General features: G+C 66.9%; 49 protein-coding genes and 2 tRNA genes (2 of these 51 cut by a window edge). 26 read left to right on the top strand and 25 right to left on the bottom strand.

Features of this window, described 5'->3' with window-relative positions:
• Positions 1–1,403, bottom strand: the 5' portion of a protein-coding gene (locus tag DELCS14_RS22985) for a hypothetical protein (RefSeq protein ID WP_013803786.1). The gene continues 847 nt to the left of window position 1, outside the view; only the first 1,403 of its 2,250 coding nucleotides appear in the window; the start codon lies at positions 1,401–1,403; its stop codon lies beyond the left edge, outside the window.
• A 188-nt stretch (positions 1,404–1,591) separates the two neighbouring features.
• On the opposite strand from DELCS14_RS22985, the gene DELCS14_RS22990 reads away from it, so the two are divergent.
• From DELCS14_RS22990 to DELCS14_RS23010, 5 genes are all read left to right on the top strand, one after another.
• Positions 1,592–2,335: a GntR family transcriptional regulator gene (locus DELCS14_RS22990; protein WP_012203963.1), complete on the top strand. Its 744-nt coding sequence runs from the start codon at positions 1,592–1,594 to the stop codon at positions 2,333–2,335.
• A complete protein-coding gene (locus DELCS14_RS22995) occupies positions 2,332–3,150 on the top strand; it encodes a 3-hydroxybutyrate dehydrogenase (RefSeq protein WP_013803787.1) in 819 nt (272 codons plus the stop codon). The genes DELCS14_RS22990 and DELCS14_RS22995 overlap by 4 nt, the downstream gene beginning before the upstream one ends.
• Before the next feature lie 75 nt (positions 3,151–3,225).
• Positions 3,226–4,542 carry a fumarylacetoacetase gene (gene fahA / locus DELCS14_RS23000; RefSeq protein WP_013803788.1) on the top strand — a complete coding sequence of 439 codons (1,317 nt, stop codon included), beginning with the start codon at positions 3,226–3,228 and terminating at the stop codon, positions 4,540–4,542.
• A gap of 150 nt (positions 4,543–4,692) precedes the next feature.
• Complete coding sequence (locus DELCS14_RS23005) at positions 4,693–6,309, top strand: SPOR domain-containing protein (protein WP_013803789.1); 1,617 nt, start codon at positions 4,693–4,695, stop codon at positions 6,307–6,309.
• A 151-nt stretch (positions 6,310–6,460) separates the two neighbouring features.
• Positions 6,461–6,811, top strand: a complete 351-nt coding sequence (locus DELCS14_RS23010; protein ID WP_013803790.1) for an I78 family peptidase inhibitor — start codon at positions 6,461–6,463, stop codon at positions 6,809–6,811.
• Positions 6,812–6,887: 76 nt separating this feature from the next.
• On the opposite strand, the gene hemW is transcribed toward DELCS14_RS23010, so the two are convergent.
• From hemW to DELCS14_RS23030, 4 genes are all read right to left on the bottom strand, one after another.
• On the bottom strand, positions 6,888–8,132 hold the full coding sequence (gene hemW / locus DELCS14_RS23015; RefSeq protein ID WP_013803791.1) for a radical SAM family heme chaperone HemW: 1,245 nt from the start codon (positions 8,130–8,132) through the stop codon (positions 6,888–6,890).
• Positions 8,129–8,731 (bottom strand): RdgB/HAM1 family non-canonical purine NTP pyrophosphatase, encoded by a 603-nt coding sequence (rdgB, locus tag DELCS14_RS23020; protein ID WP_013803792.1) that lies wholly within the window; start codon positions 8,729–8,731, stop codon positions 8,129–8,131. The genes hemW and rdgB overlap by 4 nt, the downstream gene beginning before the upstream one ends.
• Before the next feature lie 99 nt (positions 8,732–8,830).
• A complete protein-coding gene (locus tag DELCS14_RS23025) occupies positions 8,831–9,736 on the bottom strand; it encodes a protein phosphatase 2C domain-containing protein (protein ID WP_012203956.1) in 906 nt (301 codons plus the stop codon).
• Entirely contained in the window at positions 9,733–10,764 is a 1,032-nt protein-coding gene (locus tag DELCS14_RS23030) for a serine/threonine-protein kinase (RefSeq protein ID WP_012203955.1), read from the bottom strand. The genes DELCS14_RS23025 and DELCS14_RS23030 overlap by 4 nt, the downstream gene beginning before the upstream one ends.
• Positions 10,765–10,853: 89 nt before the next feature.
• On the opposite strand from DELCS14_RS23030, the gene DELCS14_RS23035 reads away from it, so the two are divergent.
• The 4 genes from DELCS14_RS23035 (at position 10,854) to DELCS14_RS23050 (ending at position 15,012) form a co-directional block, all read left to right on the top strand.
• Positions 10,854–11,747, top strand: coding sequence for a YicC/YloC family endoribonuclease (locus DELCS14_RS23035; RefSeq protein ID WP_013803793.1), 894 nt, complete (start codon positions 10,854–10,856; stop codon positions 11,745–11,747).
• A gap of 44 nt (positions 11,748–11,791) precedes the next feature.
• Positions 11,792–12,421 (top strand): guanylate kinase, encoded by a 630-nt coding sequence (gene gmk / locus DELCS14_RS23040; protein WP_013803794.1) that lies wholly within the window; start codon positions 11,792–11,794, stop codon positions 12,419–12,421.
• Between the two features lie 18 nt (positions 12,422–12,439).
• A complete protein-coding gene (gene rpoZ / locus DELCS14_RS23045) occupies positions 12,440–12,643 on the top strand; it encodes a DNA-directed RNA polymerase subunit omega (RefSeq protein ID WP_012203952.1) in 204 nt (67 codons plus the stop codon).
• Positions 12,644–12,744: 101 nt separating this feature from the next.
• On the top strand, positions 12,745–15,012 hold the full coding sequence (locus tag DELCS14_RS23050) for a bifunctional (p)ppGpp synthetase/guanosine-3',5'-bis(diphosphate) 3'-pyrophosphohydrolase (RefSeq protein ID WP_012203951.1): 2,268 nt from the start codon (positions 12,745–12,747) through the stop codon (positions 15,010–15,012).
• 30 nt (positions 15,013–15,042) lie between these two features.
• On the opposite strand, the gene DELCS14_RS23055 is transcribed toward DELCS14_RS23050, so the two are convergent.
• Positions 15,043–15,909, bottom strand: coding sequence for an NAD-dependent protein deacetylase (locus DELCS14_RS23055; RefSeq protein ID WP_013803795.1), 867 nt, complete (start codon positions 15,907–15,909; stop codon positions 15,043–15,045).
• An 86-nt stretch (positions 15,910–15,995) separates the two neighbouring features.
• On the opposite strand from DELCS14_RS23055, the gene DELCS14_RS23060 reads away from it, so the two are divergent.
• The gene (locus tag DELCS14_RS23060) at positions 15,996–17,381 is read left to right on the top strand and encodes a lytic murein transglycosylase (protein ID WP_013803796.1); all 1,386 of its coding nucleotides are present in this window, start codon (positions 15,996–15,998) and stop codon (positions 17,379–17,381) included.
• Positions 17,382–17,385: 4 nt separating this feature from the next.
• Here the strand turns inward: DELCS14_RS23060 and greB are convergent, their stop codons facing one another.
• The 3 genes from greB to DELCS14_RS23075 form a co-directional block, all read right to left on the bottom strand.
• Positions 17,386–17,952, bottom strand: coding sequence for a transcription elongation factor GreB (greB, locus tag DELCS14_RS23065; protein WP_013803797.1), 567 nt, complete (start codon positions 17,950–17,952; stop codon positions 17,386–17,388).
• A gap of 117 nt (positions 17,953–18,069) precedes the next feature.
• Positions 18,070–18,146: transfer RNA gene (locus tag DELCS14_RS23070), tRNA-Arg, on the bottom strand.
• 179 nt (positions 18,147–18,325) lie between these two features.
• A tRNA-Arg gene (locus tag DELCS14_RS23075) sits at positions 18,326–18,402 on the bottom strand.
• Positions 18,403–18,585: 183 nt separating this feature from the next.
• Here DELCS14_RS23075 and DELCS14_RS23080 point away from each other — a divergent pair.
• Positions 18,586–20,115, top strand: a complete 1,530-nt coding sequence (locus DELCS14_RS23080; RefSeq protein WP_013803798.1) for a PLP-dependent aminotransferase family protein — start codon at positions 18,586–18,588, stop codon at positions 20,113–20,115.
• 47 nt (positions 20,116–20,162) lie between these two features.
• Here DELCS14_RS23080 and DELCS14_RS23085 read toward each other — a convergent pair whose 3' ends face one another.
• Both DELCS14_RS23085 and DELCS14_RS23090 read right to left on the bottom strand, forming a co-directional pair.
• Complete coding sequence (locus tag DELCS14_RS23085; RefSeq protein WP_012203946.1) at positions 20,163–21,605, bottom strand: amino acid permease; 1,443 nt, start codon at positions 21,603–21,605, stop codon at positions 20,163–20,165.
• 124 nt (positions 21,606–21,729) lie between these two features.
• Entirely contained in the window at positions 21,730–22,128 is a 399-nt protein-coding gene (locus DELCS14_RS23090; protein ID WP_013803799.1) for a nuclear transport factor 2 family protein, read from the bottom strand.
• A gap of 335 nt (positions 22,129–22,463) precedes the next feature.
• Between DELCS14_RS23090 and DELCS14_RS23095 the strand changes: the two genes are divergently transcribed.
• Positions 22,464–23,885: an FAD-binding oxidoreductase gene (locus DELCS14_RS23095; RefSeq protein WP_013803800.1), complete on the top strand. Its 1,422-nt coding sequence runs from the start codon at positions 22,464–22,466 to the stop codon at positions 23,883–23,885.
• A gap of 80 nt (positions 23,886–23,965) precedes the next feature.
• On the opposite strand, the gene DELCS14_RS23100 is transcribed toward DELCS14_RS23095, so the two are convergent.
• The gene (locus DELCS14_RS23100; protein WP_012203943.1) at positions 23,966–24,367 is read right to left on the bottom strand and encodes a group II truncated hemoglobin; all 402 of its coding nucleotides are present in this window, start codon (positions 24,365–24,367) and stop codon (positions 23,966–23,968) included.
• 39 nt (positions 24,368–24,406) lie between these two features.
• The gene (locus tag DELCS14_RS23105) at positions 24,407–25,939 is read right to left on the bottom strand and encodes an MFS transporter (protein WP_083829107.1); all 1,533 of its coding nucleotides are present in this window, start codon (positions 25,937–25,939) and stop codon (positions 24,407–24,409) included.
• A 205-nt stretch (positions 25,940–26,144) separates the two neighbouring features.
• Here DELCS14_RS23105 and DELCS14_RS23110 point away from each other — a divergent pair, with 205 nt between their 5' ends.
• A complete protein-coding gene (locus DELCS14_RS23110) occupies positions 26,145–27,026 on the top strand; it encodes a LysR substrate-binding domain-containing protein (RefSeq protein WP_013803802.1) in 882 nt (293 codons plus the stop codon).
• A gap of 684 nt (positions 27,027–27,710) precedes the next feature.
• Here the strand turns inward: DELCS14_RS23110 and DELCS14_RS23115 are convergent.
• Complete coding sequence (locus tag DELCS14_RS23115; RefSeq protein ID WP_013803803.1) at positions 27,711–30,245, bottom strand: FtsX-like permease family protein; 2,535 nt, start codon at positions 30,243–30,245, stop codon at positions 27,711–27,713.
• Between the two features lie 84 nt (positions 30,246–30,329).
• The gene (locus DELCS14_RS23120) at positions 30,330–31,550 is read right to left on the bottom strand and encodes a porin (protein ID WP_013803804.1); all 1,221 of its coding nucleotides are present in this window, start codon (positions 31,548–31,550) and stop codon (positions 30,330–30,332) included.
• Positions 31,551–31,796: 246 nt separating this feature from the next.
• Between DELCS14_RS23120 and DELCS14_RS23125 the strand changes: the two genes are divergently transcribed.
• The 3 genes from DELCS14_RS23125 to DELCS14_RS23135 are packed head-to-tail and all read left to right on the top strand — an operon-like array spanning position 31,797 to position 34,735.
• On the top strand, positions 31,797–32,759 hold the full coding sequence (locus DELCS14_RS23125; RefSeq protein WP_013803805.1) for a tripartite tricarboxylate transporter substrate binding protein: 963 nt from the start codon (positions 31,797–31,799) through the stop codon (positions 32,757–32,759).
• A gap of 20 nt (positions 32,760–32,779) precedes the next feature.
• The gene (locus DELCS14_RS23130; protein WP_013803806.1) at positions 32,780–33,625 is read left to right on the top strand and encodes a TauD/TfdA family dioxygenase; all 846 of its coding nucleotides are present in this window, start codon (positions 32,780–32,782) and stop codon (positions 33,623–33,625) included.
• 51 nt (positions 33,626–33,676) lie between these two features.
• On the top strand, positions 33,677–34,735 hold the full coding sequence (locus DELCS14_RS23135) for a 3-keto-5-aminohexanoate cleavage protein (protein WP_012203936.1): 1,059 nt from the start codon (positions 33,677–33,679) through the stop codon (positions 34,733–34,735).
• Positions 34,736–34,739: 4 nt separating this feature from the next.
• Here DELCS14_RS23135 and DELCS14_RS23140 read toward each other — a convergent pair whose 3' ends face one another.
• The 5 genes from DELCS14_RS23140 to DELCS14_RS23160 are packed head-to-tail and all read right to left on the bottom strand — an operon-like array spanning position 34,740 to position 39,765.
• Positions 34,740–35,822 carry an AraC family transcriptional regulator gene (locus DELCS14_RS23140; protein WP_013803807.1) on the bottom strand — a complete coding sequence of 361 codons (1,083 nt, stop codon included), beginning with the start codon at positions 35,820–35,822 and terminating at the stop codon, positions 34,740–34,742.
• A gap of 12 nt (positions 35,823–35,834) precedes the next feature.
• Positions 35,835–36,806, bottom strand: coding sequence for a quinone oxidoreductase (locus DELCS14_RS23145; protein ID WP_013803808.1), 972 nt, complete (start codon positions 36,804–36,806; stop codon positions 35,835–35,837).
• 39 nt (positions 36,807–36,845) lie between these two features.
• Positions 36,846–37,814 (bottom strand): tripartite tricarboxylate transporter substrate binding protein, encoded by a 969-nt coding sequence (locus DELCS14_RS23150; protein WP_013803809.1) that lies wholly within the window; start codon positions 37,812–37,814, stop codon positions 36,846–36,848.
• 14 nt (positions 37,815–37,828) lie between these two features.
• Positions 37,829–38,887: a 3-keto-5-aminohexanoate cleavage protein gene (locus DELCS14_RS23155; RefSeq protein WP_013803810.1), complete on the bottom strand. Its 1,059-nt coding sequence runs from the start codon at positions 38,885–38,887 to the stop codon at positions 37,829–37,831.
• Positions 38,888–38,916: 29 nt separating this feature from the next.
• The gene (locus DELCS14_RS23160; protein ID WP_013803811.1) at positions 38,917–39,765 is read right to left on the bottom strand and encodes a TauD/TfdA family dioxygenase; all 849 of its coding nucleotides are present in this window, start codon (positions 39,763–39,765) and stop codon (positions 38,917–38,919) included.
• Positions 39,766–39,927: 162 nt separating this feature from the next.
• Here DELCS14_RS23160 and DELCS14_RS23165 point away from each other — a divergent pair, with 162 nt between their 5' ends.
• The 3 genes from DELCS14_RS23165 (at position 39,928) to nirD (ending at position 44,074) form a co-directional block, all read left to right on the top strand.
• Positions 39,928–40,935 (top strand): AraC family transcriptional regulator, encoded by a 1,008-nt coding sequence (locus tag DELCS14_RS23165; protein ID WP_013803812.1) that lies wholly within the window; start codon positions 39,928–39,930, stop codon positions 40,933–40,935.
• Positions 40,936–41,167: 232 nt separating this feature from the next.
• Positions 41,168–43,684 (top strand): nitrite reductase large subunit NirB, encoded by a 2,517-nt coding sequence (nirB, locus tag DELCS14_RS23170; protein WP_013803813.1) that lies wholly within the window; start codon positions 41,168–41,170, stop codon positions 43,682–43,684.
• Between the two features lie 48 nt (positions 43,685–43,732).
• Complete coding sequence (gene nirD / locus DELCS14_RS23175; RefSeq protein ID WP_013803814.1) at positions 43,733–44,074, top strand: nitrite reductase small subunit NirD; 342 nt, start codon at positions 43,733–43,735, stop codon at positions 44,072–44,074.
• A gap of 41 nt (positions 44,075–44,115) precedes the next feature.
• Here the strand turns inward: nirD and DELCS14_RS23180 are convergent, their stop codons facing one another.
• On the bottom strand, positions 44,116–44,880 hold the full coding sequence (locus DELCS14_RS23180) for a hypothetical protein (protein WP_228676909.1): 765 nt from the start codon (positions 44,878–44,880) through the stop codon (positions 44,116–44,118).
• A 358-nt stretch (positions 44,881–45,238) separates the two neighbouring features.
• Here DELCS14_RS23180 and DELCS14_RS23185 point away from each other — a divergent pair, with 358 nt between their 5' ends.
• Genes DELCS14_RS23185 through DELCS14_RS23195 form a run of 3 tightly spaced genes read left to right on the top strand, consistent with a single transcriptional unit; the run spans position 45,239 to position 46,476 of the window.
• On the top strand, positions 45,239–45,733 hold the full coding sequence (locus DELCS14_RS23185; RefSeq protein WP_228676808.1) for a hypothetical protein: 495 nt from the start codon (positions 45,239–45,241) through the stop codon (positions 45,731–45,733).
• The gene (locus DELCS14_RS23190; RefSeq protein ID WP_013803816.1) at positions 45,717–46,127 is read left to right on the top strand and encodes a GNAT family N-acetyltransferase; all 411 of its coding nucleotides are present in this window, start codon (positions 45,717–45,719) and stop codon (positions 46,125–46,127) included. The genes DELCS14_RS23185 and DELCS14_RS23190 overlap by 17 nt, the downstream gene beginning before the upstream one ends.
• 25 nt (positions 46,128–46,152) lie before the next feature.
• Positions 46,153–46,476: a hypothetical protein gene (locus DELCS14_RS23195; protein ID WP_063327002.1), complete on the top strand. Its 324-nt coding sequence runs from the start codon at positions 46,153–46,155 to the stop codon at positions 46,474–46,476.
• A gap of 120 nt (positions 46,477–46,596) precedes the next feature.
• Here DELCS14_RS23195 and DELCS14_RS23200 read toward each other — a convergent pair whose 3' ends face one another.
• Entirely contained in the window at positions 46,597–46,932 is a 336-nt protein-coding gene (locus DELCS14_RS23200; protein WP_228676809.1) for a hypothetical protein, read from the bottom strand.
• Between DELCS14_RS23200 and DELCS14_RS23205 the strand changes: the two genes are divergently transcribed.
• From DELCS14_RS23205 to DELCS14_RS23220, 4 genes are all read left to right on the top strand, one after another.
• Complete coding sequence (locus tag DELCS14_RS23205; RefSeq protein WP_013803819.1) at positions 46,931–47,395, top strand: low molecular weight protein-tyrosine-phosphatase; 465 nt, start codon at positions 46,931–46,933, stop codon at positions 47,393–47,395. The two genes, DELCS14_RS23200 and DELCS14_RS23205, sit on opposite strands and share 2 nt — an antisense overlap.
• 608 nt (positions 47,396–48,003) lie before the next feature.
• Positions 48,004–48,600, top strand: coding sequence for a hypothetical protein (locus tag DELCS14_RS31345; protein ID WP_228676810.1), 597 nt, complete (start codon positions 48,004–48,006; stop codon positions 48,598–48,600).
• A 639-nt stretch (positions 48,601–49,239) separates the two neighbouring features.
• Positions 49,240–50,274: a hypothetical protein gene (locus DELCS14_RS30210; protein ID WP_013803821.1), complete on the top strand. Its 1,035-nt coding sequence runs from the start codon at positions 49,240–49,242 to the stop codon at positions 50,272–50,274.
• Positions 50,271–51,317: a hypothetical protein gene (locus DELCS14_RS23220; protein WP_013803822.1), complete on the top strand. Its 1,047-nt coding sequence runs from the start codon at positions 50,271–50,273 to the stop codon at positions 51,315–51,317. Before DELCS14_RS30210 ends, DELCS14_RS23220 begins: the two co-directional genes overlap by 4 nt.
• A gap of 96 nt (positions 51,318–51,413) precedes the next feature.
• Here DELCS14_RS23220 and DELCS14_RS23225 read toward each other — a convergent pair whose 3' ends face one another.
• The 3 genes from DELCS14_RS23225 to DELCS14_RS23235 form a co-directional block, all read right to left on the bottom strand.
• Positions 51,414–53,252, bottom strand: a complete 1,839-nt coding sequence (locus tag DELCS14_RS23225) for a diguanylate cyclase (protein WP_013803823.1) — start codon at positions 53,250–53,252, stop codon at positions 51,414–51,416.
• A gap of 140 nt (positions 53,253–53,392) precedes the next feature.
• Complete coding sequence (locus DELCS14_RS23230) at positions 53,393–55,435, bottom strand: TonB-dependent receptor (RefSeq protein WP_013803824.1); 2,043 nt, start codon at positions 55,433–55,435, stop codon at positions 53,393–53,395.
• Positions 55,432–55,834, bottom strand: the 3' portion of a protein-coding gene (locus DELCS14_RS23235; RefSeq protein WP_013803825.1) for an SCO family protein. 263 nt of this gene lie beyond the right edge of the window; only the last 403 of its 666 coding nucleotides appear in the window; its start codon lies beyond the right edge, outside the window; its stop codon occupies positions 55,432–55,434. Before DELCS14_RS23235 ends, DELCS14_RS23230 begins: the two co-directional genes overlap by 4 nt.

Below are 55,834 nucleotides of genomic sequence, written 5' to 3' on the forward strand. Positions count from 1 at the left end.
TTCTTCTTGCCCTCGCGCCGCAGCTCGCAGTAGGCCAGGCAGGTCTTGGCACGGCCGGCCAGCGCGGCGTGGGCGGCGGTGTCGCTCACTTCCACGGTCAGGTCGCAGCTGCGCGCATCCAGGTAGAGCGTGCCGGCCTGGAAGGCCGCGCCCTCGCGCCGGTAAAAGAGACTGAACGAGACGAAGTTGTTGAGCAGCACCAGCAGGTCGCGCTGCAGGCGGATGAGCTTTTCCAGCGCCACGGCCTGCAGGCTGTGTTCCTTCTCGGACTCGTCCTGGGCGATGAGGTCCAGCAGCGCGGCTTCCTGCCCGCCGTCCAGCAGCGCCTGCACCTCCTGTTGCGACAGGGCATCGAGCGGCGTGGTGGGCCGGGCCGCCAGCCATTGGCGGCAGGGCTGCAGCGCGGCCTTGACCTGCTCCCACTGCGCGGCGGTGATCTCCTGCAGGTCTTCGCCCAGCACGGGCTGCACGGCCTGCTCGCGCAGGGCCTGCAGCGCGCCGGCCCAGGCGGGGTTGACGCCCTGGGCCAGCGGCAGCGCGCGGTCGGCCGCCACGGCGGCCAGCGGCAAGGCGGCAATGGCCTGGGCGCCACTGTCCAGCACCTCACGACCCAGGGCGGCATAGCCTTCGATGGAGGGGTTGAGCGGGTCCTGCGCGCGCGTGTCGAAGGCGGCCAGCCGCGTGCGTGCGAAGAAGTCGTCCACCTTGGCCTGCACCGCGTCCACGGCGCGGGCGGCGGCCAGGGCCTGGTCGCGCTCGGCAATGCCGCAGCCCAGGGCCTCGGCGCCTGCATGCCAGTCGCGCAGGGAACGCAGGTCGGCATAGAAGGACTCGGCCTGCTTGCGTGCGATGCCGGCCACGCCATCGGCGCCCGCCGCCGTGCCATAGGCCTTGCCGATGCGCTCGACCAGCGCGGCCAGCGCCTTGTCGTCCCCGGCGGTGGCGGGGCTGACGATGCCGTCGCCATTGAAGCGCATCGCCGCCAGGGAGGCCAGGCGCTCGCGCACCTGGGCCAGGCTCAGCGCGGAGCCGCCGGCCTGGCCGGACAGGGCCAGCATGCGCTCGGCCTCGGCATGCAGCAGGGCGCCCTGCTCGCTGTCGCGCTCCAGGCTGGACAGTTGCAGCACGTCGCCGCCATCGGCCAGCACCTGGGGATCACGCACGCGCGCCACGGCCCATTGGCAGGCGGCAATCAGTTCGGGCGGGCGGATGCGGCCGTCCTTGTCCTCGTCGATCAGGTCCAGCGTGTCGCTGTCGAACTCGATGCCGCGCGTGGGGCAGGCCAGGGCCACCCACAGCTTCTGGTCCAGCTCGCCGATGTGCGCAATGTCCTGCCCGGTGCGGATGACCACCTGGTCCACTCCACCGGCGCGAAAAAACTCCCAAGCATGTTGCTGCTGCATGAAATACCCAACGGCCGCTCTGGCCAACATTCAAAAAACGAAAACGAAAAACCGAAAAGGGCCGCAGTTTAAAAGTCATTCGGCCTGCTCAATTGAAGACATTTGTCAACGATGGGCGTCAGCACAGGCTGTCAGGGCTGGCGCTTTGTGTGAAAATAAAAGCACTGAATAGATACTTTATTGCCTCCATGCCCTCCAACTCCACCGCATCGGCCCCTCAACAAGGCCGGGACAAGCTGCACCTGCAGCTGGCGCGGCTGTTCCGCAGCAAGGTGTCCACGGGCGCCTGGCCCGTAGGCAGCGCCATTCCCACGGTGCAGGAGCTGGAGGCGCTGCATGGCGTGTCGCGCACCACGGTGCGCATGGCGCTGGGCGCCCTGGTGGCAGAGGGCCTGCTGCTCACGCGCAAGCGCGGCGGCACGCGGGTGATCGCGGCGCCCTACAAGCCGCCGTCCTTTCTGCTGCCCACCAGCTGGAAGGAGCTGGTGGCCTTTGGCGCCCACATCGGCCAGATCACCCTGCACACCGGGCGCGACTGCCTGCCGCCGATTCCCGAAGGCTTCCCCGACGTGGGCCGCATGGCCCCCGCCTACGTGCACCTGCTGCGCGTGTACGACCATGACGCGGCGCGGTTTTGCCTGTCGCAGCTGTACCTGGAGCAGGAACTGTTCCCCGAGATCGAGGCCCAGCTGGAGCGCAGCTCCCTGGCCGTGGCCCTGAGCAGCGACCCCTCGCGCATTGCCGTGGCGCGCCAGCACCTGAGCGTGGCGCCGGCCGACGAACTGGCCGCCGAGCACCTGGGTGTGGCCCTGGGCACGCCGCTGATGCAGGCGCTGCGCTGGGCATGCAACGCCGATGGGCTGCTGATCTACTGGGCGCGGGTCCGCTTTCTCAGCGAGTACGTGCATATGGAAATGGATCTTCTGAAATGAACCCCACCCCCTCCTCCCCGGCTTGCCGCCCGCATGCGGGCCGCGTGGCCTGGATCACCGGCTCGACCAGCGGCATCGGCCTGGCCGTGGCGCGCCATCTGGCCAGCGAGGGCGCGGCCATCGCGCTGCATGGCCAGGCCGCCGCATCGGCCGAGACCGATGCACTGGTGCGCGAGATCGCCCAAACGCATGGCGTGCCGGTGCGCCACTACGGGCTGGACCTGCGCGACGGCAGCGCCATCGCACCGCTGGCGCAGCGCATTGCGGCCGAGATGGGCGCCATCGACATCCTGGTCAACAACGCAGGCATGCAGCATGTGAGCCCGCTGCTCGAATTCCCGGCCGGCAAGTGGGACGAGCTGCTGGCCGTCAATCTCTCGGCGCCCTTCCATGCCATCCAGGCCTGCGCGCCGCAGATGCTGGAGCGCGGCTGGGGCCGCATCATCAATATCGCCTCGGTCAGCGGGCTGGTGGGCGTGGCGCGCAAGCCGGCCTATGTGGCCAGCAAGCACGGGCTGATCGGCCTGACCAAGTCGGTGGCGCTGGAGTTCGCCACCACGCCCGTGACCTGCAACGCCATCTGCCCCGGCTGGGTGCTGACGCCACTGGTGCAACGACAGATCGATGCGCTGGCAGCGCGCGAAGGGCTGGATGCCGAAGCGGCGGCGCGCCAGCTGCTGGGCGCCAAGCAGCCCTCCCAGGCCTTCGTGACCGTGGAGCAGGTGGCGGCGCTGGCCGGTTTCCTGGCCAGCGAGCAGGCCGCCCAGGTGCGCGGCGCACACTGGAACATGGACGGCGGCTTTGCCGCTGCCTGACCCCGCCACGCCTCGCCCTGCCCCGCCAAACACCTTTTCATACCAACGACAGACAAACCCAACCAGGAGAGACAGATGTCCTTGAACGAAACCCATGACGCAGGCCTGCGCAGCTGGGTGGCCTCGGCCAATACCGGCGCCAGCGACTTTCCCATCCAGAACCTGCCGTTTGCGGTGTTCCGCCGCGCAGGCAGCCAGGAGGCCTGGCGCGGCGGCGTGGCCATTGGCGACCAGGTGCTGGACCTGGCGCGCGCAAGCGCCCTCAAGGCGCTGGGCGATGCCGTGCAGCCGCAGCTGGAGGCCGCTTCGCAACAGCACCTGAACGGCTTCATGGCCATGGGACCGGCCGCCTGGTCGGCCCTGCGCCTGGCGCTGTCGCGCGCGCTGCGCGAAGGCGCTGCCGCGCAGGCGGCCCTGCAGGATTGCCTGGTGGCCCAGTCCGACGTGGACTACACGGTGCCGGCAAAGGTCGGCGACTACACGGACTTCTATACCTCGGTGCACCACGCCACCAACGTCGGCAAGCTGTTCCGCCCGGACAACCCGCTGATGGAAAACTACAAGTGGGTGCCGATTGGCTACCACGGCCGTGCGTCCAGCCTGCGCGTGTCGGGCGTGGACTTCCGCCGCCCCATGGGCCAGCTGAAGGCGCCCGACGCCGCCGCGCCCGCACTCAAGCCCTGCGCACGCCTGGACTATGAGCTGGAGATGGGCATCTACACCGGCGCCGGCAACGCCTGGGGCGAGGCGATTTCCATGGACGAGGCAGAGAGCCACATCTTCGGCCTGTGCCTGCTCAACGACTGGTCGGCGCGCGACATCCAGGCCTGGGAATACCAGCCGCTGGGCCCCTTCCTGTCGAAGAACTTCGCCACCACGGTCTCGCCCTGGATCGTGACGCTGGAGGCGCTGGAACCCTACCGCACGGCCTTCACGCGGCCCGCCGCAGATCCCCAGCCCCTGCCCTACCTGAGTTCGGCCGCCAACTCCGAGCGCGGCGCGTTCGACGTGCAGTTGAGCGTGGCGCTGGAGACCGGCCGCATGCGCGCCGAAGGCCAGGCCGCCCAGCAGATCACCCACACCAGCTACCGACACGCCTACTGGACCATGGCCCAGCTGGTGGCCCACCACAGCGTCAACGGCTGCGACCTGCAGCCCGGCGACCTGCTGGGCACGGGCACGCTGTCCGGCCCCACCTCCAGCGAGGCCGGTGCGCTGCTGGAGCTGACCGAAGGCGGCAAGAAGCCCGTGGCCCTGGCCAATGGCGAGAGCCGCACCTTCCTGCAGGATGGCGATGCCGTGATCCTGCGCGGCTGGTGCGAGAAGCCGGGCGCCGCGCGCATCGGCTTCGGCGAGTGCCGCGCCACCGTGCTGCCCGCGCGCCAGGCCTGATGGCAAAGGCAGATCGATCGGGGCCGATGGATCTGCCCGATTGATCCGCGCGATTGATCTGCGCGATTGGTCTGACCGATTGATTCACCCGATCGATCCGCCCGAATGTCGTGATTCCGACAGCCATGAGTGCATGACACAATTGCTGACATGCCCGCCCCATCGGAAGACGCCATCTCAGCACCTCCCGCCACCATCGACTTCGGAAGGCAGGCGGCCCCTGCCCGGCAGGAGCCCGCCTTTGCCGAGTCCGGCAGTGCCAGCAGGCCCGACACGGCCGACTCTCCCAAGAGCCCCAGCAAACTGCCGCCCTCGATAGCCAGCGCCTTCGCCGCCGCAGCCTATGCGCTGCAGCACGGCGATGACGCCGCTGCCCCCAACGAGCGGGCAGGCGCCGGCGCACATTCCGGCGTCACCAGCTTCACGGGCGGACAGGGCACCGGCCTGATGCCGGGCCTGTACGCCAGCCTGATTGGCGAGCCCTCACGCGACTACTACCTGCGCCTGTTCGAGCGCTTCGACGCGCTGGGCAAGCCCTTGCCTACCTGGAACCTGGCCGCAGGCCTGTTCACCCTGCCCTGGTGCGGGCTGCGCGGGCTGTGGCAAGAGGGCGGCCTCTATGCGCTGGCCGCCGGCGGCACGGGCCTGGTCTGGGGCCTGCTGCTGCGCCCCGCGCTGGGCCTGCCCCCGGCCATTGCCCACGGCATCGATGCCACGCTGATCCTGCTGGCCATTGCCATTCCCGGCCTGGGCGCCAATGCCCTGTACTGGCACCATGTGCGCCGCCACACGCTGCAAGCCATTGGCGAGGCCCCCAACATGGCCGCAGCGCACGAACGCCTGGCCCGCCGCGCGGCCACGCCCCTGCGCAAGCGGCTGGCCGTGGCGGCCGGTGCGGTGCTTGCCGCCGCTGCCGGTGCAGGCATCTGGGCGCTGTCGGGCATGCCACATTTCCTGGCGGCACAGACCGAGGTGATCCCGTCCGAAGCCAGACCGGCCGCTGCACCAGTTTCGCCAGCTGCACCAGCCGTGGCGCCAACGCCCGCCGCAGCCGTAGCTGCCGTTGAAACGCCAAGGACGGAACTGGCGCCCACACCCGCCCCCACTCCTGCCCCCACGCCCCCGCCGCAAGAGCCGGTTGCCCAGACCGAGGCGCGCCCTGATCCGCAAGCGCCCTTGCCCGCTGCCGGCAGCACTGTCTCCGGCACGGTCGAACCCATGCCCGTCGTGGCAGCGGCCGGCGCTGCGGGTGCCGTCGCGGCCACTGCAGCTGCAGCCATTCCCGTCAAGGCCGCGTTGGTGCCAGCCAAAGCACCTGCACCTGCACCTGCACCTGCACCTGCACCTGCGCCTGCGCCAGCACCAGCGTCCGCGCACGCAGCCACGCCAGCGCCCGCCAAGCCCTCCAAGGCGGCGGCTGAAACCAAACCAGCCAAGCCCGCCAAGCCCGCCGAACCCGTCGCAAAGGCCCCGGCACCTGCCAAGGCCGCCTCGGCGGCTCTGGAGCCGGGCAACTACTACATCAACATCGGCGTGTTCTCTGAAGCTGGCAATGCCGGGCGCGTGGTGGAGCGGCTGGAGAAAGCCAAGCTTCCCACGCTCAGCCAGACCCTGCACAGCAACAAGGGCGAGATCGTGCGCGTGCGCTCGGGCCCCTTTGCCAAGCAGCGCAGCGCCGATCAGGCGGCCGCCAAGATACGCGCCATGGGCATGGAGGCCACGGTCTTCCACCACGCCCCCGCGGAAGGCCGCAGCGCACGGCGCTGAAGCCTTTGCTGCCACCTGTTACTTCCGCATGCCTTCGGCTTCGCCTTGGCCCGGCTCAGCCCGGCTAAGGTATGCGGCATTGTCCGAGGCAGCGCGCCCGCGCCTGCCCTGATACTGCGCAGCAACACCCCATGAATCGAGGAGACAGACCATGCCGATGACCGCCCCCGCCCTCCAACGCCGCCTTGCCGCCCTGGCCCTGCTGGGCGCCACCACCCTGGTGGCAGGCTGCGCCGGCATGAGCAATCCTTTTGGTGGCAGCGGCGGCGGCGCGGCGCAACCGGCCCCGCGCCCCGTGCAGGTCTGCAATGCGGCATCGGCGCAGTCCTTCGTGGGCAAGAGCAATACCTCGGCCACGCTGGAGGCCGCCCGCAAGCAGTCGGGCGCCTACATGGCCCGCGTGCTGCGCGAAGGCCAGCCAACGACGATGGAGTTCAACCAGGAACGCCTGAACCTGGTGGTCGACGGCACAGGCCGCATCGTGGCCGTGCGCTGCGGCTGATCGCCGACCGATTGCGCTGTGGCGCTGGATGAAAAAAGGACGCCGAGGCGTCCTTTTTCAATGGTCGTTGGCCCGATCACTCCGCCAGGAACAGCTCCTGCAGGTCGCTGAGGAAGTCAAAACCCCGCTCCGTGGGCACCACCCGCCCCAGGTCGCGCGTGATCAAGCCCTTGGCCTGTGCGGCGTCCAGCCCCTTGGCGATGGAGGACAGCGGCAGGCCCGTGCGCTCCATGAAGTCCTGCAGCGCAAAGCCTTCGCGCAGGCGCAGCGCGTTGAGCATGTACTCGAAGGGCAGGTCGGCACGGCGCACCTCGCCGTCCTGCGCCAGCGGCGCGCCGGCCAGGGCCTGGTCCATGTAGCGCGCGGGATCGCGAAAGCGCACCTGGCGCACGATGCGGTGCGCAAAGCTGAGCTTGCTGTGCGCGCCCGCGCCTATGCCCAGGTAGTCGCCGAACTGCCAGTAGTTGCGGTTGTGCCAGCACTGGTGGCCCTCACGCGCATAGGCCGAGATCTCGTAGCGCTGCATGCCCGCGGCAGCGGTGCGCGCGGTGATGCGGTCCAGCATGTCGTAGGCCAGGTCGTCCTCGGGGATGGCAGGCGGAAACTTGGCGAAATACGTATTGGGCTCGATGGTCAGGTGATAGACCGACAGATGCGGCGGGGCGAAGGACATGGCCACGTCCAGGTCCCGCGCCAGGTCCAGTTCGGTCTGGCCGGGCAGCGCGTACATCAGGTCGATGTTGAAGGTCTCGAAGCTGTCGGCCGCCTCGCGCACGGCCGCACGCGCCTGGGCGCCGTCGTGCACGCGGCCCACGGCCTGCAGCAGGCGGTCGTCAAAGCTCTGCACGCCAATGGACAACCGCGTGACACCGGCCGCGCGGAAGGCGCGGAAGCGGTCGGTCTCGAAGGTGCCGGGGTTGGCCTCCATGGTGATCTCGCAGTCGGCCTCCATGCGCAGGCGCGCGCGGATGGCGGCCAGCAGCCGGTCGATGGACTCGGGCGCGAACAGGCTGGGCGTGCCGCCGCCGATGAAGATGCTGTGCACGGTGCGGCCCCAGATCAGCGGCAGCGCGCTCTCCAGGTCGGCGACCAGGGCGTCGATGTAGCGGTCTTCGGGCAGCTCGGGGCCGTCGCGGCCGTGCTCGTGCGAGTTGAAGTCGCAGTACGGGCACTTGCGAATGCACCAGGGCAGGTGCACATACAGCGACAGCGGCGGCAGGCTGCCCAGCTGCAGCGTGCCGGGGCGCATGTAGTGCTGGATGTCGCGCTGCACGGCGGCCTGGGCGTCGGAGGCCGAATCCTGGGGCTGGATGGGAATCATCGCACCCAGCGCTCGCGCACGAGTTCGATCATCTGCAGCGTGGCGCGGCCGCGGTGGCTGTGCGCGTGCTTCACGGCCGGGTCCATCTCGGCAAAGGTCTGGCCCAGCTCGGGGATGTACATCACGGGGTCGAAGCCGAAGCCCTGCGTGCCACGGCGCTCGGTGGTGATCTCGCCCTGCACGCGGCCCATGGCGATCAGCGGCTCGGGGTCCCTGGCGCTGCGCACGCCCACCAGGGTGCTGACCATGGCGGCGCGGCGGTCGGCCACGCCCTGCATCTGCTCCAGCAGGGCGCGCACGTTGTTGTCGTCGCTTTTCTCGTAGCCGAACTGCGTGCAGTAGTAGGCCGTATCCACGCCCGGCAGGCCGCCGAAGTGCGAGACGCACATGCCGGCGTCGTCGGCAATGGCGGGCAGGCCCGTGCGCTCGGCCGCGAAGCGGGCCTTGGACAGCGCGTTCTCCACGAAGGTGCAATGCGGCTCGGGCGCCTCGCCCTCGAACAGGTCGCCCTGGCGAATCAGTTCAACGCCCAGCGGGGCGAACATGGCTTGCAGCTCGGCGAGCTTGCCGCGGTTGTTGGAGGCCAACACAATCTTCATCGTAGAAATCCAGTCGGGCGCCCGTGCGCCCTTTGTCGTCAATAGGTTCGGTAGTCCATGCGCGCCACCGGCACCGCTGCTGCGGGCCGGCAGCGGCGTTCAGCGCTTGAACTGGCGCTCGGCCGAGCGGCGTATCGCCTCGTTGATCTCGGCGATGGAGCGCTCGATGGCGGCGTCATCCAGCTCATCTTCCAGGTCTTCGATTGGCCCCCCCTGGATCGTGGATTCAAACGCGTCGTTCTCGATGTCCTGGGTGGAGATGCCCATGGTGGACTCGAAGGCGTCGGGCGTCTCCCACTCCATGGCGATGGCCGTGACGTTGTCGCTGGCATCGCCCGCGTTGCGCAGCGCCGTTTCCACCAGTTGCGGGATGGCCTGGGACACGGTGCGGCCGTGCAGGGTGCGCATCAGGTGCCCTTCGTCCACGCTGCCCCACAGGCCGTCGGAGCACAGCAGCAGCTTGTCGCCCTGCTCCAGCCGGCGCGGCTCGGTCACGTCGTAGATGGGCTTGGACGGCGAGCCCAGGCAGGTGAACAGCACATTGCGGCTGGATGTCTTGAGCTGCGCGGCGATCTCGCCCATCTCCAGATAGGAGTGGTCGCGCGTGCGCACCAGCAGCTCGCCACCGCGCACCAGGTACAGGCGCGAGTCGCCGCAGTGGATCCAGGTGATCTTGCCCTTCTGGATGACGGCCGCCACCAGCGTGGTGCGCGGCGTATCGATCATGCCCTTGGCGCTGGCGTAGCGCAGGATCTGCCGGTGCGCATGCAGCAGCGCATCGACCAGAAAGCCCTGCGGATCGTCCAGCAGCGGCTTGGCCTGGCGCTGGAAATGCACGGACATCACCTGCAGCGCCAGCTGCGCGGCGACCTCGCCTTCGGGATGGCCGCCCATGCCGTCGGCCAGCACGAAGAGCACGGCCTCCCGCGTGTAGCAGTAGCCCATGCGGTCTTCATTGAGCGCCCGGCCGCCGCGGCGGCTCAGCTGAAATACCGAAAACCTCATGGCTTGCGCTCCTGGCCGACGGCCGGCAGGCCTGCCGCGCCGCTGATCTTCTGCATGTTCTTCTTGGCGTCGGTCACCAGCGTGTCCAGTTGCAGCCGCATGCGCTCGGAGACACTGAGCTTGGTGTAGCGGCGCTCACCCTCGCGGCTCAATTCCTTTTGCAGCGCAAACACCGACTGCGGGCGCGAACCCGGGTCCATGGCCATGCACCACTCGACGACTTCGATGAGGTTGTCCGAGTACACGCCGCGCAGCTTGGTCAGCGCCAGCGTGAGCCGGTCCTTGTCCTGGCGCTGCGGCGCCTCGTTGGGCGGAAAGCCCTGCATGCAGGCATAGATGCAGGCGCCAATCGCGTAGATGTCGGTCCAGGGGCCGAGCGACGCATCGCGGCGGTACATCTCGGGCGCGGCAAAGCCCGGGGTGTACATGGGGCGGATGAAGTTGCCTTCCTTGGACAGCACCTCGCGCGCCGCGCCGAAGTCGATCATCACGGCGCGGTCGTCATTGGTGATGAAGATGTTGGCCGGCTTGATGTCCAGGTGCAGCATCTTGTGCTGGTGCACGATGCGCAGGCCGCGCAGCACCTCGTCGAACAGCGAGCGGATGGTCGATTCGCGGAACACTTTCTCGGCCTTGAGCTCGCGCGCGGTGACAACGAAGTCCTGCAGGGTGGCACCCTCCAGGTAGTTCATCACCATGTAGACGGTTTCGTTCTCGCGAAAGAAGTTGAGCACGCTGACCACGGAAGCGTGCGAGATCTGTGCAAGGGAACGCCCTTCCTCGAAGAAGCTCTTGAGGCCCAGGCGGTACAGTGAAAGCTTTTCGGGAGCCACGGCGGGCTGCAACTCTCCGGGGGCACGGGTGGCCAGCGATGCGGGCAGGTATTCCTTGATCGCAACCTGCTTGCCCTCTGCATCCAAGGCCAGGTAAACGACGCCGAAACCGCCGGAAGCAAGCCTGCGCACCACCCGATAGCCGCCGATCGTGCTGCCTGGCGGCAATGGCGCCGGCTTGATCTTGGAAGACATTTTTCTCCGGTGAGTCTCAGGGATGAGGCGAAACCCGGATAATCGGGCAATTGCAAGCATCCATCAAAAGTCCAATGCCAGTTTACAGCATGACCGGATACGCCAGTGCCCAGCACGGCGCGTCCGCAGAAGATGGTGGAGCGTCGGGCCGCAACAGCCGGCTCGGTCTGGAGATCCGCTCGGTCAACAGCCGCTTCCTGGATCTTTCGTTCCGCCTGCCCGACGAGTTGCGCGCCCATGAGCCGGCCCTGCGGACCCTTCTGACCGCCCGCCTCAAGCGCGGCAAGGTCGAAGTGCGCGCCGCCATCGACAACGACGACGGCAACTCCCTGCCCGACCCCTCCACCGCCATGCTGCAGCGCCTGGCCATGCTCCAGGACACCGTCCAGTCATGGCTGCCCGACGCTCGCAGCCTGTCCGTCTCCGATGCACTGCGCCTGGCCAGCGGCGGCGCCAACTCGGCCATCGACTGGAGCAGCGTGCTGCCCACGCTGGCAGAGCAGGCCCTGACCGAGCTGCTGGAGGCCCGCGCCCGCGAAGGCAAGCGCCTGGCCACCATGCTGCTGGACCGCATCGCCCAGCTGCGCAAGCTCGCGGCAGACGCCACACCCCTGGTGCCCCAGCTTGTGGAGCAGCAGCGCCTGCGCTTCATGGAGCGCTGGAAGGAAGCGATGGCCCTGGCCGAAGGCGCCGTGGCGCCCGAAGCCGCACAGGACCGCGCCCTGACCGAGGCCACGGCCTTTGCCATCCGCATCGACGTGGCGGAAGAAGTCACCCGCCTGGACTCGCACCTGGACGAGATCCAGAGCCTGCTCAAGAAGGGCGGCGAGATCGGCAAGCGCCTGGATTTCCTGATCCAGGAACTGCACCGCGAAGCCAACACACTGGGCTCCAAGTCCGCCACGCTGGAGCTGACCCGCATCAGCGTGGACATGAAGGTGCTGATCGAGCAGATGCGCGAGCAGGTGCAGAACATCGAATAAGCCCATCACAGATGCCCATGCGTAACCAAACTGCGCACAAATCCATGGATTACCCCGGAAACCTCTTTGTCGTCTCGGCCCCCAGCGGGGCCGGCAAGTCCAGCCTGGTGCGAGCCCTGCGCGAGTTCGATGCGCGTGTCTCGCCCTCCGTCTCCCACACCACCCGCGCGCCGCGTGGCCAGGAAAAGCACGGCCGCGAGTACTACTTCGTCTCCGACCAGGAATTCGACACCATGGTGTCGAACAACGCCTTCGTCGAATGGGCGAATGTGCACAGCCGCCGCTACGGCACGGCCAAGAAGGCGCTGGAAGAGCGCATCCAGGTCGGCACCGACGTGCTGCTGGAGATCGACTACCAGGGCGCGCTGCAGGTCAAGGAGGCGTTTCCGAACGCCGTTCTGATCTTCATCCTGCCGCCCAGCTGGGACGAGCTTCGCGCACGCCTGGAAAACCGGGGCGAGGATGCACCCGAGGTGATCGAGCTGCGCCTGACGAACGCGGCCGAGGAGATGGCCCAGGTGGCGAAATTCGACTTCGTTATAATCAACGAATTGTTCGAGAGCGCACTGTTTGATCTCAAGACGATCATCCACGCCCAGCGCCTCAAGTATGCGGCTCAGCGCAGCCGCCGCGCAGAGACCTTCGAGTCTCTCAATATTTCTGTACCCAACTGACGTTTCCCGGAGATCCTGATGGCACGCATCACTGTTGAAGACTGCCTGGAGCAGATCCCTAACCGCTTCCAGCTCGTGTTGGCCGCCACCTACCGCGCCCGCATGCTGAGCCAGGGCCACACGCCCAGGATCGAAACCAAGAACAAGCCCGGTGTCACCGCCCTGCGCGAGATCGCCGAAGGCAAGGTCGGCCTGGAGATGCTGAAGAAGGTTCCGGGCTGATTTGCTGCAAAGCAACACAATGGCCCCACAAAGAGCACCGCACAGCGGTGCTTTTTTTACATGAAGCCTGCACAAACCCGCATGCACGCTACATTTAAGTCATGAAAGCGGCCTTGACTTCGTTCACAGCCCCCTCTGATCCCGTACCGACACCCCGGCCCGAGCGCATGTCTGCAGAGCAGGCAGCGAGCGTGTCGGCCAATGCCTTTGCCGGACTGATGGAGCACCTGGGTTACCTGGATGCCACCAGCATCGAGCAGGTGCGCGAAGCCTATGCCTTTGCCGACCTGGCCCACAGCGACCAGTGGCGCAGCAGCGGCGAACCCTACATCACCCATCCCATTGCCGTCACCGCGCTGTGCGCGAGCTGGAAGCTCGACGCCCCGGCCCTGATGGCCGCGCTGCTGCACGATGCGATGGAAGACTGCGGCGTCACCAAGGCGGACCTCGCCCAGCGCTTCGGGCAGGACGTGGCCGAGCTGGTCGACGGCCTCACCAAGCTGGACAAGCTGCAGTTCAACACGCGTGAGGAAAACCAGGCCGAGTCCTTCCGCAAGATGCTGCTGGCCATGGCGCGCGATGTGCGCGTCATCCTGATCAAGCTGGCCGACCGCACCCACAACATGCGCACCATGGGCGACATGCCGCGCAACAAGTGGGGCCGCATCTCGTCGGAGACGCTGGAGATCTACGCACCCATCGCCCACCGCCTGGGCCTGAACCAGACCTACCGCGAGCTGCAGGACCTGGCCTTCCGCCACCTGCACCCCTGGCGCTATGCCACGCTGGAAAAGGCCATCGCCCGCTCGCGCAAGCGCCGCCGCGACCTGGTCCAGCGCGTGCAGGACGAGGTCAATGCGGAGTTCGCCGGCGCAGGCCTGCAGGCACGCCTGGCCGGGCGCGAAAGCACGCTGTATTCGCTCTATCTGCGCATGGAGAAGAACCAGCTGAGCTTTGCCAAGGTGACGGACGTCTACGGGTTTCGCGTCATCCTGCCGCGCGTGATCGACTGCTACACCGCGCTGGGCGTGCTGCACCAGATGTACAAGCCCATGCCGGGCCGCTTCAAGGACTACATCGCCATTGCCAAGAACAATGGCTACCAGTCGCTGCACACCACGCTGGTGGGCCCCTCGGGCGTGAACATCGAGTTCCAGATCCGCACCGAGGAAATGCACATCGTCGCCGAAGCCGGCGTCGCCGCGCACTGGCTGTACAAGGCCCAGCCCGGCCACGATTCCGAGCAGCTGGGCACGCAGTGGCTGCAGTCGCTGCTGGACATCCAGAACGAGACGCGCGATGCGGCCGAGTTCTGGGACCACGTCAAGGTGGACCTGTTCCCCGACGCCGTCTACGTGTTCACGCCCAAGAGCGAGATCATGGCCATGCCGCGCGGCGCCACCGTGGTGGACTTCGCCTACGCCATCCACAGCAAGGTCGGCAACCACATGACGGCCGCCCGGATCAACAACGAGGAAGTGCCGCTGCGCACCGAACTCAAGAGCGGCGACGTGGTGCAGATCGTCACCTCCGAGGACGCCACGCCCAACCCGGCATGGCTGGGCTTCGTGAAGACGGGCCGCGCGCGCTCCAAGATCCGCCACTACCTGAAGTCGGCCGCGCAAAGCGAATCGGCCCGCCTGGGCGAGAACCTGCTGGCCCAGGCCATGCGCGCCGAAGGCATGGATGCCGTGCCGCCGGCCGACGAGGCCAACCAGGCACTGTGGGACGAGGTGCTGCGCATGGCCGGCAGCCGCAGCCGCGCCGACCTGATGGTGGACATCGGCATGGGCCGGCGCATTGCGTCGCTGGTGGCCTCGCGCCTGACGGCGCTGATGGCGCGCCACGGCCACCGGCCCGACGCCCTGCTGCTCACACGCGAACGCTTCAACTCCAGCAACCGCCCCTTCCAGGGTGCCGTGCTGCTGGACGGCTCCAACCAGGGCTCCATCCACTACGCGCAATGCTGCCGCCCCGTGCCTGGCGACCCCATCGTGGGCTACCTGGGCAGTGGCGAAGGCCTGATCGTCCACCATGCGCAGTGCAAGATCGCGCAGCGCCTGCAGGAAAAGGACAGGGACCGCTTCATCGTGGTCGAGTGGGCCGATGACATGGATGCCGCGCGCCTGTTCGAGGCACGCATCGTGGTCACCGTCAACAACGGCAAGGGCGTGCTCGCGCGCGTGGCGGCCGAGCTGGCCGGCGCCGAGGTGGACATCCTGCGCGTGGACATGGCCGACGAGGCCGCCATGAGCACCACGGACCTGTGCTTCGTGATCTCGGTGCACGACAACCAGCAGGTGGAGTCCGCGCTGCGCAACCTGCGCCGCGTGCATTCGGTGGTGCGCGCATCGCGCGTCATCCCCTGATGAACACTGCCCCGCTCCTGCGGGGCTTTTTCATTGCGCCAGGTCCTGGGCCAGCTGCTGCAGAAACGGGCCGCAGTCCTGCTCGATCTTGAGGGCCAGCAAATCCTCGGAGCGCATGCGGCCCTGGTTGATGGCGGCCACCGGCTTGCCCTGGGCCACGGCCTCATGCACGAAGCGCAGGCCTGAATACACCATCAGCGAAGAACCGGCGACCAGCAGCCCGCCGGCCTGCTGCAGCATGGCGCGCACGGCCTGCACCCGCTGGCTGGGCACGCCTTCCCCGTAGAACACCACATCGGGCTTGAGCACGCCGCCGCAGTGCGGGCAGGCCGGCACGTCGAAGCGGCTGAAGTCGCGCCCCTCCAGATCGGCATCGCCGTCGGGCGCGGCCTGGGCGCTCAGGCCGGCCCAGCCGGGGTTGCGCTCCAGCAGCATGGCCTGCAGCACGGCGCGCTCCATGCCGGCGCCGCAGCCCATGCAGCGCACGGCGGCGATGCGGCCGTGCAGGTCGATGACGCCATCGCTGCCCGCGGCCGTATGCAGGCCGTCCACATTCTGGGTGACCAGGCCTTCGATCCATCCGCGCTGCTGCAACTGCGCCAGTGCCGCGTGGGCCTGGCCGGGCCTGGCCTGCGCCATCACGGGCCAGCCCAGCAGGCTGCGCGCCCAATAGCGCTGGCGCGTGGCATGGCTGCCCATGAAGGCCTGCAGCGTCACCGGCTGGGGGCGCTTCCACTGGCCTTCCAGATCCCGGTAGTCCGGAATGCCGGAGCCCGTGCTGCAACCCGCGCCCGTCAGCACCAGCCAGCGCCGGCCGGGCGGCAGCAAGGCGCGCAGGGCCAGCCCGGCATCGTGCAGAACCGGGGATGGTGATGGCGGTGGAGCGGTGGCGGTCATGGCCGCACAGCATAGCGGCCCCGCACGCCCAATGCAGAAACACCGTGTTGCACTCCGAGCCGGGGCGCAGCGGAGACAATGGCCGGATGCACCACGCACACGCCACCGCCCAAGCCGCCGCACACGCCACTGCCCAAGCTTTTCCCACCGTCCGCCATCCCGCCGCGCTGAACCGTGCCGCCCTGGCCACCGCCCTGGCCACCGCCCTGGCCGCCGTGCTGCTGGCCGGCTGCGCGTCCCGGCCGGCGCCTGCGCCGGTCACGGTGCCGCCCTCCATGCCCGCCCCCACGGCGCCTGCCGCGCCCGTGCAGCCCGAACCGGCCACCGCGCCGGACGCCGCCCAGCAGGCCGAGGCCACCAGCTTCGAAGCATGGAAGCGGGATTTCGCGCGCAAGGCGCTGGACGCCGGCATCTCGGAGAAAACCGTGCGCAGCGCACTGGAGCCTGCCCGGCTGCAGCGCCGCGCGGTGCAGCTGGACCGCTCGCAGCCTGAATTCACGCGCACGCCCTGGCAGTACCTGGACAGCGCCGTATCGGCCCAGCGCATTGCCCAGGGCCGTGCCAAGCTGCGCGAAGCGGCTGCACCGCTGCAGTCGGCCAGCCAGCGCTATGGCGTGCCGGCCGAGGTGATCGCCGCCATCTGGGGCATGGAAAGCAATTTCGGCGGCAACTTCGGCAACTTCCCCACGGTCGATGCGCTGGCCACGCTGGCCTTCGACGGCCGGCGCGCCGCCTGGGCGCAAAAGGAGCTGCTCGCAGCCCTGCGCATCATCGACAACGGCGATATCGATGCGGCCCACATGATCGGCTCCTGGGCGGGTGCCATGGGCCACACGCAGTTCCTGCCCTCCGTGTTCCTGGCCTATGCGGTGGATGCCGATGGCGATGGCCGCCGCGACATCTGGGGCAGCCTGCCCGATGTGACGGCCTCCACGGCGAACTACCTGGCCCATTCGGGCTGGAAGACGGGCGAGCCCTGGGGCGTGGAAGTGCGCCTGCCGGCAGGCTTTGACCATGCACGCGCCGAGACCAGCGTGCGCCAGGACAGCGCGCAATGGGCAGCCGAAGGCGTGCAGGCCGTGGACGGCTCCGCCCTGCCCGCCATGGCCGATGCCAGCGTGATCGCGCCGGCCGGCGCGCGCGGGCCGGCCTTCATGGTGGGTGCCAACTTCCGCACCATCCTGCGCTACAACAACTCCGTGAATTACGCGTTGGGCGTGGGCCTGCTGTCGCAGCAACTGGCCGGCGGCCCGGGCGTGCAGGCGGCCTGGCCGCGCGATCTGGCACCGCTGTCGCGCGACCAGTTGCGCGCCTTGCAGGCTGCGCTCAACGAACGGGGATTTTCAGCCGGCACGGCCGATGGCGTGATGGGCCCGGCCACACGCGCGGGCCTGCGCCAGTTCCAGCAAAGCCAGGGCCTGGTGGCCGACGGCTATCCCACGCTGGAGCTGCTGCAGAAACTGCAGCCCTGAACGCTCACCCGGCGGCGCTGCCCGGCTCCGGGTAGGTGACTTCCAGCACTTCCAGCGTGCGCACACCTGCGGGTGTGGGCAGGGCCACCTCGTCGCCCACACGGGCCTTGAGCAGGGCGCGCGAGACGGGTGCGATCCAGCTGACCTGCTGGCGTGCGCTGTCGGCCTCGTCGATGCCCATGATGGTGATGGTGCGCTCCTCGCCCTCGTCATCGACATAGGTGACGGTGGCGCCGAAGTAGATCTGCTCGCTGCCGGCATGCACGGAGGGATCGACCACCTCGGCGATCTCCAGCCGCTTGGTCAGAAAGCGGATGCGCCGGTCGATTTCGCGCAGGCGCTTCTTGCCGTAGAGATAGTCGCCGTTCTCGGAGCGGTCGCCATTGCTGGCCGCCCAGTGCACGATCTCCACGATGCGCGGGCGCTCGTTGTCGATCAGGTCCAGCAGCTCCGTCTTCAGCCGCGCGAAGCCCTGGGGCGTGATGTAGTTCTTGCCGCCCGGCGGCAAGGGCGGCAGGCCGACTTCATCATCGTCGTCGCCGTCGGATTCCTTGGTGAAAGCCTTGCTCATAGGGAGCCGATCTTCACACAGATCACCGCAGCAGGCGAAGACGCCGAAAAAACCGCGACACCAACTGAGCACAAACGAAAAAGCCTCAGAACTTTGCAGTTCTGAGGCTTGTCGTTTTGGTGCGGCTGGCAGGAATCGAACCCACGACCCCTTGGTTCGTAGCCAAGTACTCTATCCAGCTGAGCTACAGCCGCCAAGCTTCGAATTATAGCGTGCTTTTTGAACGCTTAAGGAAAACCATGAAAATATCGAAAAATAACCGTTGCCCAGCGCCTGAACCATTGCCACGGCCTCTGTGCGGGCCTGTGCGGGCCTGTGCGGGCGCCTGAAACGAAAAAGCCTCAGAACTTTGCAGTTCTGAGGCTTGTCGTTTTGGTGCGGCTGGCAGGAATCGAACCCACGACCCCTTGGTTCGTAGCCAAGTACTCTATCCAGCTGAGCTACAGCCGCCAAGACAACGATTGTATATCAATTTCCGGCCTCTCCGCAAAAATTGCAACCATCGCAAACTCCGGGCCCCGTGGCGCACCGCGCTGGCCTATATTGGCCGGTCGCGGATGCAGGCCCTGCCCTGCACCTGCGCGGGAGACAAACACAGCGAGCGGCCCGCCGCAGCGGCGGGAACGACAAGACATGACAGACAAGCGCGCGGCCACGCAGCCGCAACCGCCCGAGGGCGCCATGTGGGGGCAGCTGTTTCGCCGCAGCGCCCGCCCCTCCCTGAGCCTGCAGGGCCAGATCCGCGAGATGCTGGTCGATGCCATCCTCTCGGGCATCCTCGCACCCGGCGAATCCATTCCCTCCAGCCGCGAGCTGGCGCGCCACCTGGGCGTGGCACGCATCACCGTCGTGCTGGCCTACCAGCAGCTGGCCGAGGAAGCCTTTTTGCTGAGCCGCCAGCGCAAGGGCCACTTCATCCATCCCGACGTACTCAAGGGGCGCACGCCGGGCGGCGCTGCGGCCAGCAGCAGCCCTGGCGAAGGCCGCCGCACCGACTGGTCGCGGCGCCTGTGGCTGCTGCCCAGCCAGCAGCGCAGCATCGTCAAGGAAGAGGACTGGCAGCGCTACCCCTATCCCTTCCTGTACGGCCAGTTCGACAAGGAGCTGTTTCCCACGGCCGCCTGGCGCGAATGCTGCCTCAAGGCCCTGGGCGTGCTGGACATACGCCAGTGGGCGCCCGACCAGATCGCGCGCGACGACGAGATGCTGATCCAGCAGGTGCAGACCAAGATCCTGCCGCGCCGCGGCGTCTGGGCCTCGGCCGACGAGCTGATCATTACCGTGGGTGCGCAGCACGCCCTCTACATGGTGGCAGACCTGCTGATGCGCGAGGGCACGGCCGTGGGCATCGAGGAGCCCGGCTACCCCGACGCGCGCAACATCTTCAGCAGCCGCACCTCCCAGGTCATCCCGCTGCCGGTGGACGGCCAGGGCCTGCCGGTCACGCCGCTGCTGCGCCAGCTCGACTACCTCTACGTGACGCCCAGCCACCAATGCCCCACGGGCGTGACCATGCCGCTGGCGCGGCGCGAGGCGCTGCTGGAGATGGCCGAGGCGCACGACATCATCCTCATCGAGGACGACTACGAGAGCGAGAGCAGCTTCGACGACCAGCCCATTCCGGCGCTCAAGAGCCTGGACCGCAGCAACCGCGTGATCTACGTGGGCAGCCTGTCCAAGAGCCTGGCGCCGGGCCTGCGCGTGGGCTACATCGTGGCTGCGCCAGAGCTGATACGCGAGCTGCGCGCGCTGCGCCGGCTCATGATCCGCCACCCCGCCACCTTCGTGCAGCGCACGCTGGCCATGTTCATCTCCCTGGGCCACTACGAGGCCCAGCAGCGGCGCCTGGCACAGGCGCAGAAGGAGCGGCACGCGGCGCTGACTGCCGCCATGGCCGAGCATGCCCCCGGCTGCCGCATCACGCCCGTGCGCGGCGGGGGCTCGTGCTGGGTGCAGTTGCCCGACCACATGCCTGTCGAAGCCCTGGCGCAGCGCGCCGCAGCGCACGGCGTGCTCATCGAGCCCGGCGATGTGTTCTTCGCCCGCCCGGGCACGCCCGGCAGCTACATGCGCATGGGCTACCAGTCCATACCCGCCAACGACATCGGCCAGGGCGTGAAGGCCCTGGCCGATGCGATCCGTGAGGAGCAGCCCGAGAAGTAACGCAAGGAATGGCCGGGACCGGCACTGCCGGTCCCGCCGCCCCTGGGTCAGTACTTCTGCGGCTCGGGCTGCGCGGCCTCGGACAGCGAGGACACCACCGGCGCCACGCCACGCTGCAGGAACTGCCGCACGCCATAGGCCAGCAGCAGGATGCACAGGCTGGCCACGCCCAGCGCCAGCGGTGTGCGCTGCTCGGGGATGAAGGCCATGGCGATGACGATGGACAGCATGCCGAAGATGGCGAACCAGGTCAGGTACGGATAGCACCACATGCGCACCTTGAGCAGGTGCGGCGCCTCACGCTCCAGGCGGGAGCGCAGGCGCAGCTGCGAGATGGCGATCAGGATGTAGACGAAGATCGCCACCGTGCCGTAGGAATTGACCAGGAAGGCGAACACCTTGTCGGGCGACACATAGGACATCACCACGGCGCCGTAGCCGAACACCGTGGCCACCAGGATGGCGCGCGTGGGCACGCCGTTGCGGCTGACCTTGGCCAGCGCCTGGGGCGCATCGCCGCGCCGCGTCAGCGCGAATAGCATGCGCGAGGATGCATACAGCCCCGAGTTCAGCGCCGACAGAACGGCCGTCAGCACGATGGCGTTCATGATCTGCGCGGCAGCCGGCACGCCCATGGTGTTCAGTGCGCTCACATACGGCGTGGCGATGCCAACCGCGTTCCAGGGCACCAGGCAGGCTACCAGGAAGATGGAGCCCACATAGAACACCAGCACGCGCGTGATCACCGAGCTGGTGGCCTTGGCCACGGCCTTCTGCGGCTCGGCAGTTTCAGCCGCCGCAATGGTCACGATTTCGGCACCGAAGTAAAAGCCCGTGGCCGCCACGGCCCCGGTCAGCACCGGCACGATGCCGTTGGGCATGAAGCCGCCATTGCCGGTGAGGTTGCCGAAGTGCATGCCCTGCGACGCAGGCGTCAGGCCCAGCACGTAGACGCCCGCCACGAACAGGAAGACCACGATGGCCGCCACCTTGATGGAGGCGAACCAGAACTCGAACTCGCCAAAGGACTTCACCGAGACCAGGTTGGTCAGCGTCAGCATCACCAGCAGCACCAGGCTGATGCTCCAGTTGGGGACATCGGGCAGCCAGTAGCGCACCAGGTCGGCACCGGCCACGGCCTCCAGCGCCACGACGATGACCCAGAAGTACCAGTACATCCAGCCCGTCAGAAAGCCTGCCAGCCGGCCCACGCCGGGGCGGTCGCGCCAGGCCTCTCGCGCATATTCGTAGAAGGACCCTCCGCCGGGCATGGAGCAGGCCAGCTCGCCCAGCATGCGCATGACCAGCACCACGAGCAGGCCCGTGATGAGGAAGGAAAGAATCGCGGCCGGCCCGGCCGACTTGATGACGACGCCGCTGCCCACGAACAGCCCGGCGCCGATGACGCCGCCCAGGGCGATCATGGTCATGTGCCGCTGTTTGAGCCCGTGTGAAAGCCCCGGCGAAGAGGCTTGCTGATGTCCGATCATGTCTTGTCTCCTGTTGCGTTCAGGCGCCACGGCTGATGCTCTGTTGTGGTGGCTGCGCAGGTGCGCGCCTTGCCGTGGCGTATCCGGTGTTCCCGGTGGCACGGGGCCGCAAGGCCCCGCGCCGTCAGGCGGCCGCCACCGGCGGGCGGTCCTTGCGGAAAGCGTTCTTCACGGCGATCTTTCCGTCCTTGAAGGTGAAGACATCCACCATGCGCGCTTCCACGCGCAGGCCGTCGGCCTTGGTGCCCTTGAAGGTGCTCTCGGACACGCCACGGTCGCCCTGCACGAAATGGTCTCCATCGAGCCAGGCCGCATCGGGGAAGGCCTGCCAGGCCATCTGGAAACCCTCGCGCACCGCTTGGCGGCCGACGAAGCTGCGGCCCATGAGATCGGGCCCGGCCACGGCGTGGAACTCGCACTCATCGGCCATGAAGCCCATCAGGGCCTCGATGTCGTGGCGGTTCCAGGCCTCGGCAAAGCGGGCCAGGAACTGGGCATCCGGAGGGTTGGTGTCTGCGCTCATGCTGTCTCCTTGTCTGTGGTGGGTACCACGGCGCCGGGCCCCGGGCAGGGCCGCCGCGCCGCGTCATCGAAATGTCGATGGGCCATGGTAGGTAGCAGGCACACGGACCCGTTAGAACCAGATGCCATCAATCGTTAGGTCCAGGCGCGCGCACCGGCCGCCACTGGCTCTATCGAAAGCTGGGCTGTGGCGCTAACTGGCTCCATGGCCTGCTGGCTATGCTGATTCCATCGTCGGCGCACCGCCTTGCAGGGCTTGCCGGCATTGGCCCCATTCCACCGAATCCATAGCAAAAAGCGGCAGATCCCAAACCGCCGCACCAGGAGACATCCGCCATGAAAGCCGAGGACATCCGCCCCAGCCACCTGCGTCCCTACGACCCTCAGTACGACCCGCTGGTGGCCGCCAACCCGGGCCACGGCACGGGCTATGCGCCCACCTACTGGGTCGGCACGGCGGGACGCCCGCCAGACGATGACGGCCCCGTCAGCGGCGACATGGACGTGGACGTGGCCATCGTCGGCTCGGGCTTCACGGGCCTGGCCACGGCCCTGTTCCTGGCGCGCGAACACGGCATACGCGCCGTGGTGCTGGACGCCAACCAGACCGCCTGGGGCTGCACCAGCCGCAATGGCGGCCAGGGCCAGAACGCCAGCGGGCGCCTGTACCGCTCGCAATGGATCGCGCGCTGGGGCAAGGACGTGGCGCTCAAGCTCGACGCCGAGATCCGCGAGGGCTTCCAGACCTTCAAGGACCTGGTGGCCGAATTCCCCGAGTGCGAGCCCCAGCCCGGCGGCCACCTCTACATCGCCCACCGCGAAAAGAAACTCGACTTCCTGCGCAACGAGACCCAGATCATGCGCGAGGTCTTCGGCTACGACGCCCGCATGCTCAGCCCCGAGGAGCTGCGCCGCGACTATGTGAACGACGCCGACAGCCACGGCGCCATGCACGAGCCCGACGGCATCGGCGTGCACCCGCTCAAGCTGGCCTTCGGCTACCTGCGCAAGGCGCGGGAGCTGGGCGTCAAGGTGCACCCGGCCAGCCCGGTGCTGGGCGTCGAGACGCGCAACGGCGTGCACCACCTGCGCACGCCCGGCGGCACCGTGCGGGCGCGCGCCGTGGGCTTTGCCACGGGCGGCTACACCAGCAACGCCCTGCATGGCAGCCTGCGCTCCAAGATCATGCCCATCCTCTCGAACTCGCTGGTCACGCGGCCGCTGACCGAGCAGGAACTGGAGGCCACGGGCTTCAAGACCACCCAGGTCATCACCGACACGCGCACGCTGCGCTTTTACTACCGCCGCCTGCCCGACAACCGCGTGCAGATCGGCAGCCGCAGCGCCGTCACGGGTGCCGATGCGCCCAACCCCATCCACATGGCCAAGCTGGTGGACGGCCTGCACCGCAAGTTCCCGGCGCTCAAGGGCATCACCATCGACTACTCCTGGTGGGGCTGGGTCGATGTGAGCCACGACATGATGCCGCGCGTCTTCCAGCCCGATCCGGCACAGAGCATCTTCTACGCCGTGGGCTATGGCGGCAACGGCGTCTCCTTCTCGGCCCACGCGGGCCGTCGCATGGCCGAGCGCATCGCGGGGCGCCAGAGCAAGACCTTCGAGCTGCCCATCTACAACTCGGAGCTGGAGTATCCGAACGTCTTCAACATGGTTCGCTCGCCCGCGTTTGCGCCGTTTCGCCGGCTGGGGCAGCGGTTCCTGTACCACTGGTACTACATGCGCGACGAAAAGCTCTGAACCCCAACCGATTGCTGCTTGGGCCGGCCTCCTGCAGGGGGCCGGCCCTTTTTTTCAGCAGCGCCGGGGGCAGCCAGCTGCTACCGGTTCCGCATCCAGTCGGCCGTGTTCATGAAGCTGGCCTTGAGGCGCACGCGCAAATCCTCGGGCACGCCGGTCTCGCCCATGGCCTGGTCCATGCAGGCCACCCACTGGTCGCGTTCCAGGATGCCGATGGAAAACGGCATGTGGCGCATGCGCAGGCGCGGGTGGCCGAAGCGGTCCTGGTAATGGTCCGGGCCGCCCAGCCAGCCGCACAGGAACCAGAACAGCTTCTGGCGCGCATCGGCCAGGGTGCTGCCGTGGGCGGCACGCAGTTCGGCATAGCCGGGCTCCAGGTCCATGAGATCGTAGAAACGGTCCACCAGGGCCTGCACCCTGGGCTCGCCGCCGATCCATTCATAGGGGGTCTGGGGGGCGTTGTTCTGGGATTCCTCTGACATGGCGAAAAGCGGCTGGCGGCTGAGTGAAACCCGCGATTGTCAGGCATGTGCCATGTCCGTGCCCGTACCGGTATCCGTGGGGGCCCCGGCACGCAGGAACCCGTACACCGCCAGCGCCGTGAGCACCGTGATGCCCGCCAGCACATCCAGCAAGATGCCAAAGGCCTGGCCATAGGCCGCCAGCACGGCGGGTGCAGACAGGCCGGGCAGCAGGGCCATGGCCTCGGCGATGTTCCCCGTCACCAGCAACTGCGCCGCGCGGCCGGTGGCATGCACCGCCTGCGCCGCCTGGGGCGCCTGAGCTGCCAGGGCCGACAGACGCCATGCCAGCAATGCAGCCAGCCCCGCGCCCACCAGCGCCAGCGCCATGCCTTCGCCCGCCACGCGCACCGTGCTGAAAATGCCCGTGGCCATGCCGGCGCGCTCGCTGGGCACCACGCTCACGGCCAAGCCATCCATCAAACCCCAGGGCAGCCCGATGCCCAGGCCGATCAGCAGCAGCGGGGGCGCCATCTGCGCAAAGGCCGTGCCCGGCGCGCACCCGCCCAGCCACAGCAGGCCCGCCGCGCACACCAGCAACCCCGCCAGGCACAGCAGCGCGGCCGAGATCCAGCGCGTGAGCCAGCCCGCCAGCAACGGCACGAACAGCATGGGCAGGGACAGCACAAACATCAGCTGCCCCGCCTGCAGCGGCGCCATGCCCTCCACGCCGATGAAGCGCACCGGCAGCAGCACCAGCAGTACCACGAAGGCATAGGCCGGCGCACCCGCCAGCAACTGCACGCCCACGAAACGCGGATAGCGAAACAGCGACAGGTCCAGCATGGGCTGCCCCGTGCGCTGCTGCACGCGCCGCTCCACGGCCACAAAGGCCGCCAGCGCCAGCGCGGCACCGGCCAGCGGCAGCAGCGCCGCCCCGCTGGACCAGCCCGCCTCCGGCCCCTGCAGCACGCCCCAGGTCAGCAGCGCCAGGGCTGCGGTGAACAGCAGCGCACCGGCCCGGTCCAGCCGCTGCGCCTTCGGGTTGCGCGACTCCGGCATGCAGCGCAGCCCCAGCACCAGCGCGGCCAGCGCCACGGCGGCCACGCAAAGCACCACGCCGCGCCAGCCCGCCACGCCCAGCAACCAGCCCGACAGCAACGGCCCGAAGGCCAGGCCCACGCCAAACGACGTGCCCACGCCACTGAAGACGCGCATGCGCCCCGCTCCATCGAACACCTGGGCCAGCGCCGCCGTGCCGCCCGCCAGCGCGGCCGCCGCGCCCAGGCCCTGCAGCGCACGCAGCAGGTTGAACACGACAATGGCCCCCTGCCCGCCCAGGCAGGCCTGGGCCAGCGCACTGGCCAGCACCACGCCCAGCCCGGCCAGGAAAACGCGCCGCCGCCCGTGCAGATCGGCCAGCGCGCCAGCCGCCATCAGCGTGGCGCCAAAGCTCAGCATGAAGGCATTCGTCACCCAGTTGAGCGCCAGCGGCCCGCCGCCCAGCGCCTCGCGCAGCGCAGACAGGGCCACGGCCGGCCCGGTAAAGCTCAGCGGCATCGCCAGCGCCGCAAGGCACACCGACAACAGCACCCAGACCGGGGACGCACGCGGTCGCGCTGTACCGTGGAGCGCACCCGGTGCGCGGGAAGAAGTCAGGCAGGAGGACATGGTTGGCAAGGCTTTCGCAATTTCCCGGCCGCACATGGCCAGGCATGCATGAACGATAAAAGCGCTGCAATGCCGTGAAAATAGGCGCCAGACTCCCCACACTCCCAACCCAAGGTTGGCAATCGACATGGACAGCTTCAGCGGACTCGAATCCTTTGTGCGTGCAGCCGACCTGCTGAGCTTTGCCGAGGCCGGGCGCGCCCTGGGCATCTCGGCCTCGGCCGTAGGCAAGAACGTGGCGCGGCTGGAACAGCAACTGGGCCTGCGCCTGTTCCAGCGCACCACGCGCCAGGTGCGGCTCACGCAGGAAGGCGCGCTGTTCCATGAGCGCTGCCGCCGCATCCTGGATGAACTGCACGATGCGCGCGCCACCATGCAGGCCGCCGCCGAGGCGCCGCGCGGGCGGCTGCGCGTGAGCCTGCCCACCATCGGCTACCGCTTCCTGCTGCCCGTGCTGCCCGAGTTCCAGGCCCTGTACCCGGAGGTTGACCTGGACCTGGACTTCAACGACCACCTGGTGGACGTGGTCGAGGCTGGCCTGGACGTGGTCATCCGCAGCGGCGAACTGGCCGACTCGCGCCTGGTCGCGCGCCGGCTGGGGCCGTTCCGCTTCATCCTGGCCGGCTCGCCCGACTACCTGGCGGCACGGGGCATACCGCAATCCCCCGCCGAACTGGCACAGCACAGTTGCCTGCGCTATCGCTTCCTGAGCAGCGGCAAGCTGGAGGAATGGGTGCTGCCCGGCATGCCGCCCCACCTGCCCGCCGCCCTGGTCTGCAACAACATGGAAGCCATGCTGGGCGCGGCCGTGGCGGGCATGGGGCTGGCCTATATGCCGGACTTCCTGGCGCGGGATGCACTGGGGCGTGGCGAGCTGCAGCGGGTGCTGGCCGATGAGCTGACGCACACGGGGCAGTTTTCGGCGCTGTGGGCGTCGAGTCGGCAGTTGTCGCCTAAGGTGAGGGCGTTTGTGGATTTTGTGGGGGGGAGGCTGTTCAAGGAGTCTTGAACGGGGCCGTCCCCTGCTGTTGCTCGTTCTTGTCCCTGGTGTTGCTCGTTTCTGCCCCTGCCGGGTGGTTGTTTTTCGAGGCCGGGTCTCGGCCCGGCGGCCGACTGCCCTTTCTTGATTCGCCAAGAAAGGTCAGATCAAAGAAGGCGACCCGAATGTCCGCGACCCTCCGCTTCGCTGCGGGCAACCTGCGTCGTGGCGGTTGCGGGGTTCGCCGTGAAACTCTCTTCGCGCTGCGCGCTACGTTCAAACATCACGGCGAGTCAGATCACGAAGCAGTCCTGTCCTTCGGCAGGACTGCAACCCCGCAACCGCCACGCCGCAGGCGCTGACATACGGGGAGTGGGTGCGGGCCTTTGCTTCGCTCGGCCCCGGTTTGAAGCCGAGCGGAGCGATGGCGCCGGCTGTTGGCAGTTGGCAGTTGGCTATCCCCAGCCTCCCCCCTTCTGCCCACGCCTGCGTTGGGCGGGATGCGGGGTGGCAGCCCTGCCGAAGGACAGGGCTGCCACCCCGCATCCCGCCCAACGCAGGTCGCCCGCAGCGAAGCGAAGGGTCGTGGGCAGTTTGGGGCGCGCTTCTTTGCCTACTTTCTTATCGCGCGATAAGAAAGTAGGTCGGCCGCCGGGCCGAACCCCGGCCTCGAAAAACAACCACCCGGCAGGCGCAAAAAACAGAACACAAAGACTACTCAGCCACCTGCCTCAACGTATCCATCACAGGCCTCCTCAACACCTCCCGCAACGCCCACCACCCCGCCATCCAGGCCAGCAAGGCCCCGGCAACAGCCCCCGCCAGCGGAGCCCACCAGGGCACGGTCCAGTTGAACTCGAACACCCATCGCGCCAGGGCCCAGCCCACGGCCGCCGCCGCGCAACTGGCCAGGAAGCCCGCCAGCAGGCCCACGCCGGCCAGCTCGGCGCGCTGCACCTGCGCCAGCAGCCGCGCCTGGGCACCGACGGCGCGCATGATGGCGTACTCGCGCGCGCGCTCCTCGCGCGTGGCGGTGACGGCGGCGAAGAGCACGACCAGGCCGGCGGCCAGGGTGAAGCCGAAGAGGAATTCCACCGCGCGTATCACCTGGTCCAGCACGCGCTGCACCTGGGCCAGCGTGGTGCTCAGGTCCACGTTGGTGATGTTGGGAAACTCGCGCACCAGGGCGTTGTCGAAGCCCGCCACGTCGGGCGCGCGGTAGGCGGCCAGGTAACTGACGGCCACGTCGTCCAGGTGGTCCACGGGATAGATCACGAAGAAGTTGGCCCGCATCGATCCCCAGTCCACCTTGCGCAGGCTGGTGATGCGCGCCTCGCTGGGCACGCCGCCCACGTCGAAGCCCAGCGTGTCGCCGAGCTTGAGGCCCAGGGTCTCGGCAATGCCGTCCTCCACGCTGATCTCGCCCTTGGCGCCAGGCGTCCAGGTGCCCGCCGTGATCAGGTTGTGTGCGGGCGCCTGCGCCGTGGTGGAGAGGTTGAACTCCCGGTCCACCAGGCGCTTGGCGCGGTCTTCGCTGAAGTCGTCGGGGCTGACCGGCTTGCCGTTGACGGTGACCAGACGCCCCCGGATCATGGGGAACCAGTCATAGGAGGTGACGCCGGCCTTGGCCAGCGCCGCGCGGAAACCGTCGGCCTGCTCGGGCTGCACGTTGATGACGAAGCGGTTGGGCGCATTGGCCGGCGTGGCCTGGCGCCAGCTACCGATGAGGTCGGTACGCAGCAGCACCAGCAGCATGAGCGCCAGCAGCCCCACGGCCAGGCTGCTGATCTGCACCACGGCATAGGCGGGGCGCGCGGCGATCTGGCGCGTGGCCAGCACCAGCCAGCGTGGCGCCGTGCTCTCGTGCACCAGGCGGCGCAGCACCTGCACGGCCAGCCAGCCCAGGGCCGCGAACAGCAGCACGGCCACGGCAAAGCCGCCCACGGCGATCAGGCCCAGCTTGATGTCGCGGCTGGCCGCCAGCAGCAAGGCCGCAAAGCCGGCCACGCCCACAGCCAGCACCACCACCGAGGCTGGCTTGAGCGCGCCCAGGTCGCGGCGCATGACGCGCAGCGGCGGCACGCGCGCCAGTTGCAGCACGGGCGGCAGGCCAAAGGCCAGCAGCAGGGTCAGCCCCATGCCCACGCCAAAGGCGGCAGGCCACAGGCCCGGTGCGGGCAAGGCGGTTTCCACCAGCCCGGCCAGCAGCAGCACGAACACATGGTGAATGGCCCAGCCCAGCAGCACGCCCGCGGCGCTGGAGGCCAGGCCGACCAGCACGAACTCCACCGTATAGGCCCCTGCAATGCGCCGCTGGCTCTGGCCCAGCACGCGCAGCATGGCCGAGGCATCCAGGTGGCTGTTGGCAAAGCCGCGTGCAGCCAGGGCCACGGCCACGGCCGACAGCAGCGCCGCCAGCAGGGCGACCAGGCTCAGGAATTTCTCGGCGCGGTCCAGCGTCTGGCGCATCTCGGGGCGGCCGCTGTCCAGCGACTCCACGCGCACGCCATGCACGCCGGGCGCCTTGGCCTGCTGCTCGGCCCAGACGCGGTAGCGCTGCACGGCCGGCTCGGAGCCATCACCCGCGCCGGCCACGGCCAGGCGGTAGGTGATGCGGCTGGCCGGCTGCACCAGGCCCGTGGCGGCCAGGTCGGCGGAGGTGATCATCACGCGCGGCGCAAAGTTCATGAAGCCCGCGCCCCGGTCGGGCTCGATGGAGATGATGCGCGCCACGCGCAGTTGGGCGTCGCCCAGCAGCAGCATGTCCCCCACGCCTATGCCCAGCGACTCCAGCAGCGGCGCATCGACCCAGGCCTCGCCCCGCGCCGGTATCTCGCGCGTGGCCCGGTCGGCCGCGCCGGGGGCATCGGCCACGCGCAGGCTGCCGCGCAGCGGATAGCCTTCGGGCACGCTCTTGAGCGCCACCAGGCGGCTCATGCCGCCTTGCGCGTCGCTGGCGCGTGCCATGGTCGGGAAACTGGATGTCTCCAGGGCCTGCAGCCCTTCGGCGCGTGCGCGCTCGGCAAAGGCCGGCGCCGTGGGGTTGTCGCCCACCACGACCACGTCGCCGCCCAGCAGCTGGCGCGCATCGCGCTGCAGCCCCGCCTGCAGCCGGTCGGCAAAAAAGCCCACCGAACTGAGCGCGGCCACGGCCAGCATCACGGCGACGATCAACAGGCGCAACTCGCCCGCGCGCAGGTCGCGCCACAGGGTGCGCCAACCCAGGGTCCATGCAGAAGATCCATTCATGCCGCGCAGATTAGCGCAGGCGAAGATGGGCACCCGGGCGCCACGGCTATTGGCACGACCGTTCAGAACGATTGGCACGGCCGTTCAGAACATCAGCCGCAGGCCCAGGTCCAGCCCGAGCGCACCGGCCGGCTGCATGCCGCCCGTGGTCAGGTAGCCGGGCTGGGGCAGGATGGCCGGGTTGCTGACCACCAGCGGCGTCACGCCCATCACGCCCGGGTTGTTGCGCCCGTTGCCCACGCTGATGCGCGACACCGTGGCGTACAGCGCCGTGCGTTTGGACAGCGGGTGCACATAGCCCAGAGCGAGCTTGTTCACCGAGGAATCGCCGTCGGCCAGGCCCTGGCCGTTCCTGAACTGCACACGTGCATAGGAGGCGCGCAGCGCCCCCTGGCCCACGGGGATGTTCACGCCGGCCAGCACGCCCAGGTAGCGGTCGTTGATCGCGGCCAGCGTGCTGGCGTCGCGCCGCTCGTTGCGCACGCCGGACCATTCGCCAAACAGCTTGACCGGGCCGAAGTCATAGGAGCCGCCCAGGTTCAGCGAGCGGATCTTTTCCGCGCCGGCGCCCGAGGTGCCCAGGGTGTTCTCGCCATAGCCCAGCGCCACATCGGCCGCCCCCATGGCCCAGCCGATGCGGGCACCCGCGTAGCGCCCCCGCTTCGAGCTGTTCTCGGGAAAGGCGTACATGGCCTGCCCGTAGACGCCGCCCAGGCCCGGCGGCAGGAAATAGCCGATGGAATTGCCTGCGCGCAGATAGGTGTCCGTGCCCGCCGACAGCCCGCCGCCCAGCAGGCCGCCCGTGGCCAGCGCACGGGCGATGGCCAGGTTGCTGTTGACCACGGCGATCAGGTTGGTGCCCACGCCGTTGACGGTGAAGGGGTCGAAGGCCCAGTCGTTCAGAAACGAAGGCGTGTGGTCGCGCCCCATGCGCAGCTCGCCCAGGCGCCCGGACAGGCTGATGGTGGCGCGCCGCCCGAAGTTGAGCGCGCCGCCGCCCGTGTCATTGGCCACCGGCGCCTCCATCCACAGGCCGGCCATGAGGCCGCCGCCCAGGTCCTCGCTGGCGCGTATGCCGATGCGGCTGGCCAGGTTGCCCGAAGGCGACAGCGCCCAGGTGCTTTGCCGCGCCGAGCGCGCGGGACCCGCGTCCCAGGATTCGCTGCGCACGCTGTAGCGGCTGATGCCGGCGTCCATCACGCCGAACAGCGTGACCGAGGTGGGCGCCTGGGCGGCGGCCGCGCCTGCCAGACACAGCAGGCCCAGCGCGTGCAGGCCGCAGGGATGGGGGTGAAGTCGGGGCATGGAGGTCTCCTGTTCGTCGTGGGGCTGGCGCAGTCCTGCGCCACGAATCGACTCTAGGAAAGCCATCGCGCCGCTTCTTGGCAGTTCATGCCAACGGCTTTGCAATTCACGACATGCGCGGGTTGCCCTGGTCAGGGTTGCCATGGATTTGTCCCATCAAGGCAAATGCCTGTCCCCCAATGGCAATTCCCGGGAAAGCGGGCTTTCGATACTGGATGCCAGAACACGGAACAAGGAGACACGGATATGAGACTGCCCCACGCCATCACCACGCTGCTCGCGGGCTGCGCCATCGCCATCGGCGGTACGGCCTGGAGCCGCCAGCCGCTCAGGCTCATCGTGCCCGCACCGCCGGGCGGCACCATGGACATCGTGGCGCGCGTCGTGGGCCAGCAGCTCGCGTCTGAAACAGGCCAGGCCTTGGTGATAGACAACCGCCCGGGCGCAGGCGGTCTGCTGGGCATGCAGACCCTGCTGCAGGCGCCCGCCGATGGGCAGACGCTGCTGGTGGGCGCAAGCAATCTGCTGGCCGAGATCCCCCATGTGATCAAGATGCCCTTCGATCCGCTCAAGGACCTGGTGCCCCTGGCCTCGCTGGCCCGCTCGGGCGTGGTGCTGGTGGCCGCGGCCAGCCAGCCCGCCCAGGACTTGCAGGAGCTGCTCGCGCAGCTCAAGGCACGCAAAGGCCAGACCAGCTTTGCCAGCTACAGCCCCGGCACCGTGTCGCACTACGCCGGCCTGATCCTCAGCGACAAGGCGGGCCTGGACCTGCAGCACGTGGGCTACGCGGGCTCGCCGCCGGCCGTGCAGGCCCTGCTGGGCGGCCAGGTGGACGTCATGTTCGACGGCATGCTGACCTCGGTGCCCCTGATCAGGGCCGGCAAGCTGCGTGCCTACGCGTTCTCCGGCCCCCGGCGTTCGCGCCACCTGCCCCAGGTGCCGACCACCGCCGAACTCGGCTACCCCGAGCTGCAGTTTCGCGGCTGGGTGGGCCTGATCGCGCCGGCCCGCCTGCCGCCCGAAACCATGGAACGCCTGCGCGCCGCCATCGGGAAAGCGGCCAGCGCGCCGGCCGTGCAGCAAAAGCTCTCCGACGTGGGGCTGGAGCCCGAGGTGCTCACCGACACCGCCGCGCTGCAGCGCGAGACACGCCAGATGTCCGAGCGCAACGCCGGCATCGTGAAGAAATACCAGATCACCGCGAACTGACTTCCAGGGAAATACCGACCATGCAGATCCGACAGATCACCCCCGCCATCGGCGCCGAAATCTCCGGCATCCATCTCGGCGATGCCGCACGCGACGCCGCACTGTTCGCGGACATCCGCGCCGCGCTGCTGACCCATCGCGTGCTGTTCTTCCGGGACCAGGACATCACGCGCGCCGAACATGTGGCCTTTGCCAGCCGCTTCGGCCCACTGGAGGACCATCCCGTGGCAGGCAGCGATCCCGAGCACCCTGGCCTGGTGCGCATCTACCGCAGCGACGATCCGCACAGCTACGAAAACACCTGGCACTGCGATGGCCTGTGGCGCCCCAACCCGGCCATGGGCGCGGTGCTGCGCTGCATAGAGTGCCCGCCGATCGGCGGCGACACCATCTGGGTCAACATGGTCAAGGCCTACGAGGAGCTGCCCGAGAGCATCAAGCGCAGCATCGACGGCCTGCGCGCCAAGGCCGGCATAGAGCACACCTTCGGTGCCGTGATGGCGCCCGAGGCGCGCGCGCGGCTGGCCCGCGAGCACCCGCCCGTGGAGCATCCCGTGGTGCGTACCCACCCCGAGACCGGCGAGAAGCTGCTGTTCGTGGGCGCGGGCTTCAGCACCCACTTCGTCAACTACAGCACGCCCGAGAACGTGCGCCACGGCATAGACAAGGCGCCCGGCGCCGCGCTGCTGATGAACTACCTGATCAGCCGCGCCACGATTCCCGAATACCAGGTGCGCTGGTCCTGGAAGCCCGGCGACGTGGCCGTCTGGGACAACCGCAGCACCCAGCACTACGCGCTCAACGACTACTACCCGGCGCCCCGCCGCATGGAGCGCGCGGGCATCGTCGGCGACATCCCGCGCTGAGGCCCTGCACAGACTCTTTCCTCCCCTCACCCCCACCCACCGGAGCGTCCCATGAATTTTCTCGATGGCCACCTGTTCCCCGAAAACCAGCAGCCCCTGATCATCACGGCGGCCCCCTATGCGCCGGGCTGGCTGCCCGGCGATTTCCCCGAAGACATTCCCGTGACCATGGACGAGCAGATCCAGAAGGCCGTGGACTGCTACAACGCCGGCGCCACCGTGCTGCACCTGCATGTGCGCGAGCTGGATGGCAAAGGCAGCAAGCGTTTGTCCAAGTTCAACGAACTGATCGCCGGTGTGCGTGCGCGTGTGCCCGAGATGATCATCCAGGTGGGCGGATCGATCAGCTTTGCTCCCGAGACGGACGGCGCGGCCGCCAAGTGGCTGTCCGACGACACGCGCCACATGCTGGCCGAGCTGGAGCCCGTGCCCGACCAGGTCACGGTGACCGTCAATACCTCGCAGATGAACGTGACGGAGCAGGCCGAGGACGCGGACTTCAGGGGCACTTCGCGCGAGAAGCCCGCCATCTTCGACGCCTACAAGGAGATGACCGTGCCCGCCCAGCCCGGCTGGGCCGAGGAGCACATCCGGCGCCTGTCCGCCGCCGGCATCCAGAGCGCCTTCCAGTGCTACAACATCAACAGCTTCGAGTCCGTGGAGCGGCTCATGCGCCGCGGCATCTACAAGGGCCCGCTGGTGATGAACTGGGTGGCGATTGGCGGCGGCATGGACGCGCCCAGCATCTACAGCCTGGCCCACTTCGTGCGTGCCGTGCCCGATGGCGCCGTGCTCACCGTGGAAAGCAATGTGCGCAACGTGCTGCCCGTGAACATGATGGGCATCGCCATGGGCCTGCACGTGCGCTGCGGCACCGAGGACTGCCTGTGGAACCAGTCGCGCAGCGCCAAGGCCAGCACGGTCTCCCAGATCGAACAACTGGTGCGCATCGCGCGCGAGTTCGGCCGCCCCATCGCCACGGCGCAACAGGCGCGCGCCATCAGCAAGATTGGCGTGTTCTACGACACCGCCGAAGAGACATTGGCGGCCAACGGCTTCGCGCCCAACCGCAACGGCGGCAACCAGGGATTTCTGCGCAAGACCGCCTGACGCACTAGGCCTCGCCAATCCGTCCCTGCCCCCGCCTGCGCCAGTCCGAGACGCTGGCGCCGAAAGCGGCCCGGAACCAGTGGCAAAAGCCGCTGGGCGCGGCAAACCCCAGCAGGCCCGCCACCTCGCCCAGGGGCTGGCTACCGTCTTGCAGATGGCGCAGCACCAGTTCCCTGCGGAGGGTGTCGAGCAGCGCCGAGAAAGTCTGCCCCTCCGCAAGCAGGCGGCGGTGCAGCGTGCGGCGGTCCATTCCCAGCTGGCGTGCCACCTGCTGGGCCGTACAGCGGCCGCCCGGCAGCAGTGCAATGATCAGCTCCCTGCAGGCCGCCTGCATGCCTTCGCCCCGGCTGCGCAGCGCCTGCTCCAGATGGCTTCGCGCAAAGCGCGCAACGCCCGAGCCCTGCGCCTGGCCGCATTCGCGCAGCAGTTGCAGATCCGCCAGGCGGCAGACCATGCCGTTGAAAGGCTGGTCAAACAAAGGGGTCACGCCGAAGAAGGCACGGTGGGCCGATGCATCGGCCGGTGCGCGGTGTACGAAGCTGACCTGCTGCGGGCGCCACTGGGCGCCGATCAGCTCGCGCAGCACGCGAAACATCACGCCCACCGCCAGCTCCATGGACTGGCGCATGGCCATACCCGCGATGGGCACCAGGTCCTGGCGCACCAGCACCCCGGAGCCCGCGTCCTCGATGCGTACGAACATGCCCGCACTCAGCAGCTTGAGGTAGCGGCACAGCGTGTCCAGCGCCTGGCGCGGCGTAGGCTCTTGCTGCAGCACAAGGCTGATGGGGCCCAGGTGGGACAGGCTGCGCCGCGCCGCCAGGCGCAGCGCGAAATCCTGCGTTCCCGTGGTGCGCGCGGCCACCTCCAGCAGCTCGCGCACGGCATGGATGGGAATCAGCGTCTCCGGGTCGTCGAGCAGGCGCGCCGACAGTCCCGCCGCGCGCACAAGGACGGCGGGATCATGGCCCAGGCTTTTCACCAGGTCGGCATAGCCATGCAGGCTGGCACTGCGGATAAGGCCGCAGGTGACGGGCCTGCGGCCTGCGGCCACGGTGCCGATGGCATGGAGCGCAGGGGTCTGCATGGCAGGTCCATTTCAGGGAATCAGCACCGTCGCGCCCGTGGTGCGGCGCGACTCCAGCGCCCGGTGCGCCTGGGCCGCATCGGCCAGCGCAAAGCTTTGCTGGGGCTCGCTGGCGATGCGCCCGGCCAGCACATGGTCAAACAGCTCGCGCGCCATCTCCAGCATGTGGGCGCGCGGCTGGATGTAGTGCACCATCGCGGGCCGCGTCATCCAGATCGATCCCTTGGAGGCCAGCAGTTGGGAGTCCACCACCACCGAGCCCGACGAGGTGCCGTTGCTGATCAGCCGGCCGCGCGGCTGCAGGCAGTCCAGCGAATCCATGAGCGTGTCCTTGCCCACCGAGTCATAGACCACGGGCACGCCCTTGCCGCCCGTGATCTCCATCACGCGAGCGACGGTGTTCTCGCGCGAGGTCACGATGACGTGGGCGCAGCCGTTGGCGCGCGCGGCGGCGGCCTTCTCGTCGGTGCTCACCGTGCCGATCATGGTCACGCCCAGGGCCCGCGCCCATTGGCAGGCGATCAGCCCCACGCCGCCGGCCGCCGCGTGGTAGAGGATGGTCTCGCCCCCCTGCAGCGGATGGACCTGGCGGAACAGGTACTGCGCCGTCATGCCCTTCATCATCAGCGTGGCCGCCGTGCGGTCGCTGATGCCGTCGGGCAGCGGGATCAGCACCTCGGCCGGCATCACGCGCACATCGCTGTAGGCGCCCTGCGGGCCCATCAGGTAGCCCACGCGGTCGCCGGGCCGCACTTCGGTCACGCCCTCCCCCACGGCCTCGACCACGCCCACGGCGTCCGAGCCCAGGCCGTTGGGCAGGGCCAGCGGATAGCGGCCCGTGCGGAAATAGATGTCGATGAAGTTGACGGCGATGAAGCTGTGGCGCACGCGCGCCTGGCCGGGTCCGGGCGCGCCGGCCTCGGCATGCTCCAGCCTGAGCACCTCGGGGCCGCCGGTGGTATGAAAGCGTATGGCCTTTGCCATGGAGTCTCCTTGTGTAGCGCCTGGGTGGGGCGCCCTGCATCAGTTGAGCCGGATGTCGAAGTTCCGGACGATCTCGGCATTGCGGTCGAACTCGGTGCGCAGGTCGGTGGACATCTGCTCCAGCGAGCGATCGCCTTCTACGGGCTCGAAGCCCGTGCCCGCATAGCGTTCGCGCACGGCCTTGCGGGCGTTGACCCGGGCCAGCGCGCCGTGGATCTTCTCCAGCAGCGGGCGTGGCGTCTGCGCCGAGGCGAACACGCCGCTCCAGTTGCTGAAATCCACCTCGGGATAGCCCAGCTCGGCCAGCGTGGGCACCTGCGGGTAGTCGGGCAGCCGGCTCTTGTAGGCCACGGCCAGCAGCCTGACCTTGCCGCCCGCGATCAGCGGCTTGGAGGTGACCGATCCGTCGAACATCAGCGGGATCTGGTTGCCCATGACCTGGGCCAGCGCGGGCGCCGAGCCCGGGAAGGCCACATGCTCCATGTCCAGGTGGGCCCTTCTGTTGAGGATGGCGCCCGCGTACTGCGAGGCCGTGCCCTGGCTGTACGAGGCGAACGACAGCGTGCCCGGGTGGGCCTTCACGTAGGCGATGGCCTCGGCCCCGTCGCGCGCGGGAAACTGCGGCGAGGCGATGAACAGCATCACCGAGCGCGCCATCTGCGCCACGGGCCGCACGTCCTTCATGGGGTCGAAGCCGACCTTGAGCACATGGGGCACCTCGGTGAGGATGTTGGTCACCGTCACCAGCAGCGTGCTGCCGTCGGCCGGCTGGGACAGCATGTGCTTGACGGCGATGGCGCCACCGGCACCGGGCCGGTTCTCGACGATGACGGGCTGGCGTATCTCCTGCGCCAGCTGGTCGCTGATGATGCGCGCGAACACATCGATGGTGCCGCCGGGCGGCGCCGGCACGATGAGCCGGACCGGCTTGTCGCCGAAGGCGTGGGCGCCACCGGCCAGCAACGAGGCGGCCAGGGCGATGGCAGTCCAGGGGGGCATGCGTTGCATCGTGGGCTCCCGGTTCAGGCGGCCTTGCGCAGAAATCCCTGCTGGGCGCCGTTGCGGTTGGGTGCGAAGCCGTTGGCCGCCAGCGTCTCGTCCACGGTGCCGTAGAACTGGCCGATCCGGCAGATCTCCCGCGCCTGCTGCGCCGTGGCGATGGGGCGGCCGAACTCGCGCGCGATGCGCACCAGCTGCTCGATCTGCGCCACCGTGCCCATCTTGGCCGTGCGGCGCTGGTTCCAGAGGTTGTCCTCCGTGCCGCAGCGCACATGCAGCCCCATGGCGATGCCCATCATGTTCACGGGCAGCACGTTGAGCACCGAGCTTTCCACGGTGAGCACGGCGCCGTCGGGCACGGCACGCACGAAGTGGGCCAGGCTGTAGATGCTGGGCGCGTCCATGCCGCCGCCAATCGCCACCCAGTTCATCACCAGCGGGCCCTTGTAGATGCCGCGGCGCATGAGCCGCTCCACCGACTCGAAGCTGTTGATGTTGTAGCACTGGAAGGCGCTCTGGATGCCGGCGGCCGACAGGCGCCGGATGTGCTCCTCGGCCCAGCCGGGCTGGGCGGGCACGGTCATCTCCCTGTAGGCATTGAAGACGGCCGGGTCCTCCATGGAGGTGCCGCGTATGTCGCGCGCATCGAACTGCTCCAGGAAATTCATCTGCGAGGTATTGATGGTCACCGTGACCTGGTCGGGCACGGGCTCCAGCTCGGCCAGCATGTGGCGCGTGTCGTCGGACAGCCACTTGGCGGCCGCGCCTTCGGTCTCCGGCGCGAAGCTGATGGAGCCGCCCACCTGGATGATCATCTCGGGAACGCGCGCACGCACGCCGGCGATCAGCTCGTTGAACTTCGACAAACGCTTGCTGCCTTTGCCGTCGAGCTCGCGCACATGCAGGTGCAGCACGGTGGCGCCGGCGTTGTAGCAGTCCACGGCCTTCTGGATCTGCTCGTCCATGGTCACGGCGATCTCGCCGGGAAAGTCCGAGGGCAGCCACGAGGGCGCATAGGGCGCGGCCGTGATGATCAGGGGCTGCTGGTTTTCGGGGAACAGGTGGCCGTCGAGAAAGTTCATGGCATGTCTCCTTGTGTCGTGATCGTGGTTCAGAAGGTCGGCGTGCCGACGATGCCCGCGCGTTCCATCTTCCGGTGGCTGGGCGGGTAGTCCATGGCCGCGTAGTGCTGGGTGGCGCGGTTGTCCCAGATCGCCACGCTGCCCGCCCGCCAGCGCCAGCGCACCTGGTACTCGGGAATGGCAGCCTGGCCGATCAGGTACTGCAGCAGGCCGGAGGCACCCTGCGTGAAGTCCTGGCCCACGCGCACATTGGCGGGCGTGTGGAAATTGGTGAAATGCGTGGTGAAGCCGTTCACGAACAGCACCTTCTCGCCGGTCTCGGGATGGGTGCGGACCACGGGATGCTCGGCATCGGGGTACTGGGCCTTGAGCGCCAGCCGCCTTTCGATGGGCATGGCCGCGCCGAACGTGCATTCGATGCTGTGGCGCGCGCGCAGCGGCGCGATCAGCGCCTTGACGGCCTCCGGCAGGCGCTCGTAGGCCAGCGCCATGTTGGCCCACAGGGTGTCGCCGCCCACGGGCGGGCATTCCACGCAGTGCAGCACGCAGCCCATGGGCGGCGCCTCGCGCCAGGTGGCGTCGCAGTGCCAGGAATTCTCGTAGCGGTCGTTGGGCTGCTCGGGCGTCCTGTAGATGCGCACCAGGCCCGGATGCTCGGGATCGCTGCCGGCCACAGGATGGTCCTCCAGCTCGCCGAAGCGCCGCGCAAAGGCCACGTGCTCGGCGCGCGCCAGGTCCTGGTCGCGCAGGAACAGTACCTTGTGGCGCAGCAGCGCCGCCCGGATCTCCGAGAAAAGCGCGTCGTCGCGCACCGCGTCGGCCAGCCGCACGCCGAGCAATTCGGCGCCGATGGCGCATGTCATGGGCTCTATGCGCATGCCTGTCTCCTGTCATTGTTGTAAAGGCCCGTGGCGGCACGGTCCGCCCGGCGTGGGGCCGGTCTCTGCAATGTAGGAAAACCCGGTTCCGCGGACTATGCAAGCCATGCCATCCTCTTTGCATTTCGTGCCACCAGGCCACGGACTGACAGGAGGGCAAGCATGGTCACCATGGTGCGCGCGGCGGCCTTGACCCATTTTTCGGACGTCATGCGCGAACTGGGCGGCGACCCCGACAAGGCACTGCGCCAGGCCGGCCTGCGGCCCGCGCTGCTGCGCGAGCAGGACCAGCTGATCGACGTGGCCATCGTCGCGCGCCTGCTGGAAGACGCGGCCCAGTCCACGGGCTGCGAGTCCCTGGGCCTGCGCATGGCCCGGCACCGCCAACTGTCGAGCTTCGGCGCCGTGAGCCTGCTGCTGCTGCACCAGCCCACGCTGCGCCATGCGCTGGACACGCTGGTCGCGCACATGCACCTGGTCAACGAATCGCTGCTGATCCACCTGGAGGATGCAGGGGACATCGTCATCCTGCGCGAGGACTTCGTCCTGCACGGCGCCATGCGCCAGTCCGTGGAACTGGCCATGGGCGTGCTGTGGCGCATGTGCGAGGCATTGCTGCGCGAGCGCTGGCGGCCGCAGGGCGTCAGCTTCAGCCACGCGCCACCGGCCGATCTGTCCGAACACCGCCGCATGTTCCGCTGCCGCATCACGTTCGGCGCCGAGTTCAACGGCATCGCCTGCCGCGCCGCCGACCTGGACGAGCCCAACCCGCTGGCCGACCCCGCGCTGGCGCGCTATGCGCTGCGGCTGGTGGAGGCCATGCCGGCCCACCGTGCCGCCTCCGTGGGGCACCAGGCGCGCAGGGTCATCTACCTGCTGCTGCCCTCGGGCAACGCCACCTGCGCAGGCGTGGCGCAGGGCATGGGGCGCAGCCTGCGCACGCTGCAGCGCGAACTGGACCGCGAAGGCCTGAGCTTCAGCGAGCTGCTGACCGAAGTGCGCCACGAACTGGCCCTGCGCTACCTGGACCATCCCCACTACAGCGTGGGCCAGATCGCGTCCATGCTCGGCTATGCCAGCCACAGCGCCTTCACGCGCTGGTTCGCCGCGCAATTCGGTTGCGCTCCCGAGTCCTGGCGCAGCCGCGCGCAGGGACTGCCTCGCGCCTGACGCACCGGGCGTTCCTGGCGCACTTGACGTACTTGACGCACCACCACGGCGCACCCCGCCCCTGCACGGTGCGGCGGGCGCATTGCGGTGCACGCTGTCTGCGCACCAGACAGCGTGCACCACGGGCAGGCACCGCGCCACGGTGCTGGCACGGCACTTGCATTGGCTGCCCTGACCCGCTGGCCCTGGCCTGCGGCCCGCAAAACACTGGATGCGCAACGCAGGACGCCAGATGAACATCGTTGTGATCGGCCACGGCATGGTGGGCCACAAATTTCTCGAGCAGCTGCATGCCCTGGGCGTGGCAGACGCGAACGTCACCGTGCTGTGCGAGGAGCCGCGCGCCGCCTACGACCGTGTTCACCTGTCGGAATTCTTCTCCGGCAAGAGCGCCGAGGACCTGAGCCTGGTGGCGCCCGGCTTCTTCGAGGCCAGCGGCTTCACGCTGCGCCTGGCGGCCAGGGCGGCAGCCGTGGAGCGGCGCGAGCGCACCGTGACCACGGCCGATGGCGAAGTCATCCCCTACGACAGGCTGGTGCTGGCCACAGGCTCGGCGCCCTTCGTGCCGCCCGTGCCGGGGCGCGACCGGCCGCACTGCTTTGTCTACCGCACCATCGAGGATCTGGAGGCCATGCAGGCATCGGCCGCGCGCTCCAGGACCGGCGTGGTGGTGGGCGGCGGCCTGCTGGGCCTGGAATGCGCCAAGGCCCTGCGCGACCTGGGCCTGGAGACCCATGTGGTGGAGTTCGCCCCGCGCCTGATGGCCGTGCAGGTGGACGACGGCGGCGGCCGCGTGCTGCGCAGCAAGATCGAGGACCTGGGCGTGCAGGTGCACACGGGCCGCAATACGCTGGAGATCACCGACGGCGCCACGGCGCGCCACCGCATGGTGTTTGCCGACGGCACGCACCTGGAGACGGACATGATCGTCTTCTCCGCCGGCATCCGCCCGCGCGACGAGATCGCCCGCCAATGCGCCCTGGCCATAGGCCCGCGCGGCGGCGTGGCCGTGGACGACCATTGCCGCACCAGCGACCGCAACGTCTACGCCATTGGCGAATGCGCCTCCTGGCGCGAGCAGACCTTCGGCCTGGTGGCACCCGGCTACGACATGGCGCGCGTGGCGGCCCGCCACATTGCGGGCGAGGCCGAGGCCGCCTTCGGCGGGGCCGATCTCAGCACCAAGCTCAAGCTCATGGGCGTGGATGTGGCCAGCATCGGCGACGCCCAGGGCAAGACGCCGCGCAGCCGCAACTACCAGTTCATCGACGAGCGCAAGCAGGTCTACAAGAAGATCGTGGTCAGCGAGGACGGCCGCCAGCTGCTGGGCGCCGTGCTGGTGGGCAATGCCGATGAGTACGGCACGCTGCTGCAGATGACGCTCAACAGCATCGCCCTGCCAGAAGAGCCCGAGTTCCTCATCCTGCCCTCCAGCGACGGCAAGGCCAAGCCCGGCCTGGGCGTGGACGCCCTGCCCGACACGGCGCAGATCTGCTCGTGCAACAACGTCACCAAGGCGCAGATCTGCGCGGCCGTGGGCGAAGGCGCCTGTACCATGGCCGAGCTCAAGTCCTGCACCCAGGCCGGCGCCACCTGCGGCGGCTGCGTGCCCCTGGCCACCCAGGTCATGAAGGCCGAGATGGCCCGGCGCGGCATGGCCGTCAACAACCATGTCTGCGAGCATTTCCCGCACTCGCGCCAGGAGCTGTACCACCTGGTGCGCGTGGGCGGCATCAAGACCTTCGACGAGCTGCTGCACCGCCACGGCAAGGGCCTGGGCTGCGATGTCTGCAAGCCGCTGGCCGCCAGCATCCTGGCCTCGTGCTGGAACGAGTTCGTGCTGCAGCCGCAGCTCGCCAGCCTGCAGGACAGCAACGACTACTACCTGGGCAACATCCAGAAGGACGGCAGCTACTCCGTGGTGCCGCGCATGCCCGGCGGCGAAGTCACGCCGGACGGCCTGATCGCCGTCGGCCAGGTGGCCAAGAAATACGGCCTTTACACCAAGCTCACGGGCGGCGCCCGCGTGGACCTGTTCGGCGCGCGCGTGGAGCAGTTGCCGCTGATCTGGGAGGAGCTGATCGCGGCCGGCTTCGAGTCCGGCCATGCCTACGGCAAATCGCTGCGCACCGTCAAAAGCTGCGTGGGCTCCACCTGGTGCCGCTACGGCGTGGACGACAGCGTGGGCCTGGCCGTGCAGCTGGAAAACCGCTACAAAGGCCTGCGCGCGCCGCACAAGATCAAGTTCGGCGTCTCGGGCTGCACGCGCGAATGCGCCGAGGCCCAGGGCAAGGACGTGGGCGTGATCGCCACCGACAAGGGCTGGAACCTCTACGTCTGCGGCAACGGCGGCATGAAGCCGCGCCATGCCGAGCTGATCGCCTCCGACCTGTCCAAGGACAGGCTGCTGCAGCTCATTGACCGCTTCCTGATGTTCTACGTGCGCACGGCCGACCGCCTGCAGCGCACCAGCACCTGGCGCGAAAACCTGGAAGGCGGCCTGGACTACCTCAAGGACGTGGTGGTCAACGACAGCCTGGGCCTGGGCGCCGAACTCGAGGCACAGATGCAGCATGTGGTGGACACCTACCAGTGCGAGTGGAAGACCGCCGTCACCACGCCCGAAGTGCGCCAGCGCTTTCGCAGCTTCATCAACAGCGACCAGCCCGACGAGCACATCGTCTTCGTGCAGGAGCGCGGCCAGATCCGCCCGGCGCGCAGCGAAGAGCGCAGCGAGGCCCTGGTCTGATCCAGGCCTGATCCCGGCCCGCACCCACACCACCGACAAGGCACCGCCATGACACACCCCGCCCAAGAACAGTGGATGCCCGTCTGCGCCACCCGCGACATCGTCCCCGACACGGGGGTCTGCGCCCTGGTCGAAGGCCGGCATGTGGCGGTCTTTCGCCTTGGCGAAGACCGCTTCTACGCCATAGACAACGTGGACCCGCGCTGCGGCGCCAGCGTGCTCGCGCGCGGCCTGGTCGGCAGCCTGGGCGAGCGCGTCGTCGTCGCCTCGCCCATCTACAAGCACCACTTCGACCTGGCCACCGGCGAATGCCTGGAAGCGCCCGAACACTCTGTGCGCGCCCATGCGGTGCGCAATGAGAATGGGCAGTTGATGGTGGCGCTGCACTGAGATTTGCGCGGAGCACAGCCGCGCAGGAAGGTACTGCGTGCCTAGCTTCCCACACCCTCCCTGCGCCGTTGCCACGCTGCAAGACCGGCCACGCCGCCCATCAGCGCCAGCAGCGCAGGCCACCCCAGCAGCGGCACGGCCACCGGGCCGGGCTGCGGGGGAATGTAGGGTTGCATGCTCCAACTGCCTTGGGCAGGCGAAAAAGTGAATCCTGTACCACCAGCAAGCACCTGGCTGCACACATTGCCATTCAACAAGACGCATGTGGTGTCCGAATGGTCACCAGCGATGTCCCCCGAGCCTGAGGCGATATTGAAAGCGTCCACCGGCTGGCTTGGGACATGGGGCGCAGCAGGTGAAACCATCGCCAGGTTCCAGGCAGTGATATTGCCGCTGCCATCGGTAGAAACCTTGAAGCGCGGCGGATCACCGATCGAAATAGCAGCCATGATCTGCGCATTGGCCTGCGTATAGGTATTCACGCCGTCGCTGAACGACCAGCTGCTGATCGGGTAGGGCGTTCCCGGGCCGATGACGATGTCCGTCTGGCTGGCCGGCAGGGTCGCAGGCAGGACCATCGAGCCGCTGAGGCTCATGGCTGTGGTGTAAGGGGCATGGGCATCGTTGTAGTTGACGCCCGCATAGGTGTACTGGGTATCCGCCAATGCGAGGCCAAGGCCCGAGAAGGAAAGGCACACGCTGGCGGCAAGAGCTTTTATTTTCATCAACTTTTCCTTCAGATATTTAATAAAAAACAATAAAACAGCCTGAATAAAGCAATTACCCAAATCTATTAACTCAAGCACAGACGCCAAAAATATATTCTGAAAATTCCAGAGATAACAATTGATTTGCTCAATAAAAAAATGCCGTCAATTAATGACTGGCAAGCGTTGATGCCTTGAGCGTTCAATACACTTTTACGTGCCTGGAAAAGTCGGGGCACATGCTTGATGCCTCTTTTGCGCGGTGATCGAAGAATCCGCACTGGCGTGCAAGATGGCGCTGCATTGAGTTCAGCCACGTCCCGTGCCGGCGGCGCGGCACCATGAAATCCGCCCGCAGGGCGCCTGCCCGTGCCCGACCTGCGGGCTCAGGCGTAAAAGGACAGCAACGCCAGGCACACGAACCCTCATTCTTTGCTTCGGCATCCTGGGCACGCTTGTGTTCGGCGCAGCCTTCGCCCTGTCGTTTTCCTCGCCATTGCTGGCCGAGGGCCTGGGCAAGGAGATCATCCGCATCGAGATCGAGCGCAGGCTGGGCACCCAGCTGGCTACGCTGACAGGCTCGCGCATGGCGGACCTGGCCCAGAAGGCGCTGGGCAGGACAGATAGCGAGATCGCCGCAGTGCGGCGCGAGATCGAGGCCGGCATTCCCGACAAGCTGGCTTCGGTCATGACCGACATGCGCCGCGCCGACTGCGAATGCCGCAAGCGCAAGGCCGTCTACGCGCAGCAACGCCAGGCCACCCAACTAGCATCGCTGATCCAGATGCGCGCCCGGCTGGTGGAACTCATCGAGTCGGCCTACCACCAGACCACGGCCAGCCTGGCCGAAGGCTCTGCCGTGGGCATCGGACAGACGCCTGCCTATGATGGCGCTTTGCCGATCCTCCGATATGCCTCTGGCGCCCTCACCATCCATGAACTACCGCATTGAAGACCACGTCCCCGCCGTCCAGGACTACATCCAGATCCGGCTGGCTGCCGGCCTGAGCCGCAAGTCGCCCGAGGCGGCCGCCATCGGCCTGAAAAACGGCCTGTTCAGCGTGGTCGTCTATGCCGATGCAACGCCGGTTGGCATAGGCCGCGTGATCGGAGACGGTGGGTGCTTCTTCGAAATCGTGGACATCGCTGTCATCCCCGAGCACCAGAAAAAGGGCCTGGGCCACCTCATCATGCAGCGCCTGATGCAGTACATCCACGGCAATGCCCTGCCCACGGCCTATGTCAGCCTCATGGCCGACCACGGCACGCCGGAGTTCTATCGCCGCTATGGGTTCGAACCCTCCCTGCTGCCCAGGAAGGCGGGCATGTCCTTGCGCATTGTTTGACTGCAGAGGCCCGATCAAGACAGAGATGAACAACAAACTGAGAGCAGCGGCAGTGATCGCCGCAGCGTTTTTGGCCGTTGCCTTCCTTGTGCCTGCGCCGAAAAGTGTGCCGCTCACCGAGCGCTATCCCGGTCCGTGGAAAACTGATTTCAGCCGAGACATCGCCATCGCGCTGGGCAAGAACCAAGCTATCGGCTGCGTGCAATTCCAATACCGGGAGAGCCGCCTGGACCCAGGCGAGTACCTTGTGTACTGCAATGATCGGGGCATGTGGAGGTCCTACCTGGTCTGGATCCCGTCGCAGAAGATCACTGGGCCGCACATGATTGATGCATCGATTCCGCCGTGATCGAAGAATCCGCACTGGCATGCAAGATGGCGCTGCATTGAGTTCAGCCACGTCCCCTGCCGGCGGCGCGGCACCATGAAATCCGCCCGCAGGGCGCCTGCCCGTGCCCGCCCTGCGGGCTCAGGCGTAGAAGGACAGCAACGCCAGGCACACGATGACCACGATGGCCGCCGTGATGAGCATCACCCTGAAGCCGCCGTCGCTGCTGCGCAGCAACCGCAACTCCAGCAGGGCCGCACCCACCCGGGTCATCCAGAAACAAAGCAGTTCCACCATGGGCGCAGCATAAGCGGCCCGGCAGATCAGGTGCGGGGCGTGGAAAATGCCGGCGAACGCCTGGGCATCGCAGGCCATCGAGATGTCGTGAAGCCCGTTACCCACAGGGAGGTTTATGGAACAGATTCGGGAACAGTCAGCTGGCAGCAGGCCAGCCACAAAGAGAAAAAGAATCCTCATGGTCTGCACCGGCAACATCTGCCGCAGCCCCACGGCCCACGGCGTGCTTGAAAAAATGGTGGCCGACGCGGGCCTGGCGGGCCGCATCGAAGTGGACTCTGCAGGCACGCACGGCTACCACGTGGGCGAGGCACCCGACCGCCGCTCCCAGGCCCATGCCGCACGGCGCGGCTATGACCTTTCGCAGCAGCGCGCGCGGCAGCTGCGAGCCGAGGACTTCACGGCATTCGACCAGGTGCTGGTGATGGATGGCGCCAACGAATCTGCAGCGCGCAGGATCTGCCCCGAGTCCGAATGGCACCGCGTGCAGCGGCTGACGGACTTCTGCACCGAGCACACCGCGCGCGAAGTGCCCGACCCCTACTACGGCGGCGACCGGGGTTTCGAGGACGTGCTGGACCTGGTGGAAGACGGCTGCGCGGGGCTGCTGGCCACGCTGGGCATGGCGCCGCGCAAGGGTTGACAGGCCACGGCACCGCTTGCGCATGCGAACCACGGCCAGCCTGGTGCGGGAGTTCAGGCTCTTCACTGCGTCCAATGCGCTGGTGTTTCTGGCCCTGGCCGGCGTTTGGCACCTACATCGGCCTGGCCTACATGGCCTATCTGGCCTTTGCCATAGCGCTGCTGTGCGACATCGCATTCAACCGGGCACGCGTGTGCACACGGGCCATCAACGGCCTTGCATCGTCTTTTGGTTCGGCATTCGAAGTCTTGCCTTGTTGAGCCCAAGGCCCCACCTGCCCCGGCAACTGCCCCGATCACAGCAGCGGCACGGCCTCCATAGCCCTGCCCACCCGCCACCACAATCCACCCCTGCCCGCACGCTTGGCCGCGTGGGCACCGAAGGTGCGCGCATGCTGCTGCAATGGATGCGCGCAGAGGCCGGGGAATCGCCAAGCCTGGATCTGGGTCATGAGCTGGTGGTGCGACAAAGCAATTGACTGGCTGATGCCTGGATATCCATTCGCATATTGAGATAGAGTTCGGCGGCTTGGCCATTCCCGCCCAAGCCCTTCTTCTCCACTGCGTCTGCGCAATGGAGATTTTCATTTCAATCCAACTTCAAAGAACATGAACACCATTGCATTGGGAGGACGCCTGCGGCCGCAAGGCGCAATCCGGACTCGCCGGATCATGGCCGCCTTGCTGGCTGCGAGCGCTGTACTGTGTGTGCCGAACGGAGTATCGGCGGCCGAGAACGATGCACTATCTGGCTCTCTGGCCGCATTCGGTGATGCCGCTGCGGCAAGACGCCTGGAGGACCAGATCGCGGATCTTGTGAAAAAGCGCAATCAGGCGGGCATGACCAAGCTGGTGGGGCAGATCGCGCAGAACGACGGGGCTTTCATGGAAAAGATGGACAGCCTGACGCAGGCCAAAAATCGCGTTCCTGATCCTGAAATGGCCAGGATTGCCATGGCCCTGGGCCCTTGCCACCATGCCGGTTTTCTTCTCAGGAAAATGGCTTTCGCCCTTGCCGATGGTCAGGCAAAGCCCATCATTCGCAATGGGGTGATCATGATTGACGGCACGCACATGGACGATATGTATGCCGAGCAAATGTCGCGCTGTGAAAGGCTGGCCAAGCAGCCCATGCGGAAAATCAAGATAGGTTCCATGTGCTCCGTCAATAGCTCGGGCTGCGACGAGGATCCGGATATGGATTGAAAAGGCCGAGCGCTGAAAAACGAGTGCAAGGAAAGAAAAGGCCGGGTCTACCGCCCGGCCTTTGGTGACCGCCCCGGCGGTGACTGCCATGCTGTATCTGTTCGCCCAGGACTGGCCGCACACCATTGTGTTTGACAGCCACATCGGCCTAGCCTGCTTGGCCTGTCTGGACTTTGCCATCAGATGCTGGGCAACATCGCATTCAACCGGGCACGCGTGTGTAGTCGGGCTATCAATGGCATGGCGTCGACTTTTGGTTCGACTCTCGGAATTGGGGCTTTCTTAGCCTGCTGGCATTTTCCGCACGCGGAGCGAGCGTCTCGCAACGCCCATTTTTGCTGATCACAACCGTGAACGGCCCAAACTGCCAAATTGGTTTCAGCAAAGCCTTGTCTGCGGCATTAACGCGATGCCGCGATATGGCTTCACCGCGTAGCTCCGTGCACCCGAATCAGGAATACTCCTATTTTTCCTTCAAAAACCAAGGAAAAATAGGAGCTGTCTTATTTTCAACGAGACGCATACGGAATAGCATGGATTCCTCGCGTATGAAAATCCAAGCATCTTGAGTTTTCAGGCAATCTCCGACATCTATTGCCGCCGTATTCATATATCAACCGACAATTGAAATGAAATTCCATGCGCAATATAAAATACTATTTCCTTCTTGTATTTCTCATCTATGCAAACAATGTATTTTCAAAAGGATACGTTGACAACTACTCGGTCGCAATGGTTACTGGCTGGGCGTGTGATGTCAGATTTCCTAATGACATAGTGGCTGTACACATTTGGCGCGATGACAACCAATTTCTTGGGGGGAGCAGCGCAAATATAGTCAGGGAACCCGCTGTAGGATCGGCTTGCCTTGGCAGCCACAGTGCGCATGGCTTCTCCATACCAATAAATCTTACTGAAGACTTGAAAGACGGACAGGAACACAGAGTTCTAGTTTACTCCATAGGACGTAATGGTTTCGTCGAGCAATTGAACAACTCACCTGTAAAAATCAAATTCCCTGGCGACGGAATTAAAGAGCGTCCATATTATGTCGGAGACATAGTCGCGAGAAATCTAGATTGGCCAGTTATTGAAGGTGCCGGGCACATCGGAATATGGGATGGAACTTCAGTAATTGAAGTTCTCAACGAGCCGCAGGTTGTTCAGAAAAACAATTACGAGAATTTTTTCAAACGCAGCAAAGTTTGGCCAATAAGCAGAACAAAATGGCCTGACCATAACGTAGTCTCTTGCTTCTCGTCTGCATGCACAGAGGATTTTGACAGACCTAGAGCCAATAAAAAATCTTACCCAGCCTTGTATGCAATGATTGCGAGAGCAAATCAAATATATGCCATAGGTGCAATTTATGTTGTGACACCGTACGTTACTCCAGCCGAGCCTACTGTGAATATTCCACCCAGCAGGGACTGGAATAAATACGTGACCTGGCCTCCGACGAAAGGAAGATATCGGTGTGATACTTTTATAACGGATATTATGGGCGCAACGGTTCGAAGTCCTGGATCACATGCTCACTCACACATTCAGGGCCAATGGCTACCTTTACGAATTATTGATGCGAATATAGCCACATGGTATCAAAAATATATTAGTGCAGCAGGAGCCAACATCAAAGCACCTGCCGCCTTGTACAACAAACTCAAGCAATGACAATGAAGCGAATAATATCTTACTCCGTCATTGTCGCCGCATTATATGCAGCCTATCTATTTATAAACGAATCTTTAGAACCACAAAACCACATCACACCAAATATAAAGACCAAAATTTTTAATCAACAATCAAAAATCCCAGCGAACGAAGACACACAAAATGCGAATCAAGTCACAGCGGAAGAGCAACAATCAAGTGCATTCCAGACTTCCGCATTCATTCAGGATGAAATTGATAGATTTCGCACATCTCTCGCAGATTCGTTATCCCACGATGAGAAATTGCAAGCAATCAACCGGCTTCACAACATCATTCGCTCGACCCAACGCAGAGAGGTGAGAGAATCCCTCCGCCAAGAACTGCTTAGCGTCATTGACAGCAACAGATCCAAAGATATAGTCAAATCCGCAATTTTTGACTATACGAGATCCCTCAACAGCCTGGATAGCGCTTCCGAAGCCATCAGGGTTCTCGACTCAGGACTGAAAAATGGGATCCTGACCACCAAAGAATATGCTGGAGAATCTATACACATGGGTTTTCTTTTTGACGACAAAGCGATGATCAAAAATGGTTTAAACACAGGCGACGAATATTCAAATATTGTGCTATACAATTACATATCCGGCATAACAGAAAGCAACAGGAAAAATATCATAGATCACGAACTATTGGTTTACATAAACAGCCATCCCATCAAATTTACCGGCGCTCCTTTCAGCTTCGGCCTGACAGAAGCCATTCAATACAATGAATGGGCCATGGCCAAAGCAAACATCGAGTCAATCCTCAATGGGGCGGACCCTGTGGATATTCTGGCGGCCCCCTTCAAAAATATGCTCACAGATCCCAGGGAACTGCTGGCGCTATCCATCTCTCCGGACATTGGATTGAAAGTCATGAAAAAGGTGATAGCAAGCAAAGACCACCAAATAGGCCTTGAGAATCTTGACAAGTTCACGGCCAGCTATTCTTATATTCCTGCCATAAAATCCGCATCGGATAATATGGAGCGCTATAAAACAGGCTTAGAAAAGTGATATCTCCATCAGAGCTTCCCCAACGAGATATTCCAAAATCTAATTTCCGGATTTATCCGAGGGATTGCTATATCTTTCAAATTCAACCAAACGTCCCTACTTCCCCGCCACCACAATCCTCCCCTTGCCCGCGCGCTTGGCCGCATACATGGCCTCGTCGGCGCGCTGCAGCAGCTGGGTGGTGTTTTCCCGGGCGGCATTGAGGGCGATGCCGATGCTGGCGCCGACCTGGACGGTGGCACCGTTTTCCAGGCGGATGGGCTGGCAGATGGAGGCCAGGCAGCGCTGCATGGCCTGAAGGGCGTCGTTGGCCGAAGCCAGTTCGCCCAGCAGCAGCACGAATTCGTCTCCACCCATGCGGGCCACGCAGTCGGTTTCGCGGGCCTGGGTGGTGAGGCGGCGGGCGATGATGCGCAGCACTTCATCGCCGGCGTCGTGGCCTTCGGTGTCGTTGACTTGCTTGAAGCCGTCCAGGTCCATGAAGCAGACGGCCAGCTGGCCGGGGCCGCTGGCCTGGGCCAGCGCGCGCTGCAGCCGCGCCTGCAGCGCGCGGCGGTTGGCCAGGCCGGTCAGCACGTCGTGCAATGCCTGGTGCTGGGCCGCCTGCTCGCCGCGCTTGAGGGCGTCGATGTCCACGAAGACCCATATCGATTCGCCATCGGCCAGGCCTGCGCCGCTGACATCGACCCAGAGCAGGCTGCCATCGCTGGTCTGCAGCTGCATCTGGGCGTGGCATTTGCCGCTGGAGCGCAGTGCGCCATAGGCCAGTTCGCCGGAGCGTTCGTAGGTTTCCTCGTCCGGGTAGAGGATGCGCGCCGAGTGGTCCAGCAGCTCGCCGGCCGGGCGCTTGAGCATGCGCTGCAGGGCCTGGTTGGTCCACAGCAGCCGGCGCTCGCGCAGGCGGGCGATGCCGATGAGGTCATTGTCCATGAACAGTTCCTGCTGGCGCAGCAGCTCGGCGAGCCGGATGCGCGCCACGCGTTCGCGCTGCTGCAGCAGATAGAGGCTGACCGAGCCCAGCGCGATCAGCGCGATGCTCAGGCCCGTGAGCGCCCAGGCACGCCAGGCCGATGCGCGCCACCCCGCCAGGTAGCTTTCCGTGCCCAGGCCGGTGAAGACGGTCAGCGGGTAGCCGGCCAGGCGCTGGTAGGCCGTGATGCGCTCCACACCATCGAGCAGCGTGGGCGTGATGTACCAGCCAAGCTCCCGGTCATCGGCCAGGGCCCGGTGGTACTCGCCCGAGACTTCCGAGCCGCCGATGCCGGCCATGGGCTGGGGATCGCCTGCCGCGTAGCGGGCCACCAGCAGATCCTTGTCCGAACGCAGTGCAATGGCGCTGTCGGGCCCGAAGGCCTGGCGGCGGAACAGCGACTGGAAATGCTCGGCCGCGACGACCGCGTAGACGATGCCCTGGAAATCCCCGTCGCCGGATTGCAGCCGCCGCGCCAGCACGATGGCCCATTTCTTGAAGGAGTGGCTGACCAGCGGGTCGGAGACCACCATGCGGTCGGTGTTGCGCGCCCGGTCGAAGTAGCCTCGCTCGGCCACGGAAAATGCCGGCTCCTCCTCGTTCGCACTCTGCAGGACCTGGCCATTGGCGTCGGTGACGCGCAGCGCCGTGACGAAGGGAACGAGGGCGCGCTGCTCCTGCAGGATTTCATAGAGGGCCAGCGCCGCCACGTCCGCGCCTTCCAGACTCCGGCTGCGGTAGCGGCCCGCGACGGTGGCCAGGGCGTTGTCCACCAGCCGCATCTCGGCGTTCAGCTCCAGGCTCAGGCTGCGGGCCTGGTTCCGGGTGACGGCCACGCCCAGGTCCAGGTCGGCCTGGTGGTTGGCGCGCAGGCTCAACCAGGTGGCCAGGCCCAGCAGGCCGGCCACCAGCAGGTTGCCGAGCACCAGGCGCAGGAGCACCTTGTCGGAAAGAAGCCTCTTCATGGCGCCGGGTGTCCCTTTCCTACTTGCTGGATGGGCATCGGGGTGGATGGACCGGCCCATTTTTAGCACAAGGCAGGAGCACTCCATGCCAGGTCGCACGCCATGGCAGCGGCGCCTTTCGGCGCTGCGCCCGGCCCCCCTCAGGGCATGCGCCAGCTCAGGCCCGCGTACACGGCCCGGCCATCTCCGGGAAAGTAGTAGGCACCATCCACGCCGCGCACATTGGCCTGTACGGCCGTGGTCGCGGCATAGCGCCGGTCGGTCAGGTTGCGGCCTTCGACGAACCAGCTCCAGCCATCGCCCAGCGTCCCGCTCAAGCGCAGGTTGAGCAGCGCATAGCCATCGGAGGCCACGGTGTTGGCATGGTCCACCCAGGTGCGCGAGGGCAGCCACTCCAGGCCGGGCGCGACCGTGACCTGCTGCGTGGCCTTCCACTGCAGCTCGGCCCGCAGCAGGTGCGGTGGAATGCCGGCCAGGCGGCGGCGGCCGTAGACGGCGTCGTTGTCAAAGCGCAGGTCGCTGTAGAGGTACTGGGTGCGCAGCGACCAGCGCGGCGCAAGCCGTGCCTGCATGGACAGCTCCAGCCCCTGGTGGATGGTGCGGTCGGCATTGGTGGTGCCCAGGGCCGCGCCGCTGGCGTCGGTCAGCGCCAGCAGTTCGCGGCGCACGCGCGAGTGGTAGATGGCGGCGTCCCAGGCCAGGGCCTCGCCGTGGCCGCGCCAGCCGGCCTCCACCGTGGTTGCGCTTTGCGCGCGCCCCAGCGGCAGCGAAGGCTGGTAGACCAGCTCGCCAATGGGCGGAGCCTCGAAGCTGCCGCTGATGTTGGCGTACCACTGCGACGTGGGCGTGGCCGCGAACAGTAGGCCCAGCTTGGGCGAGGTGTGGCTGAAATCCACGTCGTAGCTGGAGGCGGGCGCCAACAGATTGTCCTGGCGGCGCTGGGCGCGCACGAACTGCAGGCCGGCCTGCAGCGTCCAGCGGGTACTCAGGCCATGGCTGTATTCGCCATAGACCACGTCCTGCTGCGCCTTCACGCGCGTGCGCCCCGTGGACGTGCCGGCCGCGCCGCCCGCATTGGTGTAGCGCCATTCATCGCCATCGAGCTGCGCGCTGGAAAAGCCCAGCACCAGCCTGCGCGTGAGGCCACCGCCCTGCCCCAGCTCGGCCACCAGGCGCGAGTCCAGGCCCGTGTCGCGCATGTCCTGCTGGACGATGCCCATGGTCATGGGGTGGAAGCGGTCGCGCTGCGCCGCGAACAGCGAGGTGGTCCAGCGCAGGCCTTCGCGCGGCTGCCAGTCCATGCGCAGGGCGCCGCGCGTCTGGCGGTAGTTGTTGCCGGCGTCCTGCGCCACATAGCCGGGCGCGGCCTGGCGCGGATTGGCCAGCATGGCCGCGCGCGTGAGGCTGCCGGGCATTTGCATGTCGGCATCCACATGGGACAGGAAGGCGCGCAGCTCCAGCGTATCGGTGAGCTGCAGGCCCACATTGCCGGACAGGCGCTGCGTGCGCCAGGCCGACTGTTCGCGCCAGCCGTCCTGCTCGCTGCGGCCGATGTTCAGAAGGCCATCCACCCGCTCGCCACGGCCCGCCAGTTGGGCCTGGGCCTGCCGCTGGCCGAACGATCCGGCCTGCAGCCGCAGCGATGCGGCAGGTGCCGTCAACCCGGTCGGCGAGACAAAGTTGATCGCGCCGCCCAGGCTGCTGGCGCCGTACTCCAGCGCATTGGCGCCACGCCAGACCTCGACATGCTGGGCCGCCATGGGGTCGATGGACTGGAAGTCCGCCGCGCCATCGGCCTGGTTCAGCGGTATGCCGTCCTGGTACAGCTGTATGCCGCGCATCAGATAGCCGCGCTGCACGCCCGAGCCCCGGATGGACAGCCGCGTCTCCGGGCCGTGGCGCGTCTGTGCGAGCACGCCGGGCGCGTAGGCCAGTGCATCGGCGGCGGTGCTGGCACGCCCGGCCGCGTAGCTGGCTGCATCGACGACGGCCGTGCCGCCTGCGCGCTGCGACAGCTCATCGCGCGCAGCCTGCACGGCCTGCGCGGCGCGGGCCTCGGGCGTGGTGGCGGCGCCGCGGGCGCGCACCTCCACATCCGCAAGAACAGGTTCTGCCTGGGCCAGGGCGGAGGATGCCGCGCAAAGGCCTGCGGCGCCGGCCAGAGAAAGTGCAAAGCTCTTCATGCAGCCCCCAGGATCTGGCGCAGATCGGCCGCGCAGTCCTGCGCTTCCTGCTCATGGCGGAACGCCACGCGCAGCCGGCCCTCGGGATCGAAGACATAGGTGATGGCCGAGTGGTCCATGGTGTAGGACGCACCCGTGGGCACCTTCTTGTAGAAGACCTTGAATTCCCTGGCGACCTCGGCCGTCTGCGCCTCGTCACCGCGCAGCGCGACAAAGCCGGGGTCGAAGGCGCCCACATAGGCCTTGAGCACCTGGGCCGTATCGCGCTCGGGATCGATGGTGATGAAGGCCACGGCCAGGCGGGCGCCATCGGCGCCCAGAAGCTCGCGTATTTCCAGCGCGCGCGTCAGCGCCGTGGGGCAGACATCGGGGCATTGGGTGAAGCCGAAAAAGACCATC

Origin of the sequence: Delftia sp. Cs1-4 (assembly GCF_000214395.1) — a bacterium.
GTDB lineage: Bacteria > Pseudomonadota > Gammaproteobacteria > Burkholderiales > Burkholderiaceae_C > Comamonas > Comamonas acidovorans.

Excerpts from the sequence above, each read along its gene's own strand:
- greB (WP_013803797.1), bottom strand. The coding sequence starts at position 17,952 with ATGAGCAAGGCTTTCACCAAGGAATCCGACGGCGACGACGATGATGAA.
- DELCS14_RS23090 (WP_013803799.1), bottom strand. The coding sequence starts at position 22,128 with ATGAGCGCAGACACCAACCCTCCGGATGCCCAGTTCCTGGCCCGCTTT.
- DELCS14_RS23110 (WP_013803802.1), top strand. The coding sequence starts at position 26,145 with ATGGACAGCTTCAGCGGACTCGAATCCTTTGTGCGTGCAGCCGACCTG.
- nirB (WP_013803813.1), top strand. The coding sequence starts at position 41,168 with ATGAACATCGTTGTGATCGGCCACGGCATGGTGGGCCACAAATTTCTC.
- DELCS14_RS23200 (WP_228676809.1), bottom strand. The coding sequence starts at position 46,932 with ATGAGGATTCTTTTTCTCTTTGTGGCTGGCCTGCTGCCAGCTGACTGT.
- DELCS14_RS23205 (WP_013803819.1), top strand. The coding sequence starts at position 46,931 with ATGGTCTGCACCGGCAACATCTGCCGCAGCCCCACGGCCCACGGCGTG.
- DELCS14_RS23220 (WP_013803822.1), top strand. The coding sequence starts at position 50,271 with ATGACAATGAAGCGAATAATATCTTACTCCGTCATTGTCGCCGCATTA.
- DELCS14_RS23030 (WP_012203955.1), bottom strand. The coding sequence starts at position 10,764 with ATGTCTTCCAAGATCAAGCCGGCGCCATTGCCGCCAGGCAGCACGATC.
- fahA (WP_013803788.1), top strand. The coding sequence starts at position 3,226 with ATGTCCTTGAACGAAACCCATGACGCAGGCCTGCGCAGCTGGGTGGCC.
- DELCS14_RS23150 (WP_013803809.1), bottom strand. The coding sequence starts at position 37,814 with ATGCAACGCATGCCCCCCTGGACTGCCATCGCCCTGGCCGCCTCGTTG.
- DELCS14_RS23115 (WP_013803803.1), bottom strand. The coding sequence starts at position 30,245 with ATGAATGGATCTTCTGCATGGACCCTGGGTTGGCGCACCCTGTGGCGC.
- DELCS14_RS23135 (WP_012203936.1), top strand. The coding sequence starts at position 33,677 with ATGAATTTTCTCGATGGCCACCTGTTCCCCGAAAACCAGCAGCCCCTG.
- DELCS14_RS23195 (WP_063327002.1), top strand. The coding sequence starts at position 46,153 with ATGAACAACAAACTGAGAGCAGCGGCAGTGATCGCCGCAGCGTTTTTG.
- DELCS14_RS22990 (WP_012203963.1), top strand. The coding sequence starts at position 1,592 with ATGCCCTCCAACTCCACCGCATCGGCCCCTCAACAAGGCCGGGACAAG.
- DELCS14_RS31345 (WP_228676810.1), top strand. The coding sequence starts at position 48,004 with ATGAACACCATTGCATTGGGAGGACGCCTGCGGCCGCAAGGCGCAATC.
- hemW (WP_013803791.1), bottom strand. The coding sequence starts at position 8,132 with ATGATTCCCATCCAGCCCCAGGATTCGGCCTCCGACGCCCAGGCCGCC.
- DELCS14_RS23120 (WP_013803804.1), bottom strand. The coding sequence starts at position 31,550 with ATGCCCCGACTTCACCCCCATCCCTGCGGCCTGCACGCGCTGGGCCTG.
- DELCS14_RS23085 (WP_012203946.1), bottom strand. The coding sequence starts at position 21,605 with ATGATCGGACATCAGCAAGCCTCTTCGCCGGGGCTTTCACACGGGCTC.
- gmk (WP_013803794.1), top strand. The coding sequence starts at position 11,792 with ATGGATTACCCCGGAAACCTCTTTGTCGTCTCGGCCCCCAGCGGGGCC.
- DELCS14_RS23190 (WP_013803816.1), top strand. The coding sequence starts at position 45,717 with ATGAACTACCGCATTGAAGACCACGTCCCCGCCGTCCAGGACTACATC.
- rdgB (WP_013803792.1), bottom strand. The coding sequence starts at position 8,731 with ATGAAGATTGTGTTGGCCTCCAACAACCGCGGCAAGCTCGCCGAGCTG.
- DELCS14_RS23095 (WP_013803800.1), top strand. The coding sequence starts at position 22,464 with ATGAAAGCCGAGGACATCCGCCCCAGCCACCTGCGTCCCTACGACCCT.
- DELCS14_RS23005 (WP_013803789.1), top strand. The coding sequence starts at position 4,693 with ATGCCCGCCCCATCGGAAGACGCCATCTCAGCACCTCCCGCCACCATC.
- DELCS14_RS23140 (WP_013803807.1), bottom strand. The coding sequence starts at position 35,822 with ATGCAGACCCCTGCGCTCCATGCCATCGGCACCGTGGCCGCAGGCCGC.
- DELCS14_RS23025 (WP_012203956.1), bottom strand. The coding sequence starts at position 9,736 with ATGAGGTTTTCGGTATTTCAGCTGAGCCGCCGCGGCGGCCGGGCGCTC.
- DELCS14_RS23125 (WP_013803805.1), top strand. The coding sequence starts at position 31,797 with ATGAGACTGCCCCACGCCATCACCACGCTGCTCGCGGGCTGCGCCATC.
- DELCS14_RS23230 (WP_013803824.1), bottom strand. The coding sequence starts at position 55,435 with ATGAAGAGCTTTGCACTTTCTCTGGCCGGCGCCGCAGGCCTTTGCGCG.
- DELCS14_RS23010 (WP_013803790.1), top strand. The coding sequence starts at position 6,461 with ATGCCGATGACCGCCCCCGCCCTCCAACGCCGCCTTGCCGCCCTGGCC.
- DELCS14_RS23100 (WP_012203943.1), bottom strand. The coding sequence starts at position 24,367 with ATGTCAGAGGAATCCCAGAACAACGCCCCCCAGACCCCCTATGAATGG.
- DELCS14_RS23060 (WP_013803796.1), top strand. The coding sequence starts at position 15,996 with ATGCACCACGCACACGCCACCGCCCAAGCCGCCGCACACGCCACTGCC.
- DELCS14_RS23165 (WP_013803812.1), top strand. The coding sequence starts at position 39,928 with ATGGTCACCATGGTGCGCGCGGCGGCCTTGACCCATTTTTCGGACGTC.
- DELCS14_RS23055 (WP_013803795.1), bottom strand. The coding sequence starts at position 15,909 with ATGACCGCCACCGCTCCACCGCCATCACCATCCCCGGTTCTGCACGAT.
- DELCS14_RS23050 (WP_012203951.1), top strand. The coding sequence starts at position 12,745 with ATGAAAGCGGCCTTGACTTCGTTCACAGCCCCCTCTGATCCCGTACCG.
- DELCS14_RS23035 (WP_013803793.1), top strand. The coding sequence starts at position 10,854 with ATGACCGGATACGCCAGTGCCCAGCACGGCGCGTCCGCAGAAGATGGT.
- DELCS14_RS23080 (WP_013803798.1), top strand. The coding sequence starts at position 18,586 with ATGACAGACAAGCGCGCGGCCACGCAGCCGCAACCGCCCGAGGGCGCC.
- DELCS14_RS23145 (WP_013803808.1), bottom strand. The coding sequence starts at position 36,806 with ATGGCAAAGGCCATACGCTTTCATACCACCGGCGGCCCCGAGGTGCTC.
- DELCS14_RS30210 (WP_013803821.1), top strand. The coding sequence starts at position 49,240 with ATGCGCAATATAAAATACTATTTCCTTCTTGTATTTCTCATCTATGCA.
- nirD (WP_013803814.1), top strand. The coding sequence starts at position 43,733 with ATGACACACCCCGCCCAAGAACAGTGGATGCCCGTCTGCGCCACCCGC.
- rpoZ (WP_012203952.1), top strand. The coding sequence starts at position 12,440 with ATGGCACGCATCACTGTTGAAGACTGCCTGGAGCAGATCCCTAACCGC.
- DELCS14_RS22995 (WP_013803787.1), top strand. The coding sequence starts at position 2,332 with ATGAACCCCACCCCCTCCTCCCCGGCTTGCCGCCCGCATGCGGGCCGC.
- DELCS14_RS23130 (WP_013803806.1), top strand. The coding sequence starts at position 32,780 with ATGCAGATCCGACAGATCACCCCCGCCATCGGCGCCGAAATCTCCGGC.
- DELCS14_RS23225 (WP_013803823.1), bottom strand. The coding sequence starts at position 53,252 with ATGAAGAGGCTTCTTTCCGACAAGGTGCTCCTGCGCCTGGTGCTCGGC.
- DELCS14_RS23160 (WP_013803811.1), bottom strand. The coding sequence starts at position 39,765 with ATGCGCATAGAGCCCATGACATGCGCCATCGGCGCCGAATTGCTCGGC.
- DELCS14_RS23155 (WP_013803810.1), bottom strand. The coding sequence starts at position 38,887 with ATGAACTTTCTCGACGGCCACCTGTTCCCCGAAAACCAGCAGCCCCTG.